This is a genomic window from Streptomyces javensis, assembly GCF_039525925.1.
Classification (GTDB): Bacteria; Actinomycetota; Actinomycetes; order Streptomycetales; family Streptomycetaceae; genus Streptomyces; species Streptomyces asiaticus.
Genome location: NZ_BAAAIF010000010.1, coordinates 113,356 through 170,126 on the forward strand (window position 1 = coordinate 113,356; position 56,771 = coordinate 170,126).

Genomic DNA, 56,771 nt, shown 5'->3' on the forward strand with positions numbered 1-56,771 from the left:
GATCTGGCATCCGTACGGGCCTTCGCTGCCGAGTACGAGGGCGACCGGCTCGATCTGCTGATCAACAACGCGGGCGTGATGGCCCTCCCGCACCGCAGGACCGCCGATGGCTTCGAGATGCAGTTCGGCGTCAACCACCTGGGCCACTTCGCGCTGACCGGACTGCTGCTGCCGAAGCTGCTGGAGGCGGGCCCGGGGGCGCGGGTGGTCACCGTCTCCAGCTTTATGCACATGCTGGGGACGGTCGATCCGCGCGACCTGAACATGGAGCGGGGGTACCGGCGTTGGGTCGCCTACGCCCGCTCCAAGTCCGCCAATCTCCTCTTCACCCACGAGCTCGCCCAGCGGCTGCGCACCGCGGGCGCCCGCCTGGTGGCGGCCGCCGCGCACCCCGGCTACGCCGCGACCAACCTGATGTCCGCCGCGCCGAAGATGGAGGGCCACCGGGCGAAGGAGCGGTTCATGGAGATCGGCAACCGCTACTTCGCCCAGAGCCCGGAGCAGGGCACGCTCCCCGTCCTGTACGCGGCGACCGGCCCGGACGTCCGCCAGGACGACTTCTTCGGCCCGCCGCTCCAGGGGCTGTGGCGCGGCTCCCCCGTCCGCTCGGCCCGCGCCAGGTGGACGCGCGGCGACGCGGCGGGGCGGGGGCTGTGGGCGGCGTCCGAGCGGCTGACGGGGGTGCGGTACGAGGCGCTCGCGAGCTGAGCGCGATCGCCCGGGAGTCCTTCGAGCCGTGCCGCCTCAGCGCACCGTGATGACCAGCTTGCCCGTGGTGCGGCCCGTCTCCCCCTGGACATGGGCCCGGGCGCCTTCGGCGAGGGGGAAGGTGCCGGAGACATGGGCGCGGAGCCTGCCCCGCTCGACGAGTTCGGCGATGGCGCGCATCCCGGCCTGGTCGTGCTCGACGAGCAGGGTGACGGCGCGGACCTGTGCCTTCTCCGCCGCGGCCCGGGTGTCCTCGGCGCCCGGCAGCAGGGAGACGAGGGTGCCGCCGGGGCGGAGCACGCTCACGGAACGGGTGGCGGTCTCCCCTCCGAGGGCGTCGAGGACGACGTCGTAGCGCTCGTCGGTGTCCGTGAAGTCCTCGGAGCGGTAGTCGACGCAGGCATCCGCGCCGAGCTCGCGCAGGAAGTCGTGCTTGGGGGCGCTCGCCGTCCCGGTGACGTGCGCGCCGCGCTCCTTGGCGATCTGTACGGCGAGATGGCCGACACCGCCGGCCGCGGCGTGGATCAGCACCCGCTGCCCGGCCCGGAGGTCCGCGGTATCGACGAGGGCCTGCCAGGCGGTGAGCGCGGCCAGTGGCAGAGCGGCCGCCTGGACGTGGTCGATCCCGGCGGGCTTGGCGGCGAAGGCGCGGGTGGGGCCGGTCACGTACTCGGCGTGGGAGCCGACCCCGTACGGGTAGGGCAGCATGCCGAAGACCTCGTCACCGGGCTGGAAGAGGGTGACGCCGAAGCCGGTCTCCACCACGGTCCCGGAGACGTCCCAGCCGAGGGTCAGCGGCGGGGGCGGCAGGAACCTACTCATGGCGCGGTGCTTGAAGTCCGTGGGGTTGAGCCCGGCCGCGTGCACGGCGACGAGGATCTCCCCGAGGCCGGGCGCGGGCCGCGGAAGCTCGGTCAGCCGCAGGACCTCGGGACCGCCGAGGGCCGTCTGGTGCAGGGCGAGCATCACGGGGGCGGCGTCCGGGGCGGCGTCCGGGCTCGGGGCGTCGGGGTTTTCAGGGGTGTCCGTCGAAGTCATACCTCGATCCTGGCCGTACGGTCCGGCCCGGGACGATGGCCAGAAGGTCAGCTTCCGATACATTCCTGCCATGCCCATCGCCCCTGCCGCCCGCCGCGTTCCCAGTGCCCTCGACACCCCCGGCCCTCCCGGCACCCCCGGCCCCCGCCCCGCGTCCACCGCGTTCGACACGTCCGACACGTCCACCGCGTCCGACACATCCGACACGTCCACCGCGCCCTCCCGGGCCCGTGACCTCGCCGACCGCGCGGCCGGACTGGACCGTCTGATGCACCCGGGCCCCCGGCCCGGCGCCCACAAGGTCGTCGTCCTCGCCCTCGACGGCGTCTATCCCTTCGAACTCGGCATCCCGCACCGGGTCCTGGGGTCCGCCGACGGCCGCTACGAGGTGCTGTCCGCGAGCGCGGACGGGCGGCCCGTGCGTACCGACTCGGATCTGACCGTCACCCCCGGGCACGGTCCCGAGGTGCTGGCCGAGGCGGACACCGTGGTCATCCCTCCGTACGCGATCTCCCGGGCCTCGGCCGCCACCCCGGACCCGCAGGCCCTCGCCGCCCTGGCCCGCGTCCGCCCCGGCGCCCGTCTGGTGTCCATCTGCACCGGCGCCTTCCTCCTGGCCGCCGCCGGTCTCCTGGACGGGCGCCGGGCCACCACCCACTGGGCGCTCACCGACCACTTCCGGGAGCTGTTCCCCCGGGTCGAGCTCGACGCCGGTGTGCTCTTCGTCGACCACGGTGACGTGCTGACCTCCGCCGGGGCGGCGAGCGGTATCGACGTCTGCCTGCACCTGGTGCGCCGGGACCACGGAAGCGAGGTGGCCAACCAGGTCGCCCGCTGCTGCGTCGTGCCGCCGTACCGGGACGGCGGGCAGGCGCAGTACATCGAGCGGCCGCTGCCGCCGACGGGCGACACCGGCACCGGGCCGACCCGCGACTGGGCACTGCGACGGCTGGAACTCCCGCTCTCGCTGGACGAGTTGGCCGCGCACGCGGCGATGAGCACCCGTACCTTCGCCCGGCGCTTCCGGGAGGAGACCGGTCTGAGCCCCGGCCGCTGGCTGACCCAGCAGCGGCTGCGGCGGGCGCGGCACCTGCTGGAGTCCAGCGACCTTCCGGTGGAACGGGTCGCCCACGAGGTCGGCTTCGCCACCGCGACCTCGCTGCGGCGGCATCTGGCAGCGGAGGCGGGGGTCGCCCCGTCGGCGTACCGGCGCACCTTCCGCGCCCCGGATGCCCCGGCCGGCCCGGCCGGCCCGGCCGCATCGGATACCTCGGACGGCCCGGCTGCCCCGGATACCTCGGCTGCCCCGGCTGCATCGTGACCGCCACGGCGCCGGGACATCGGGTAATGTGGCCACACCCGTACACCCCCGTACGCGCCGAGGAGGTGAGACCCATCAACGCCAGTTCAGGCTGGGTGCTCGCCCTTGACGGCCGTGCGGTCGCCGTGACGTACGACGCGGCATAGCCGACCGGCGGGAGCGCCCCAGGCATCCCGAAAGGTTTTCCGGGCTCCATGTCGGCTTCTCCATCTTCACTTGTCACCTTTTCCGCCGTCGTCACCAGGCTCCGCGCCGCCGGGTGCGTGTTCGCCGAGGACGAGGCGCGGCTGATCCTTTCCGCGGGCCACGTTCCGGCCGAGATCGACGCCATGGTGGACCGGCGCGCCGCCGGGCTGCCGCTGGAGCACGTCCTCGGCTGGGCGGACTTCCGGGGGCTTCGCATATCCATCGACCCCGGGGTCTTCGTACCGCGCCGGCGCACCGAGTTCCTGGTGGAGCAGGCCGTACCGCTGGCCCGGTCCGGGGCCGTCGTGGTCGATCTGTGCTGCGGCTCGGGCGCGCTGGGCGCCGCGCTGGCCTCGGCCCTGGGCGGGGTGGAGCTGTACGCGACCGATATCGACCCGGTCGCGGTGCGCTGCGCGCGGCGCAATGTCGGGGCGGCGGGCGGCACGGTGTACGCGGGCGACCTCTACGAACCGCTGCCCGCCGCGCTGCGCGGCCGCGTGGACCTCCTGCTGGCCAACGTCCCGTACGTGCCCACCGAGGAGGTCGGGCTGCTGCCGCCGGAGGCCCGGGTCCACGAGGCGCGGGTGGCGCTGGACGGCGGCGCGGACGGGCTGGACGTCCTGCGCCGGGTGACCGCCGGGGCGGGTGGCTGGCTGACCCTGGGCGGCTCGCTGCTCTTCGAGACGAGCGACCGGCAGGCGGCCACGGCGATGGCCATCGTGACGGACGGTGGGCTGGAGCCACGGCTGGCCGAATGCGACGAGTTGGACGCCACGGTCATCATCGGCACCAGACCACGTCCGACACCGAGGTCGAACGGGAACACCGCCCAATTCTGAGCGGTGTTCGAACGGGTGGCGTCACAATTGGGTGCCGCCACCGTCCACCGCGAGTTCGGCGCCCGTGGTGTAGGTCGCGTCGAAGGCGAGGAAAATGGCGGCACGCGCGACCTCCTCCGGATTCCCTATCCGCAGCATCGGGATCTGGGCGGCGAATCCCGCCACCATTTCATCCGCCACCTCTGCGGGCAGGTGCTTGTGCAGAATGCCCGTGTCGATCGGCCCAGGGCTCACCGCGTTGACACGTATGCCGCGCGGCAGCAATTCACGAGCCCAGGTTCGCGCCATCGACCGGAGGGCCGCCTTGCTCGCCGCGTAGACACCGTGGTCCGACTGCCCCAGCACGTTCGAGACCGAGGTGGTCAGCACCACGCCGCTGCCCTCGGCAAGCAGCGGAAGCAGCCGCTGCAAGGTGAAGTAGGGTCCCTTGGTGTTGGCCGCGAAAATGGCATCGTACGTCTGCTCCGTCGTCGCCTCGAACGGCGTCGAGTCGGTGATGCCCGCATTCAGGAACACCGCGTCCAGTTGGCCGAACGCCTCCTCGACCTTCCCCGCCAGGGCATCGATGTCGGCTTTTGAGCAGGCGTCGCTGCGAACCGCGACCAGCCCCTCTTTCGCCGCCGCTTCGAGCGGAGCTTCATTGCGCCCCGTGACCATTACCTGAGCGCCCCCGGCCGCCAGGTGACGTGCGATCGACAGGCCGATTCCGCTACTGCCACCGGTGATGAGGGCGCGCTTTCCGTTGTACTTGTGCTTTTCCATGCCTCGATTCAAATCCCGGACCGGCGACGGCGTCCAAGACCTGATCCGCAACCCGTCATGCGCCCAACGCATATTGGTACGCTCGAAGCGTGCGCGTTCCCGGATCGGACCTCGACCTGCGGCTCGTCGGCTACTTCACGGTCGTGGCAGAGCACGCCAACTTCAGCCGCGCCGCCTCGGTGCTGCACGTCGCGCAGCCGTCCCTGAGCCGCCAGATCCAGCGCCTCGAGGAACACCTGGGCGTACGCCTCTTCGACCGCACCCCACAGGGCAGCCGGCTCACGGAAGCCGGTCGCGCCTTTCTGCCGCAGGCTCAGGCGCTGCTCCAAGCAGCCCATCAAGCCGAGCTCACCGCCCGCGACGGCGCCACCCCGCGCGAGTTCACCATCGGGTACGTCGAGGACCTGGTCATCACGCACGCCGTACGCCGGTTGCGGCACCGACACCCCACGGCCCGCATCCGCACCCGCCACCTGGAGTGGAACGACGCCCACGCCCTCACCGACCGCCGTGTGGACGCCCTGGTCGCCCGCGCCCCGCTGCCCTTCCCCGCCGACCGGCTGCGCCTCACCGAGCTGTGGACCGAGCCACGGGTTCTGGTCGTCTCCACAGAGCACCGTCTGGCCGGAAAGGAGTCGGTGACCGTCGACGACCTCGGCGAAGAGGTTCTGCCGCAATGCCCGAGCGCGGTCCCGCAATGGAGCGATTTCGCCCGCCTGGAGCCGCGCCCGGATGGCGTTCCGGTACGCAGCGCGCCGATCGACTACGAATCGTTCGAGGACAAGCTCGACCTTGTGGCCGAGGAGCGGACGGTATTGATCCTGGCCGCCGGCGACCGGCGGCCCCAACTGCGCCCCGGCCTGACCACCGTGCCCATCGAGGGCATCGACCCGGTCCGCGTCGTCCTGGCGACCCGCTCGGCCGAGGCCAACCCTCTGATCGACGATTTCCTGACCGCCTGGTCATCCGACACGCCCGCTCCCCGGGGTCGCTGAGCAGGGGAAACCCCGTGGGGCCCCCGCCCCTCGCGCGCCCCGCGCGCCCCGCGCGCCTACGCCCGCAGTTCCTCCGCCGCGTCCGCGACCCGGGCGATCAGGCGCAGCAGGGTCTCCCGCTCCGTCTCGTCCAGCGGGGCCAGGAAGACCCGGTTCATCCGGGATGTCCGGGTGACCAGCTTCCGGTGGAGCCGGATGCCCTCCTCCGTCAGCCGCAGGACGTTACGGCGGCCGTCGTTCGGGTCGCGCACCCGCTCCAGCAGGCCGCGCCGGGCCAGCCGGGCGACCAGGTCGGCGATGGTGGAGCGGTCGAGGTGGACGTGTTCGCTCAGCGTCCGCTGGTCGATCTCCGGCTTCTCGATCAGCGCGTTGACCACCGCGAACTGCGGCGAGGTGGTCTCCTCGGAGACCATCGCGCCCCACAGCAGGGAGTGCGCCTGCTGGAAGCGGCGGGCCAGATGCCCGGGGTGCGTGTTCAGATCGACCGCGCCGCCCATGCCGTGCCTCCCGGCTTCCCCGCCACTCGATTGCCGCATCGCCGCGTTGCTCGATTGCTGACTGGATTGCTCATTAGTCCGTGTACTGAGTGATTCTGCCCTGTGGAAGGCCCTATGTCGAGAGGCCGACATACGACCTAGACTCCCTTGACGGGCGCACCAGCCAATGGCACCGTGCGAAACCAACACCACATTAGTCAGCACACTGAGCATCCCGAACCCGCGGAGTGACGATGGCCGACATCCGAAGCCTCCAGGACGCCGTGGCGGACCTCGTCCACAACGGGGACACCGTCGCGATGGAGGGATTCACCCACCTGATCCCGTACGCCGCCGCGCACGAGGTCATCCGTCAGGGCAGCACCGATCTGACCCTCGTCCGGATGACCCCGGACGTCATCTACGACCAGCTCATCGGCGCCGGACTCGTCCGCAAGCTGGTGTTCTCCTGGGGCGGCAACCCCGGCGTGGGTTCGCTGCACCGCTTCCGTGACGCCGTCGAGAACGGCTGGCCGCGGCCGCTGGAGCTGGACGAGCACAGCCACGCGGGCATGGCGAACCGCTATGTGGCGGGCGCCTCCAAGCTGCCGTTCGCCGTGTTGCGCGGCTATCGCGGCAGCGACATCCCGACCCGTACGGACACCGTCTCCACCGTCGTCTGCCCCTTCACCGGGGAGGAGCTGGCCGCCGTCGCCGCGCTCAACCCGGACGTCACCGTCATCCACGCCCAGCAGGCCGACCGCGCCGGCAATGTGCAGATGTGGGGGCTGACCGGGGTGCAGAAGGAGGCGGCGCTCGCGGCGGACCGGGTGCTGGTGACCGTGGAGGAGATCGTGGAGGAGCTCACGCCACGCCCCGGCGGGATCGTCCTGCCGACGTGGGTGATCGACGCGGTGTCCGTCGTCCCCGGCGGCGCCCACCCCTCCTACGCCACCGGGTACTCGACCCGCGACAACGACTTCTACCAGGCATGGGACGCGATCGCCCGCGACCGCGAGGCGTTCTTGACGTGGATCGAGGACAACGTGCGCAACAGCGACGTGCGCGACAGCGAGGGAGCCCTCACCCGATGACCGCCACCCCCGCCGGGACGACGGACTTCACATCCGACGAGCTGATGGAGGTCAACGCCGCCCGCGCGCTCGCCGACGCCACCACCTGCTTCGTCGGCATCGGCCTCCCCAGCACCGCCGCCAACCTGGCCCGCGCCACCGTCAACCCCCACCTCGTGCTCATCTACGAGTCGGGCACCATCGGCTCCAAGCCCACCCGGCTCCCGCTGTCCATCGGCGACGGCGAGCTCGCCGAGACGGCCGACGCGGTGGTCCCGGTGCCGGAGATGTTCAACTACTGGCTCCAGGGCGGCCGGATCGACGTCGGCTTCCTCGGCGCCGCCCAGGTCGACGCTTACGCCAACATCAACACGACCGTCGTGGCCCGCGGCCCCGACAAGCCCGAGGGCCGCCTCCCCGGCGCCGGCGGCGCCCCCGAGATCGCCTCCAATTGCGGCAAGGTGCTCATGGTGCTGCGCCACTCCACCCGCAGCTTCGTGAAGCGGCTGGACTTCGTGACGACCCTGGGCCACGGCGGCGGCCCCGGCGACCGTAAGAAGCTCGGCATGCCGGGCGCCGGTCCCACCGCCGTCATCACCGACCTGGGCATTCTGCGCCCCGACCCGGCCACCGCCGAGCTGGTGCTCACCGAAGTCCACCCCGGCGTCACCGTGGAGCGGGTGCGGGCCGCCACCGGCTGGGAGCTGACCGTCGCCGACACCGTGGGCACCACCGAGCCGCCCACTTCTGACGAGCTGGCCGCGCTGCGCGCCCTGAAGGCCGCCGGAAAGGACGCATGATGACCGCCCTGCGTGATGTCTATATCGTCGACGCCGTCCGCACCCCCATCGGCAAATACGGCGGCGCCCTGTCCGGGGTGCGCCCCGACGACCTGGCCGCCCATGTGGTGCGCGGCCTGCTCGCCCGCACCCCCGACCTGGACCCGGCGCGCATCGACGACGTCTACTTCGGCAACGCCAACGGCGCGGGCGAGGAGAACCGCGATGTCGCCCGCATGGCCGTGCTGCTGGCCGGGCTGCCCGTCACCGTGCCCGGCGCGACCGTCAACCGGCTCTGCGCCTCGGGCCTGGAGGCCGTGCTCCAGGCCGCCCGCGCCATCGCGGTCGGCGACGCGCACATCGCGCTCGCGGGCGGCGTGGAGTCGATGAGCCGCGCCCCCTGGGTGCTGCCCAAGCCCGAGCGCGCCTTCCCCGCCGGGCATCAGCAGATGTACTCCACGACCCTCGGCTGGCGGATGACCAACCCGGACATGCCGCCGGAGTGGACCGTCGCCCTCGGCGAGGGCGCCGAGCTGATCGCCGACAAGCACGGCATCACCCGCGAGGCACAGGACGCGTTCGCGCTCGCCAGCCATGAGAAGGCGGCGCGGGCGTGGAAGGACGGGGCCTACGAGGCCGAGGTGCTGCCGTATCCGGACACCGACCTGCTCCGCGACGAGTCCATCCGCGACTCCACCTCGACCGAGGCCCTGGCCAAGCTCAAGCCCGCCTTCCGCAAGCCCGGCGGCACCGTCACCGCGGGCAACTCCTCACCCCTCAACGACGGCGCGGCCGCGCTGCTGCTCGTCGACGAGGAGGGGCTGAAGGCCACCGGACGCGAGCCACTGGCCCGGATCGGCGCCTCGGCCGTCACCGGAATCGAGCCGCGGTACTTCGGGCTCGGCCCGGTGGAGGCCGTACGGCGCGCCCTCGCCAAGGCGGGCCGCTCGTTCGCCGATCTGGCCACCCTCGAACTCAACGAGGCGTTCGCCGCGCAGGTGCTGGGCTGCCTCGCCGAATGGCCTGACCTGAACCCCGACACCGTCAACCCGCGCGGCGGCGCCATCGCCATCGGCCATCCGCTCGGCGCGTCCGGGGCCCGGCTCGCCGGGGCCGTCGCCCATCAGCTCGCCGCCCGCGGCTCGGGGACGGGCCTGGCCACCCTGTGCATCGGCGTCGGACAGGGCCTCGCCCTCGTCCTGGAGAGGTAACCCCGCAACGGCAACGGCAACGGCAACGGCTGGAAAGGTAAGGCTGACGGCAGACATGGCTCTCACCCAGTCCGACATCGACAGCGAACTCGCGCAGATACGGGAGGCGTACGACAAGGCGCGCGCCGAGGGGGCTCCCGCCGCCGACCACCCGCCGCGCGACTTCCCCCCGTACCGCAGCAGTGTGCTGCGCCACCCCAAGCAGCCGCTGGTCGCGGTGCACGGCGACCCGGAGACCGTGGAGCTGCACACCCCGGTCTTCGGCCACACCGACATCACCGCGATCGACAACGACCTCACCGTGCAGCACCAGGGCGAGCCGCTCGGCGAGCGGATCACCGTCTCCGGGCGGCTCCTGGACAGCCGGGGCCGCCCCGTCCGGGGGCAGCTCATCGAGCTGTGGCAGGCCAACGCGTCCGGCCGCTACGCCCATCTGCGCGATCAGCACCCGGCGCCGCTCGACCCCAACTTCACCGGTGTGGGGCGGACGTTGACCGGCGACGATGGTTCGTACCACTTCACCACCATCAAGCCGGGCGCGTATCCGTGGCGCAACCACGAGAACGCCTGGCGCCCGGCGCATCTGCACTTCTCCGTCTTCGGCGCGGCGTTCACCCAGCGGCTGGTCACCCAGATGTACTTCCCCGGCGATCCGCTCTTCGCCTACGACCCGATCCTCCAGTCGGTGACGGACGACTCGGCGCGGCAGCGGCTGGTCGCCCGTTACGACCACGCGCTGTCGCGGCCGGAGTGGTCGCTGGGCTACCGCTGGGACATCGTGCTGGACGGGCCGTCCGCCACGTGGATCGAGGAGGGCCGCTGATGAGCGAGAGGCTTGTACCGACGCGGGGACTCGCACCCGCCGAAGGACCGGCACCCGCCGGGACACTCGCGCCCACCCCCTCCCACACCGTGGGCCCCTTCTACGGCTACGCCCTGCCCTTCCCCGGCGGCGGCGATCTGGCCCCGGCGGGCCACCCCGGTGCCATCACGCTCCACGGCCATGTCCGCGACGGCGAGGGCACCCCCGTCCCGGACGCGCTGGTGGAGCTGTGGCAGGCGGGCCCGGACGGCTCGCTCGCCGGAGCGGGCGGGTCGATGCGGCGCGACCCGGTGACCGGCGGCTTCCTCGGCCGCAACGGTGTGGACTTCACCGGCTTCGGCCGCATCGCCACCGACGCGGACGGCCACTGGACGGCCCGTACGCTGCCGCCCGGCGGCCCGGCCGCGCCCGCCGCGCCGTACATCAGCGTGTGCGTCCACGCCCGGGGGCTGCTGCACCACCTCTTCACCCGCGTGTACTTCCCCGAGAACGCCGAGGCCAACGCCGCCGACCCGCTGCTCACCTCGCTGGATCCGGCGCGCCGCGAGACGCTGGTGGCGACGGCGGTGTCCCCGCCGGGGACCTATCGCTTCGACATCCGGCTACAGGGCGAAGGGGAGACGGTTTTCCTTGAGTTCCGCTAGTCCTGGTACTGGTTCCGCTGGTCCTGGTACTTCCGACGGCGACGACGTGGGGCTGCTGTCCCCGGTGCGGACCGGGTCGGCGGTGGCGGCCGCCACGGGCGACACGGCGTTCCTCCAGGCCATGCTGGACGCCGAGGCCGCGCTGGCGCGGGTGGTGGCACCGGCCGGGGCGGCGGAGGCGGTGGCGGGCGCGGCCCGCGTCGAGCTGTACGACGTACGCGAGCTGGCGCTGCGCGCCCGCTCCGGGGGCAACCCGGTCATCCCGCTGGTCGCCGATCTCACGGCGGCGGTGGCCCGTACGGACGCCGAGGCCGCGTCGTACGTCCACCGGGGCGCGACCAGCCAGGACATCGTGGACACGGCCGCGATGCTGGTGGCCGCGCGGGCGCTGCCGCTGATCGTGGCCGATCTGGAGCGTACGGCGGCGGAGCTGGCACGGCTCGCCGCCGCGCACCGCGACACCCCGATGCCCGGCCGCACCCTCACCCAGCACGCCGTGCCCACCACCTTCGGGCTGAAGGCTGCGGGCTGGCGAGCGCTGGTCCTGGACGCCCGCGACCGGCTCGCGGCGCTGCGGCCGCCCGCCCAACTGGGCGGCGCGGCGGGCACGTTGGCCGCCTTCGACGGCGGGGTTCCGCTGCTGGGCCGGTTCGCCGAGGAGACCGGGCTCGCCGAGCCCGAACTGCCGTGGCACACCCTGCGCGCCCCCGTGGTCGACCTGGGCACCGCGCTCGCCTTCGCCGTGGGGGCGCTGGGGAAGGTGGCGGCGGATGTGCTGGTGCTCTCGCGGACGGAGATCGGTGAGGTCGCGGAGGGAGCGGGGGGTGGCTCGTCCGCGATGCCCCATAAGTCGAACCCGGTGCGTGCCACGTTGATGGCCGCCGCGGCCCGTCAGGCCCCGGGGCATGCCGCCGCCTTGCTCGGCTCGCTCGCCGCGGAGGACGAGCGTCCGGGCGGGGCGTGGCATGCGGAGTGGCAGCCGCTGCGGGAGCTGTTGCGGCTCGCGGGCGGGGCCGCCCGCGATGGCGCGGAACTCGCCTCCGGGCTGCGGGTCTTCCCGGACCGGATGGCCGCGAACCTGGGGCTGACGGATGGTCTGATCGTCAGCGAACGCCTTATCGCGGCGCTTGCGCCGGAGCTTGGGCGGGCCCGTGCGAAGGAACTCCTGGCGGAGGCGGCGAAGGAGGGCGCGGGGTTGGCCGAAGCGCTGTCGGGCGTCCTGCCGCCGCATCGCCTGCGCGAGCTGATGGACCCGAGCGCGTATGTGGGCGCGGCCCCCGCCCTGGTGGACCGCGCCCTGACCCGCGATGCGTGAACGCCTCCGGCGGTCTGGTCCCCACCCCGCCCCTTCCCGAACCGGAGGACACCCCCGGACCCCCAAAGAGGGGGCTCCGCCCCCTCACCCCCACCGGGCCTCCGCCCCGGACCCCGCTCCTCAATCGCCGGAGGGGCTGGACATACCGACGACGCCCGGAGTCCAGGGGCACAGCCCCTGGTTCGGGCGCCGGAGAGGCTGGATCATACCGACGACGCCCGCGGCCCAGAGGCACAGCCCCTGGCTCAGGCGCCGGAGAGGCTGGACATACCGACGACGCCCGGAGTCCAGAGGCACAGCCCCTGGCTCAGGCGCCGGAGGGGCTGGACATACCGACGACGCCCGGGGTCCAGGGGCGGGGCCCCTGGTGCGGGCGCCGGACGGGCTGGACATGCCGGTGACGCCCGCGGTCCAGGGGCGGAGCTCCTGGTTCGGGAAGGGGCGGGGCGGGGAACAACCACCGGCCCGCACCCGGCCACCAACCCCCGCCCACAGCCCCAACCCCAGACCACGCCACATCCCAGCCCCCATCGGAGCGCCCGCCCCATGACCACCACCCCACCGCACCACGACCTCACCGGACCCCCCACCGCCCCGCCCCTCATCCTCGGCCCCTCCATCGGCACCTCCCTCGCCGTCTGGGAGCCCCAGCTCCCCGCGCTCGCCCGAGGCCACCGCGTACTGCGCTGGGATCTGCCCGGCCACGGCGGCTCCCCCGCCGCGCTGCTGCCCTCCGACGGCTCGGCCACCATCGGCGATCTCGCCGCCCTCGTGCTGCGGCTCGCCGACGAGCAGGGGTGGGAGCGGTTCGCGTACGCGGGGATCTCGATCGGTGGCGCTGTCGGGCTGCATCTCGCCGCACACCACCCCGACCGGATCAGCCGCCTCTCCGTCGTCTGCTCCTCGGCCCGGTTCGGCGACCCCGCCGTCTGGCGTGAGCGGGCCGCGCTCGTACGGGCCGAGGGGACGGAGGCGATGGTGGCGAGCCGCCCCGGCACCTGGTTCTCGCACGACTTCGCCCGCACACCCGTCGGCGCCGCGCTGATCGAGGATCTGCGGGCCACCGACCGCGCGGGCTACGCCGCCTGCTGCGACGTTCTCGCCGCGTACGACATGACGGCCGACCTGGAGAAGATCACCGCGCCCACCCTCGTCGTCGCCGGTCGCGACGACCCCGCGACCCCGCCCTCCCACGCCCGCCGGATCGCCGACGCGGTGCCCGGCGCGAGCCTGCTGGAGGTCGCCGGGGCGGCACATCTGGCGGGCGTGGAGCGGCCGGAGGCGGTGACCGGGGCGCTGCTCACCCACCTCAACGGCCCAGCGCCGTCGCGACCACGGGACGACGCCGCACGCCACGCCGCCGGAATGGCCGTGCGCCGGGCCGTCCTCGGGGACGCGCACGTGGATCGCGCGGTGGCCCGGACGACCCCGTTCACCGCCCGCTTTCAGGACTTCATCACCCGCTACGCCTGGGGCGAGATCTGGACCGGCGACGGGCTGGACCGGCGGACCCGCAGCTGTATCACCCTCACCGCGCTGATCGCCCACGGCCATGACGCCGAACTGGCCATGCACATCCGGGCCGCGCTCACCAACGGGCTCACCCGTGACGAGATCGGCGAGGTGCTGCTCCAGTCCGCGATCTACTGCGGCGTCCCGGCGGCCAACTCGGCCTTCGCCACCGCCCAGCGCGTCTTCGACGACATGGACGCCGAGATCGACGCCGACCCCGACGTCGACCCCGACGTCGACTCTGCGTCACATTCCGATACCGAAAAGTGACATCCCCCCGCAACCCCTCTGTCGTAATCCGCCTCCATCGTTGATCGTTGAGTCGTACGGGGACCGGGAGACGAGGGGGCGCACGCCATATGTCCATGAGCCGCCGAAGGCTGCTGGGTGCGGGCGGAGGGCTGGCCCTCACCGGGGCGCTCGCCTCCGCCTGCGGGTCCAACACCGGGCGGGACGGCGATGACCACGCCGGCCAGCCGGTGCTCGAGCAGTGGTACCACCAGTACGGCGAGCCCGGCACCGAACAGGCCGTCAAGCGCTACGCCGACGCGTATCAGAAGGCCAACGTCCAGGTGCAGTGGCGGCCGGGCAACTACGACCAGCAGACCGCCGCCGCGCTGCTCACGACGTCCGGCCCGGACGTCTTCGAGGTCAACGGCCCGACGCTGGACCAGATCCAGGGCGGCCAGGTGGTCGATCTCACCGATCTCCTCAGGGAGGCCAAGGACGACTTCAACCCGGCCGTGCTCGCCCCGAAGACGCATCAGGGCAAGATCTGGGCCGTTCCGCAGGTCATCGACACCCAGCTGCTCTACTACCGCAAGAGCATGCTCGATGCCGCGGGGGTGGAGCCGCCGCGCAGCCTGGACGCGCTGATCGACGCGGCGAAGGAGCTGACCACCAAGGACGTCAAGGGGCTCTTCCTGGGCAATGACGGCGGCCCCGGCGTCCTCGGCGGCACCCCGCTCAACGCCGCCGGGCTCACCCTGGTCACCGAGGACGGCGAGGTCGGCTTCGACGACCCGGCCGCGGCCCGGACGCTCGGCAAGCTGCGTCAGCTCTACGCCGAGAAGTCGCTGCTGCTCGGGGCGCCCTCCGACTGGTCGGACCCGGCCGCGTTCACCCAGGGGCTCACCGCCATGCAGTGGTCCGGGCTGTGGGCGCTGCCGCAGGTGAAGAAGGCGCTGGGGGACGACTTCGGGGTGCTGCCGTTCCCCAAGGACGGGGCGCACGGCGCGCCCGCGGTGCCGGTCGGCGCGTACGGGGCGGCGGTCAGCGCCCGGGCCCGGGACAAGGCGCTGGCCAAGGCGTATGTGAAGTGGCTGTGGGTGGAACGTACCGACTACCAGGAGGACTTCGCGCTCCGCTACGGCTTCCACATCCCCGCCCGGATCTCGCTCGCCACGAAGGCGGCCAAGCTGCGGCAGGGCGCGGCCGGTGAGGCGGTGCGCTACGCCACCGACCACGGCCATGCCGAGCCGCTGCTGTGGACCTCCGCGAGCCGTACGGCCTACCAGGACGCGCTGAGCCGGATCATCAAGGGCGGGGCCAACCCGGAGAGCGAGCTGCGGTCGGTGGTCCGCAAGACCGAGGCCGAGCTGCGCCGCGTGAAGAAGAAGAGCTGATGCGGGGGGCACCGGCCACCAAACTGACACGCGGGCTGCTGGGCCCGCAGAACCGCCATCTGTGGTTCTGGATATTCGTCGGCCCGTTCGTCCTGGGGCTGACCCTCTTCACCTATGTCCCGCTGGCCTGGAGCGTCTACCTCAGCTTCTTCGACGCGCACAACACCGTCTCGCCCACGGACTTCGTCGGCTTCGACAACTACACGGCGATGCTGGGTGACGACGCGTTCACCGACAGCCTGGTGACCTTCCTGGTCTTCACGGCGTTCATCGTCCCGGCCACCTACGCGCTGTCGCTCGCGCTCGCGCTGATGGTCAACCGGCTGCGCTGGGCGCAGGCGTTCTTCCGGTCGGTGTTCTTCCTGCCGGTGGCGTGCTCGTATGTGGTGGCGGCGCTGATCTGGAAGATGTCGATCTTCAACGGGGTGCGCTTCGGGCTTGCCAACACCGTGCTGGACTGGTTCGGCGCCGATCAGATCGCCTGGCTGTCGACCACGGATCCGCCCTGGTACTGGCTGGTCATCGTGACCGTACGGCTGTGGCTCCAGGCGGGGTTCTACATGGTGCTGTTCCTGGCCGGGCTCCAGCGCATCTCCCCTCGGCTGTACGAGGCGGCGGCCGTGGACGGGGCGCGGCCGGGCTGGCAGGTGTTCCGGCACATCACCTTTCCGCAGCTGCGGGCGACCTCGGTCGCGGTGGTGCTGCTGCTGGTGATCAACGCCTTCCAGGCGTTCGACGAGTTCTACAACCTGCTGTCGGACTCGCGCGGCTATCCGCCCTACGCCCGTCCACCGCTGGTCTACCTCTACTACACGGCGCTGGGCCAGGGGCAGGACCTGGGCCTGGGCAGCGCGGGCGCGGTGATCCTGGCGCTGATCATCGCCGTGGTGACGGTGGTGCAGGCCCGCTGGTTCGGCCTGGGCCGGAAGGAGGACTGATGCCCACTCCCCCGAGGTCGCGCGACGTCCGGCGCCGGAACACGCGCGACGTCCGGGACGCCCTCGTCGGCGTGGGGCGCGCCGTGCGGCTGGTGCTGCTGCTCGCGCTCGCGCTGGTCTTCCTGGTCCCGTTCTATCTGCTGGTGCGCAACGGTCTGTCGAGCGAGGCGGACATCACCTCGCCGGGCTGGACGTTCTTCCCGGGCGAGCTGCACTGGTCCAACGTCCGCGAGTTGTTCGACGACCCCAATGTGCCGATGGCACACGCGCTGCTCAACTCCTCGCTGATCGCGATCCTCACCACCGTGGGCACCCTGCTGCTGGCCTCGCTCGCCGGGTACGGCCTGGCCCGCATCCCGTACGCCTACGCCAATGTGGTCTTCTACTGGATCCTGGGCACCCTGATGGTCCCGGCGGCGGTCACCTTCGTGCCCAGCTTCGTGCTGGTCAGCTCGCTCGGCTGGGTGTCCACGCTACGCGGTCTGGTGGTGCCCACGCTGTTCAGCGCGGTCGCGGCGTTCATCTTCCGCCAGTACTTCCTGGGCTTTCCCCGGGAGTTGGAGGACGCGGCGCGGGTGGACGGTCTTGGCTACTGGCGTACGTACTGGCGGGTCGTGGTGCCGAACTCCCGGCCGGTGTTCGCGGCGGTCGGCACGATCGTCTTCATCGGCGCCTGGAACTCCTTCCTCTGGCCGCTGGTCATCGGGCAGGACCGGGACGCGTGGACGGTGCAGGTGGCGCTGTCGACGTTCACCACCGCCCAGACCGTCAACCTGCATGAGCTGTTCGTGGCGGCGGCGGTGTCGATCGTGCCGCTGCTGGTGGTCTTCCTGGTGCTTCAGCGCTACATCGTGGCGGGCGTCGAGCGCACGGGCATCGACGACTGAGGCCGGGGTGGCCGGGGTGGCCGAATGTGGCGGGTGGGCTGGTGTGGCCTGTGGGACCGGTATGGCTCATCCGGCGGCCGGGCCGTCGTCCGGCAGCGGGGCGTACCGCCGCAGCCAGACCTCGGTCTGGGACAGATGCGCGGTGGCGGCCGCGGCGGCGGCCGCCGGATCGCGGGCGACCATCGCGTTGATCAGCGCCTCGTGGCCGAGGTCGCTGGCCAGCCGGATGGTGTCGGCCTCGGCGGCGCCGTAGATGCTGTAGTGGCTGCCCCGGGCGCGCAGCACATCGATGAGGGCGGCCAGCGCCTCGTTGCCGCTCGCCTCGCAGAGGGTGGAGTGGAACTCCCGGTCCAGCGCGTGCCGTTCCGCCTCGTCCTCGGAGACGGCCAGCCGCTTCTGCACCTCGCGCAGCCGGGCGACCACCTGCTCGTCGGCGCGGGCCGCGGCCAGCGCGGCGGCCTGGGCCTCCAGGGGGCGGCGGACGTCGAACAGCTCGAGCAGTCCGTCGAGCGGCAGTACGTCCACGGTGGCGGCGAACCCGGCCAGCATCTGCCCGGGGCGCAGCGCCGATACGAAGGTGCCGGAGCCGTGGCGGGACTCCAGCAGCCCGAGGGCGGCGAGGGAGCGCACCGCCTCGCGCAGCGATCCGCGCGAGACGCCGAGCCGCGCGCAGAGCTCGGGCTCGGCGGGGAGCTGCCGCCCGGGCGTCAGCTCACCCTTGGCGATCATGGCGCGGAGGCCGTCCGCCGCCTCGTCGGTCGCGGTCATTCCGCCACCCCTTCCTGAACAGCTCCGGGTCCTGACCAACTCCGGAGCCTGACCAACTCCGGCCGAGTCATTAGATGACTCCATGCTACCGGTCGACTTCGTTACCCCCAATTTACGTCGAGACCCTGTTCAGAACGGTCTCCTCCCTCTACGGTTCCCGGAAGCTCGGAGAAGTCATCGGACAACTTTGCCAACCCCGTCAGTCAAGGGAAGGGACCCATGACCACCCCGTCGTCGTCGCACTGGACGCTCGATCCCTCGGTCGTCCATCTCAACCACGGCTCGTTCGGCGCCGTGCCGCGCACCGTCCAGGAGGTCCAGCGGGCGCTGCGCGAGGAGATGGAGACCAACCCGGACGCGTGGTTCCGGGAGCTGCCCGAGCGGGTCGGGCAGGCGCGCGCCGCCGTGGCGCGGTTCCTGCGGGTCCCGGCGGAGCACACCGCCCTGGTGCCCAACGCCAGCGCGGGGGTGAGCACCGTCCTGGGCTGTCTGCCGCTGCCGCCCGGCGGCGAGGTGCTGCTGACCGACCACACCTACGGCGCGGTGGCGATGGGCACGGCGCGGGCCGCCGAGCGGGCCGGCGCCCGGCTGCGGACGCTGCACATCCCGCTGGAGGCGACCGCCGAGGAGATCGCGGCCGTCTTCGCGGGGGCGCTGAGCGAGGCCACCGCACTGGTGGTCGTGGACCAGATCTCCTCGGCCACCGCCCGGCTCTTCCCAGTGGCCGAGATCGCCCGGCTCACCCGCGCCGCCGGGGCGAAGCTCCTGGTCGACGGCGCCCACGCACCCGGCATGCTGGCCGATCCGATCGGGCTGGCCGGGGCGGCCGACTTCTGGGTCGGCAATCTGCACAAGTGGTGCTGTGCGCCGCGCGGTACGGCGGCGCTGGTGGCGCGCGGGCCCGACGCCCAGGACCTGTGGCCGCTCACCGACTCCTGGGGCGCCCCGGACCCCTTCCCGCGGCGCTTCGACGTCCAGGGCACGTTGGACCTCACCGCCTGGCTCGCGGCGCCGCGCTCGCTGGAGTTCATCGAGGAGACGTACGGCTGGGACGCCGCCCGCGCCCGGATGACCAAGCTCGCCGAGGTGGCCCAGGGGCTGCTGGCCGACGCCCTGCGCGCGGACCTGACCGCAGTCGGCGGCAGCGAGGCCCCGGCGATGCGGCTGATCCCGCTGCCCGCCGGGCTCGCCACCGACCAGGAGGCCGCCCATTCGCTACAGCACCGGATCGCGGCCGACACCGGCTGCGAAACCGCGATCACCACCTGGGACGGCCGGGGCTTCCTTCGGCTCTCGGCCCATCTCTACAACACCGTCTCCGACTACGAACGACTGGCTGAGCACCTCCCCGGGGTGCTCAGCGCCTAGGAGGTAGTGACCACCGCCATGCGCAACAAATCGATCGAAGCCACCATCGAGGACGCGGCGAGCCCGGAGACCCGGCTGGCCCGGGCCCTGGGCCCGCTCCAGCTGACTCTCATGGGCATCGGCGTCACCATCGGCGCGGGCATCTTCGTGCTGACCGGCACGGCGGCCGCGAACTACGCCGGACCCAGCATCGCGCTCTCCTACACCATCGGCGCGGTCGCCACCGCCCTGGTGGCCCTGTGCTACATGGAGTTCGCCAGCACCGTCCCGGTGGCGGGCAGCGCCTACACCTTCGCCTATGTCTCGCTCGGAGAGCTGGTGGCCTGGCTGATCGGCTGGGACCTCATCCTCGACATGACGATGGGCGCGGGCGCGGTGGCCAGTGGCTGGTCGCAGTACGTCACCGACTTCCTGGCCACGTTCGGGATCCACATCCCGGCCTCCGTCTCCGGCCCGGACGCTGCCGTCAACATCCCGGCCGTGCTGGTCATCCTGGTGCTCACCGCCATCCTGGCCTCCGGGGTGCGCACCACCTCCCGGATCAACACGGTGATGACGGTGGTGAAGCTCGCGGCCATCGTCATCTTCCTCGCGATCGGGGTGACGCACGTGGACGCGGCCAACTGGTCGCCGTTCATCCCGGCGTCCCAACCGGTGGGCGGCGACGGCGACATGTGGGAGCAGCCGCTGCTGGGCTGGGCCGGTCTTGGCGCGGACGCCACGTTCGGCATGGCCGGGATCCTCACCGGTGGCGCGATCGTCTTCGGCGCGTACTCCGGCTTCGACATCATGGCCAGCAACGCCGAGGAGGCCAAGCGGCCGCAGCGCACCCTGCCCATCGCGCTGCTGTCCACCGTGGCCGTCTGCGCCGTGCTCTACGTGGCCGTCGCGCTGACCGTGACCGGGATGCAGCACTACTCCAAGCTGGACAACGCCGCCCCCATCACCGGCGCGCTGAAGGCGGCGGGCGCGGACTGGGCGGTGCGGATCGTGGGCATCGGCGCGATCTGCGGGCTGACCACGGTCGTGATGATCATGCTGCTGGGGCAGAGCCGGGTGTTCCTCGCGATGAGCCGCGACCGGCTGCTGCCCGAGTGGTTCTCCCATGTCCACCCGGTGACCCGCAGCCCGCGCCGGATCACCTGGACCCTCGGGCTGCTGGTCGCGTTCATGACGGCGGTGCTGCCCATCGGGGACCTCGCCGAGCTGGGCAACATCGGCATGCTGACCTCCTTCATCGTCGTCTGCGTCGGAGTGGTCTATCTGCGCCGCTCCCGCCCGGATCTGCGGCGCGGCTTCCGTACCCCGTGGGTGCCGGTCGTCCCCACCGTCGCGGTGCTGCTGTGTCTGCTGCTGGTGGGCAATCTGCCACTGATCACCTGGGCCCGGTTCGTGGGCTGGATGGCCGCCGGACTGCTGATCTACCTCTGCTGGGGCCGCCGGCACAGCAAGGTGGCCACCGGTGAACTCGCCACCGGGGCCACGCCGGGGACGGCCGAGGAGCACGACCTGGCCGGGGGCCGGAAAACCTCATCCGCGCCCTGACGGCCCCCGTCCGCTCGCGGCGACCGGCGGCAGCGCCGCCGGTACCCCGAAGACGCGCTCCCCCGGCGCCCCGCCCCGCAGCAGCGCCGCCCCCAGCGGGGTCAGCGTGTGCAGGACGGCGCTGCCCTGGCGCAGGGTGTGCACCAGGCCCGCCTCGCGCAGCACACTGGCGTGCTGACTGGCCGAGGCCAGCGATACGCCCACCCTGCGGGCGAGTTCACTGGTCGTACAGCCGCCGCCGACCTCCAGCAGCACCGCGGAGCGGGTCTGCCCGACCAGCTTGCCGAGCGTCTGGGCGGACCCGGACCCGGACCCTGCCCCGGCTCCGGCCCCCGACGTCACGGCGGGCCGCTGCTCGGGGCGGGGAATCAGACCGCGCCGGGCGTGTTCGACGGGGTAGACCAGCACGGGCGTCAGATCCGGGTTCCGGAAGGTCACCGGCGTACCCCGGCAGAAGAACGACGGCAGCAGCAACAACCCCCGCCCCCGCAGCCACAGATCGCGGTCCACCGGATAGTCCACCTCCAGCACCGGCGCCCGCCACCGCATCGTCGGCGGCAGCGAGCCCAGCAGCCCGTCGGCGCCCCCGTCCAGCAGGGCCCGGCCCCGGGCCACCCGGTCGGCCTCGATCCGGGCCTGGATATGCGGCCAGTACGGGGCGACGGCGGCCTGATGGTAGGCGCGCAGCGTGCTGATCAGCCGGTCCAGCGATCTCCGTTCGCCCTGCGCCAGGTCCCGTATCCACCCCGGGAGCGTCCGGGCCGCCGGAAGCCCGGCCAGCTCCGAGTGCAAGCGCTCACCCGAGATGGCACGCAGCGCGGACATCGCGGCATCGCAACCGATTACCCCTTCGGCGGGTGTCAGGAAGTCCGGGAAATAGCCGCGCGACGGAATGAGCGGCGCAAGCAGCCGCGCTTCGCCGTTGAGTCGGTTTCGCGCCTCGGAACGCCATTTCCCGTATACGGTCTCGGCCCGGTTCTCCCGCAACCTATGGAAACTTAAAACGGTTTCCCAGAGTGCGTCCGGGCGGACCGCCATCCGCAGCCGGGCCAGATCGAGTTCACTGAAATGAACACGGAGCACCAGACCCCCACACGTGCCATTGCGACCGCCCCCCGATCACCGTTGAGTATGCACGCTGGCACGGTCAGTCACCACGCCCTTTTAGCCAGATGTGAAACGGGAGGCGGCGCGGAGCCCGGAAGAGGAAAGCTGTTCCCCAGGAAAACCGGGGGCCACCGGGAAAGAACTTCCGGGGGCTGTCCGGAATTCAACAGGCGGTGCTCAGAGCCAGTTTGCTCGTTCCCGTGGGGGGTGACGAGTACGTTACGGCGACTGGGCACTTGTGTTGCCGCACGTAGCCGATGCGCGCGGCAACAGCTCCCGTGGGGGGAGTGAGAGGGGGCGGCACCTCCGCACAAGGTGCCGCCCCCTTTGAGATCCGGGATGCCCACGACGGGCGCGTCAAGGAGGCGCGACGGCCGCCACCGGAATGGGGCCTATCAGCCGCACGCGTGGCGTCGGGCGCGGGTACCGTTCTGAGTGTCGAGGCCAGAACGGAGTTCACCATGCCGCAGAGCCATGAGGAACACACCGGCGCACGCATCGCTCGCACCCGCCGTGAACGCTCCCTGACCCAGCAAGGCCTGGCCATGCGCGCCAACGTCTCGAAATCCCTGCTGTCCAAGGTCGAGTGCGGCCAGCGGCCCGCCTCGCCCTCACTCATCGCGGCCTGCGCACGCGCGCTCAGCGTGACCACCTCGGATCTGCTCGGCCAGCCCTACACCCAGGAGCTTCGGCGCGAGCGGCTCGACGAGGTCATACAGCCCATCCGGGTCAGCATGGAGAACTGGGACATCCCCCTCGACTGGCAGGTGCCGGCCCGTCCGGTCGCGCTCATCCGTGCCGACATGGAGAAGGTCCTGGTGCAGCGGCGGCAGGCCGAGTACCTGCCCATGGCTGTCGACCTCCCGGCGCTCATCGACGAATGCGTGCAGGCCATCCACACCACCAGCGGCGAGCAGCGGCGGCAGGCCCATGAGTGCCTGGCCTGGGCGTTCCGGTGCGTCTTCACGCTGGCCTGGTCCTTCGGCTATGTGGACCTGGCCACCGTCGCCCTGCAACGACTGGACTGGGCGGCCCCGCGCGCCGACGAACCGGGCCTTGCCGCCATGTACGGCTACCTGCGCGCCCAGACCACTCTCTCCTCCAGCCGATACGACCTGGGCATGCGCGTCGTGGACAGCACACTCCGGGACCTGGCAGGCCAGGACGCCCGGAGCCCGCGCGGCCTCGCCGCGATGGCCGGTGTCCTTCAGCTGCGGGCGGCTGTGATCGCCGGCCGGATGAAGGACCCCGACCAGGTCGAGGCCCGTGTGACCGAGGCCCGCGAACTGGCCCGACGAACCGGCGAGACCGCGGCCTACGGCGTGGGCTGGGGACCGACGAATGTCGGCGTCCACGCCGTCGCGATCGCCTGCGACCTGGAGGAGTACGACCAGGCCGTCCAACTGGCGGACGGCGTACGGTTCCCCAAGCGCTGGGACCGGTCCCGGGCAGGCCATCACTGGCTGGACCTGAGCAGGGCCAACGTATGGACCGGCGATTCGACACAGGCCCTCGACTGCCTCCAGAAGGCGCGCCGGACGGCACCACAGCAGACGCGGTACCACCCCACGACCCGCGAGGTGGTCATCGCCCTGCGGTCACGTGAGCGGTCGCGCGGCGGCGAACTCGCCGAGTTCGCCGCCTGGATCGGCCTGTAGCACGGACAATCGCCACCAAGTTGCACAGTTCAGTGCAACGTGACACCTCGCCAGGTCGGCACGATGTGACGGTCAGAACACAGACCGTGCACGGAGCCGACCATGACGACGCCCAGAACCCTGCCGTGGACACCGCCGAACACCGAGGACATCGTGCCCTTACCGGTAGGCAGATGGTGGGACGCCGTCTCCGCGCCCACCACCGTCGCGGACCGCGCGCTGGAGCTGCTGGGCCGGGACTCGGGCGCGGTCATCCAGGACGACACCTACGGCAAGACCTACTGGCTGATCCGCACCAACACCGCCCGCAGCTGGTGCCTGCGCCAGATCCGCGTCCTCACCGAACTCGCCGACGAAAGCACCCTCCTCGGCGTACCGCCCGCCACATGGGGACCCGAGCACCCAACGCACTGGCGGATCCCGCTCGGCCCCGACCGGTATCTCACCGACCCCGACCACCTGGTCCCCGCCCTGCGCCGGGCCGTCGATGACGTACTCGGCCCCGTCCCAGAAGGCCGCCAGCTCTGCTACCGCTGCCAGTTACCCACCGACGAACCGGTCCTGCTCACGATGGAGCACAGCGGCAGCGTCGCCAGCGCGACCATCTACGCCTGCCCCACCCACGCCCGGGACTACCCACGCGACGCGGTAACCCGAGCCGCCGCCATCCACCGAGCCCTCGACCAGGGCAGAACCCGATGACAGCCGCCGAGCACACACCGGAGCACACCACCGACCCGTTCTCCGACCAAGCCTGGCGCACCGCCATCGAACACGCCGCGGGCTGCCCGGCCTGCCGCACACCCGGCGCCGAATGCGCAACCGGTGAGCGGCTGCTCCGCGCCTACGAAGCGGCCACGCGGCAGGCGCGGTCGGCGGAAGCCGTGTGAGCCACCGCCGACCGACGAATGAGGGGGCGGCACCTCCGCACAAGGTGCCGCCCCCTTTGAGATCCGGAGCCGATGCCGGGGGTGAGGGTGGGTGTTTCCCGGCGTCGGCTCCGGTGGCCTGATCGGCTGGCGGCTACCGCCCGTTCGCCGCCGCGCGGCCGGCCTCCAGGCGGGCCACGGGGATGCGGAACGGGGAGCAGGAGACGTAGTCCAGGCCCACCTCGTGGAAGAAGTGGACGGACTCCGGGTCGCCGCCGTGCTCACCGCAGACGCCCAGCTTGAGGTCGGGGCGGGTGGCGCGGCCCGCCTGGGCGGCGTCGCGGACGAGGGAGCCGACGCCGTCCTTGTCGATGGTCTCGAACGGGCTGACGCCGAAGATGCCCTTCTCCAGGTAGGCGGTGAAGAAGCTGGCCTCGACGTCGTCGCGGGAGAAGCCCCAGACGGTCTGGGTGAGGTCGTTGGTGCCGAAGGAGAAGAAGTCGGCGGACTCGGCGATCTGAGCGGCGGTCAGCGCGGCGCGCGGCAGCTCGATCATGGTGCCGAGGGTGAGCTTGAGGTCCACGCCCCGGGCCTGCTCGACCTCCGCGATAACCCGCTCGGCCTCCTCGCGGACGATCTCCAGCTCCTGGACCGTGCCGACCAGCGGAATCATGATCTCGGCCCGCGGGTCGCCCTTGGCGTTGCGGCGCTCGGCGGCGGCCTCGGCGATGGCCCGCACCTGCATGGCGAACAGACCGGGGATGACGAGTCCGAGGCGTACACCGCGCAGGCCCAGCATCGGGTTCTGCTCATGGAGCCGGTGCACGGCCTGGAGCAGTCGCAGATCGTTCTCGTTGTGGTCCTTGCGGGACTCGGCGAGGGCGACGCGCACCGACAGCTCGGTGATGTCGGGCAGGAACTCGTGCAGCGGCGGGTCGAGCAGCCGGACGGTGACCGGAAGTCCGTCCATCGCCTCGAAGAGCTCGACGAAGTCGTTCTTCTGGAGCGGCAGCAGCTCGCCCAGCGCCGTGTCCCGCTCGTCCTCGGTGTGGGCGAGGATCAGCCGCTCGACCTTCTCCCGGCGCTCGCCGAGGAACATGTGCTCGGTGCGGCACAGCCCGATGCCCTGGGCGCCGAACCGCCGGGCGCGGGCGGCGTCCTCGGCGTTGTCCGCGTTGGCCCGTACGCGCAGTCGGCGTACTCGGTCCGCGTACGCCATGATCCGGTGCACCGCGCCCACCAGCTCGTCCGCGTCGTCGGCGCCCGCGTGCATCCGGCCCTCGAAGTACTCCACGACCGGCGAGGGCACCACGGGCACCTCGCCGAGGTAGACCTTGCCGGAGGAGCCGTCGATCGAGACGACGTCGCCCTCCTCGATCACGATCCCGTCCTTGCCGTCCCGCCCGGGGACGGTCATCCGGCGCCGCTTGGTGTCGACCTCGAGCTCCTCGGCGCCGCACACACAGGTCTTGCCCATGCCGCGGGCGACGACGGCGGCGTGGGAGGTCTTGCCGCCGCGCGAGGTCAGAATGCCCTCCGCGGCGATCATGCCGTCGAGGTCGTCGGGGTTGGTCTCGCGGCGGATGAGGATGACCTTCTCGCCCGAACGCGACCATTTGACGGCGGTGTACGAGTCGAAGACGGCCTTGCCGACGGCGGCGCCGGGGGACGCGGCGATGCCCCGGCCGATCTTCTGGACGGTGTCGCCGGAGGCGACCTCGTGGTCGAAGCGCGGGAACATCAGCTGCGCGAGCTGCGCCCCGTTGACCCGGCGCAGCGCCTCGGCCTCGTCGATCAGCCCCTGGTCGACCAGCTGGGTGGCGATCCGGAAGGCGGCTCCGGCGGTGCGCTTGCCGACGCGGGTCTGGAGCATCCACAGCTTGCCGCGCTCGATGGTGAACTCGATGTCGCACAGGTCCTTGTAGTGCGTCTCGAGGGTTTCCATGATCTGCATCAGCTGGTCGTAGGACCGCTGGTCGATCTGCTCGAGGTCGGCGAGGGGCACCGTGTTGCGGATGCCCGCGACCACGTCCTCGCCCTGGGCGTTCTGGAGGTAGTCGCCGTAGACGCCCTGGTGGCCGCTGGCCGGGTCGCGGGTGAAGGCGACGCCGGTGCCCGAGTCGGGGCCGAGGTTGCCGAAGACCATGGAGCAGATGTTGACCGCGGTGCCGAGGTCGTGGGGGATGCGCTCCTGGCGGCGGTAGAGCTTGGCGCGGTCGCCGTTCCAGGAGTCGAACACGGCTCGTACGGCGAGGTCCATCTGCTCGCGCGGCTCCTGGGGGAAGCCCCGGCCGGTCTCCTTGGCGACGATCTCCTTGAACTCGCCGACCAGCTTCTTGAGGTCGGCCGCGTCGAGGTCCACGTCGACGGTGACGCCCTTGGCGTGCTTGGCCTGCTCGATGGCCTCCTCGAAGAGGTCGCCGTCCACGCCGAGCACGGTCTTGCCGAACATCTGGATGAGGCGCCGGTAGGAGTCCCAGGCGAACCGGTCGTCACCCGCCTGCGCGGCAAGCCCGGCCACGGACTGGTCCGAGAGGCCGATGTTGAGGACGGTGTCCATCATCCCGGGCATCGAGAACTTGGCACCGGACCGTACGGATACGAGGAGGGGGTCGTCCGCCTGGCCGAGCTTCTTGCCCATCTTCGCTTCGAGGGCGTCGAGGTGCGCACTCACCTCGTCGCGCAGGGCCGGGGGCTCCGCACCGCTGTCCAGGTAGACCTTGCAGGCCTCGGTGGTGATGGTGAAGCCCGGTGGCACGGGGAGACCGAGATTGGTCATCTCGGCGAGGTTGGCTCCCTTTCCGCCGAGCAGGTCCTTGAGATCCTTGTTGCCCTCGGTGAAGTCGTAAACGAACTTCTGCTGATCTTGTGTTTCCGGCACGGGACTCGATCTCCTCGGCTCGGCTGCCCTGACGGCGGGGAGCGTACCCAGATCAAAGGCCTCTGAGCAGGTCCACTCCACCGTCATACGGCTGTAACCACCCGCCTGCCACGTGTTCGAAAGTGCGGCGCCCGAACGAGACTCTTATGAGATGCCTTCAAGCCTCGAACACACACCCACCCTCCGCCCGTGATGGACGCTTGGAATTTCACTATACGTAACCGATGGTTCGAGGTGTCGAACATCAAGTAGGTGGCACTGAGTGCCACGCATTGGAGAGGTGAGCACAGTGGGAAGCCATTGGTTCACCCCTCAGTTGCCGCTCATCTGAGCGAAGACCTGATCAGAGTGGCGAGAATCACGCCTTGTCATGGCCCATTGTCTCGCCTTTTGGATACAACGAGCGGGGGCAACGCTCAGATGAGCGACACGCCGAGACGGGTGGCCGACCACGTCCGCGAAGGGAGAGGGGCGGCTCCGCCGCGGTCCCCTGATACGGCCATTCGCAGCGTCAGGGGGCCGGGGTCCGCCCTCCTCGGCGAACGAATCGCGCCATATTTCAGGACGCCTGGTCGTCCCCGGGCTCCCGCAACCCGGCGAGGGCCTCGCGGGTCCTCACGGTGCAGTTGTGCTCGTCGCCCAGGACCCGCTCGCTGATCTCGAGCACGGCCCGCCACTCGGTCTCCGCCTCGTCGGGGCGGCCGAGACCCTTGAGGGCGATGCCGAGGTTGTGGCGGGTCCAGAGGGTTCCGGTGTTCTCCGCGCCCAGCACGCGGAGCCGCCCCCTGATCGTCTCCCTGATCTCCCGCTCGGCCTCCGCGAACCGGCCGAGCTTGTTGAGCACGTACCCCCAGCTGTGCCGCGCGGCCAGCGTCGCCTCGGCCTCGGCGCCCAGCGCCCGGACACGCCCCTCGACCACCTGGCGGAATTCCGCCTCGGCCTCCTCGTAGCGTTCCTGATCGCGCACCAGCGCCGCCAGGTTCAGACGGGTCGTCAGCGCGAGCGGGGCGTCCCTGCCCAGGACCCGGGCCTCCGCCTCCACCACGACGCGGTACTCGGCCTCGGCCTCCTCCCGGCGTCCCAGGTTGGCCAGGGCCCTGGCCCGGCCGCCCCGGGTCATGAGGGTCGACTGCTTGTCCGGTCCGAGGACGCGGAGCCAGTCGTCGAGCACGTCCGTGTACTCCGCCAGCGCCTCCTCGTTCAGCCCCGCCAGCCTCATGCTGGTCGCCAGGCAGTAGCGCGTGCTCAGGACGTTGGAATGGTCCTCTCCGAACACCGGGATCTGCTGCTCCAGGAGGTCGCGGTAGATCGGGCGCGCTTCGTCGTACCGCCCCTGGTCCTCCAGGAGGAACGCGCGCAGCCGCTGGGCGATGAGCGAGTCGTCGTGCCATTTGCCGAGCGTGCCGACCGTCTCCTCCACCAGCGTGTCGAGCTCGGCCGCCGCCTCGGCGTACCGGCTCAGGGCGCGCAGCCGGTGGATGCGGTTGCGGCGCGCGCGGCGGATCCGCCAGTTCCACGGTTTCAGGCCCGCGGAGGTCCGCTCGACCAACTCCCGCCACAGCGCCTCGGCCTCTTCGTTGCGCTGTCTGGCGTCCAGGAGCTCGCCGAGGGCGAACTCCGCCGTCAGCAGCGCGTCGTCCACGTCCGACTCCGCCGAGCGGCAGTCCTCGACCACCGACCGCAGCTCGGCCTCGGCCTCGTCGTACAGCCCGTGCCTGCGCAGCGCGACGGCCAGCCAGACCCGCGGGGTCACGGTCCTGACATGCCTGGGGCCGTCCAGCTCCAGCCGCCCGGCGGCCACGGCCCGGAACTCCCGCGCGGCCTCCTCCGGGCGCCCGAGGTCCACCAGTACCCGCCCATAGACCTGGCGCCGGGACAGGACCTCCGTCCGATGGTCGCCGCCCATCCGCCGGTCCCACGCGTCGAGCAGCGTGCGGGACTCCTCCGCCGCCGCCTCCAGCCGCCCCGCGTCGTACAGCAGGTCCACGAGGTAGCTGCGGGCGAAGAGCGTGTAGTCGTGCTCCTCGCCGTGCACCCGTGCCGAGACCGCGACCACCGCCCGCAGCTCGCGCTCCGCCTCCTCGTACTCCCCCAGCTTGTTCAGGGTGAGCGCCAGATGCCCACGGAGGTTGCGGGATTCGAGGTCCTCGGCAGACCTCAGCCCCGCGATCTGCTCCCGTGCCGCCTCCCTCAGCTCATCGGCGTAGGCCCCCCACCCGGCCCTGACCAGCTCATAGCCCAAGCCGGGCAGGAACCGCACGCCCCACCAGCCGGACTCCTCGTTCCGCTCGTCGGCGTTGTCCAGCACCTGGTCGACCTGATAGCTCACCGACCTCGGCAGCCGCTCATCCGCCCCGATCCGCCGCACCAGCGCGATCATCAGCGGCTGGACCCGTTCGGAGGTGTAGGACCGGGGCGGGACTTCGCGCGTCGGGGGCGGGGCGGCCGGTTCGGGCGGCTGCCGTACGGGCTCCTCCCGCTCCGGCGGCTCCTCCTCCGCCGCGTCCTCCAGCAGCCCGAGCCGCGACAGCAGCTCCGGTGACGCCGCCGCGAACGGAAGGGCCTCCTCGGCGAGGCGGGAATCCCCGTGGTCGCCCGAGAGCCGGGCGCGGAACTCGGGGCCGCTGCCCTGGCGGTGCAGCAGGAACTCGGTGACCTGCGCCGCCGTCTCCAGCGCGTCCGACGTCCGGACCGCGTCCAGCAGCAGATCCGCGACGCCGGACTGGAACTCGTACTCCTCCGCGCTCCCCTCCCGTCGGCGCAGCAGCCCGCCCAGGAACACCTCGGCCAGCTGCGCCGGGTGGAAGCGCTCCGCACGGCCCGCGCCCGCCTGGTGGATCAGCCGCATCACCGGCAGCGTCAGCGGATGGACCGTGGCCAGCGCCCCGGCCAGGCGCTGGGCCTCGGGCGAGGCGGCGGCCCGGAAGTGGCGCAGCCGCTCCTCGGCCGTCGGCTCGGGAACCTGGGCCGTGGCCCGCGCGGTCACCGGCTTCTCGGCACCGTCCAGCAGCATCACCGGCAGCGGCTCACCGCCGCCACCCGTACCGGTGAGCGCCGCCCACGCGCCCAGCTCGCCCTCGGCCAGCTCCAGCACGGGCACCGGTGTCATGCCGTCGTACGACACCAGGCCGAGCGGCAGCACCGGGTGGCGCACCGACAGGGCGCGGCCCGGCGCGCCCTCGCGGCCGCCCGCGTCGACCAGCAGCCGCTGGGTGGGCATACCGCGCTCCGGCCACATCCGCGCGGGCAGCGGCTGGAGCACCGCCACCGGTGAGTGGCGGGCCCAGCGGCGCAGCAGCCGCGGAATCGCGCCACCGCGCCACCCCGGGCCCACCCCGTCCGAGAGGACCAGCATCACGGTGCGGCCGGAGGTGTCGGTGAGCTGGCGGGCGGTGCGGCGCGGGGCGCCGGGGGCGTACGGGCGCGCCCTGAGCACCGGTCGGTCCTCGTCGGCGCTGTCCAGGCCGTAGGTCCGTACGGAGCGGAAGGCGCCCTGACGCTCCAGCAGTCCGCGCACCTCGGCGGCGAGCTGCTGCCACAGCACCATCGACGGGCCGTCGTCCACGATGAGCGCGACGCTCAGCCAGCGCTCCGGGCGGGGGCGCAGCACCACGTCCGGCAGACCGGTTTCGGCGATCCACTCGGCGGTGGCGGTCTCGTCGACGCGGAAGGACGTGCGGGACGGCACGCTGCGCCGCAGCGGCCGCAGCGCGCGGGACAGCCGGCGTGTCCCGGGGAGCGCCCGGACGCCCCGGACGCCGACGGCACGCGCCGGGCGGGCCGCGGCGGGGCGGGCGCCGCCGGGGGCGCGGAGCCGGGCGGGGACGAGGGGCCCTGGCTCGGGTTCGCCGGAGGTGAGCGCCCCGGGGAGCTGCCGCTGGGCGCCCTTCGCCTCGTCCTCGCCGTCGGCCGCGCCGGAGACGGGTGCGGCGGAACGCCGGGACGGCGGCGGTGCGTCGCCGTCCCCCTCGCCCCGCGCCGCGGCGGTGGTCGCGGCGAACCACAGGACGTCGCGCAGCTCCACCTCGGAGAGCTCGACCCCCGCGTCCTCCAGCAGGGCGCACAGCCGCTCGATCATTGCGCGTCGACTTCGTTCAGCGAGCGGAACAGCTTGTCGAGGACGTCCTGGTCGACCCGCACCCCGGAGGAGCGCAGCCGGACCGCGTTGAGCAGCTGGTCGGTGGCCAGCTCCCGCTCGTTGCGCCGGGACACGAAGTCGGCGATCAGCTCCTGGGCCCGTGCGCCGACCTCCTCGCCCAGATGCATGGTGACGATCCGCTGGAGCTGCGCCTCGTCGGGCTGCTTGAGGTCGAGCCGGACGCAGCGGCGCAGAAACGCCGGGGGGAACTCGCGCTCACCGTTGCTGGTGATGACGACGACGGGGAAGACGGAGCAGCTGACCCAGCCGCTGGTGATCCCGACCTTCTCCCGGGAGCCGGCGTACTGCACCTGGACCGTCCTCCCCTCCCCCAGCCGGGCCAGCTCCGGAATCTCGAACTCACCCTCCTCGAAGACCGTGAGGAGGTCATTGGGCAGGTCGACATCGCCCTTGTCGAGCTCGTCCACGAGCAGCACCCGCGGCTTGTCGGCCGGGAGCAGCGCGGTGCCGAGGGCGCCGAGCCGCAGATAGTCGCCGATGTCCGGCTCGGTCCCTGCGGTCTCGTCGGCGCGCCGCTTGAGGGAGGCCTCGCGCAGCCTGCCCACCGCGTCGTACGAGTACAGGCCCTCGGTGAGCGTGGAGCGGCTGTTGACCGGCCAGTGCAACACCTCGCCCAGCATCAGCTCGCGGGCGATGGCGTGGGCCAGAGTCGACTTGCCGGTGCCGGGACGGCCGGTGACCAGCAGCGGGCGGTGCAGATGCAGCGCCATGTTGACGACGTCGCGGTCCTCGTCGGAGATCAGATACGGCAGCGGCCGCTCCTTGTCCCGGCGCCGCGCGTCATCGCCGAAGCGCCGCCACGGCGGGGCGGCGGGCCAGGTCTCCACCTCGTGGGGCCGGGTGTCGCCGCCCTGGAAGAGCCTCCAGTCCTGTGCCATCTTCTTCGTCTCTCCTCAGGGTGCGGACAGGTCGAGCCGGTCGGGGAGCGGGCGGTGCGGATCGTCCCACAGAAGGGCCATCTGGCCGCCGTGGTGGCTCTTGTAGGGGTCGCTGTCGGAGCGGAGTTCGCGCAGCCGCTGGGGAAGGGAGCTCAGGGGCCGCTCCGCGCCGAGCAGCTCGCGTATCTCGTCCTCCGCTATGGACGGTTCCGCCTCACCGTGCCAGACGAGGACGGGCACCCCGCCGAACAGACAGGCGTTGAACAGGTCCGCACGGGCCCGCGAGGGGGTGGTCGTCAGCGCGCCCGGGGTGTCCATGGACTGCTGGACGACGCGGTACACCTCGCCGCAGTCCATATGGCCCGGCAGCCAGCGCAGCTCCTGGGTGCCGGCGGTGCCGACCCGGCTCCAGCGGCGCTTCCACAGGTCGTGGCGCTGGGGTTCGCGGAATTCGGTGCAGCGCATGACGACCGGATAGTCCGTGCCCAGATGGCGCTTGACGGGCCGGGCGAACTGCCATTGGTGCACGGCCAGTTCGAGGTCGGTGGCGGAGACGAAGAACTCCAGCAGGGTGTCCGGGGCGTAGGTCTGGGCGGACAGCAGGGCTTCGAGGCCGCCCCGTATCTCGTCCAGGGACGCGGGGGTGTCCACCTTGGCCAGGGCGTGGACGTCCTCGCCGCGCCGCGTCCACACCTCGTACGCCCGCCGCTGGCCGGGTCCGCTGGACGGGTGGAGCCGGATCTGGATGCTCCCCCGGCCACCGCCGGGGGATGCCCCCTGGCCCTGGGCGAGCCCGGCCGCCTTGACGGCCTCCGCGTACTCCATGGCCTCGCCGCGCCGCTCCATCAGCTGGCCCTTCAGCCCCAGCCGTTCGGCGCACCGCAGCGACCAGGTACGCAGATCGGCGGCGACCGGACCGTCGTCGACGGCCGCGAAGCGCTCCACGACCCTGAGCAGTTGGGGAAGCCGGTCCGGTTTGGGCAGCAGCTCCTCCAGCGCGTCGGCGAGCCGGGCCGGATCGTGGAACGCCGGATCGATGAGGCCGAACAGCGCGCGGGCCTCCTCGGCGACGTCGTACCGGCCCCGCCCGTCCAGCCGCCCCAGCAGCGCGACCAGCTCCACGTACTCGGCGCGGGTCAGCCACTTGTTCTGGAGGGCGCGGCATGCGTCACGGATCTCCGGACGGACCGGGGCCCGTGCGCTGAGCTCGGCGAGGAGGGTGACGGTGCCGTGCGGGTTCTCCAGCGCCCAGTCGACCAGCTCCTCGGCCGAGAGGGACCTCGTGCCGGGCGGGGCGGTGGTGAACTGCGCGCACAGCCGGGCGGCGACCCTCGCCGCCGCTCCGGCCGGATCCGCCCCGAGCAGCGCCGCCACCTCCCAGACGAGCGTCTCCCGGAACCGCCGCTTCTTCGGATCGACGGTCGCCGCGGGCGGGCCGAGCCGGACCGTCCGCTCCTGCTGCTCCCAGTTGATGACGTGCATCGTCGGGTGCTGCCGGCTGCTCCCGGTCTCGCGCATCCGCGCGAACTCGTCCTGTACGGCCCTCCCGACCTGGTCCAGGTCCAGCGCCGCTCCGGCGCCGCCCGCCGCTTCGAGCTGCCGCAGCAGGACGGAGGTGAAGCGCCCGGCCCCCTCCTGCTCCATGGCGACGGCCCCGGCCTGGCAGGCGCGCATCCAGAAGACCGGCCGCTCGGATCGGGTCTGGGGGTCCTTGGTGAGCGGCTGCGGGTCGTCGGCCAGTTCGTGGAGGTGGGGCGGAAGGGCCCGTCGGCAGGCGTCGATGACCACGGTGACCCGGTCCACCGCGTCCCAGGGCAGATGCTCGGTGCGCGCCAGGGTGATCAGGCTGTCGGCGTCCAGCCCCTGGAGATCGGTGTCGTGGGTTTCGGGAAACAGCAGGCTCCACCGGCCGTCCCGTGCCTGCACCCCGTGGCCGGCCCAGTAGATCCACAGCCAGTCGGCGTCGATCTCGCGCAGCCCCTCCCGGAAGACCTCGCGTACGTCGGCGCGCTCCGCCGGGCGGTAACCGGGGTGTGCCGCCTCCAGGGCCGCCCTGTTGTGTTCCATGGGCGAGGCCAGTAACTGGATGTTCTCCGGCGGTACGCCCCGCCCGGTCAGCCACGTCCGCATCCCGAGGGCATCGTGCACCGGCCCGTCGAGGTTCATGGCGTCGCTGCCGCGGTACCGCTCGACCGCCACGATCACGGCATGGGTGCGGCGCCAGTCGTGCTCCACCGCTGTCACTTCGGCAGCTCCGGGGCCAGCAGGTCGTACAGCCGCTGGTGGGCGAAGTACGAGGTGTGGGCGCGCGGGAAGGGCTGGCGGGTGTTGACGCGCAGATCGGTGACCCGGTCGGGGAAGACCTTCTCCCCGACGAAGCCGAGCAGATCCTGCTCGTCGTAGACGTTGATCCAGCGGGGGAAGGCGCGCGGCAGCGGTTCCTCGCGGCGCAGTGCGGTGAGCGCGTCCAGCTCGTAGAGGAACGGCGCCTGGGAACCGACTGTCACCAGCAGCTCCACCCCGGCGGGCGGATCGGGTTCGGCCAGCAGATCGACACAGGCGATACCGCCGAGGCTGTGGGCGAGCAGCACCACCGGCCCGTCCCCCGCCTCGACCGCGTCGCGCACCGCCGTACGGATCGCGGCACGCACCCCGGCGCCGCGCACCTGGTAGCGGAGGATGTCGCCACTGGCCGGGACGGCTCCCTCGGTGATGCCGCCACGGAAGGTGTGGGCCAGTGAGGAGAGCGGCGAGAGGTAGGAGTTGAGCGCCCGTACGGCCACGCCCTTGGCGGCGCGGACGGCGAATCCGGCCCGGTCGGTGCCGCCCAGCCGATCGGTGAGCACGCCGACGACGGTGTCCCGGTCGGCGCCGTCCACCGCGAGCGGTTCGCCGTCGCCCCGCGGGCCCTCGGCCCGCTGGACGGCCAGTGCGTACACGGCGCGGGCCGCGATGGGCCCGATGCCGTCGGCGGGCGGAGTGCCGCCGAGGGTGCGGGAGATCTCCTGGGCGACGCGGCCACCGGCCGCACCGAGGTGCGGTGCGAGGTCGGACACCAGCTCGTCCAGGCTTCCCCCGCCGTCGGCCACCCCCTCCAGGTTCAACCCGCGCGCCGTGTCGGCGACGACCTGCCAGGGGTCCTGACGGCCGGGCGCGAAACCGGCCCGCGAGCCGCCGCCGCGCCGCGCCTTCGCCACCTCCGCGAACTCCCGCAGCTCCGCGAGCGGATCCACCTCCAGCAGCGCCCATACGGCCAGCGGATCGTCCTCGTCCAGCGCGCCGTCACCGCCGACGCCGCGGTTCTTGGTGCGCACCGGGAGCGACGCCCCGCCGAGCCCCAGCGAGGCTCCGTGCTCCTCGCCCCAGAAACAGCGGGCGACCCGGACATCGGCTCGCACCCGCCCCAGGCCGCTCACGACCCGCGCGAAGCTCTTCTCGTACGACTTGGCCCGGACCCCCGTGCCGTGGACGAAGACGACGCTTGTCACCGATCCCCCCAGATCGTCCAGATCCCACCGCGACCACGAACCCATCACTTTAACCGGTGATGACCCCGTGTGACCCCCGGACTACCGGGCTCAGCCGCCCGAGGTGTCGAGTTCCGCGTCCGCGCCGACGCCCGCGCGGTCGTACGGGTCGTCCAGCCAGCCGTCGGGCAGCACCACGCGGTTGCGGCCCGAGGTGCGGCCGCGCGGGCCGTCGGCGCCGGGGGGCCACTCCTGGTCCAGGTCCAGCTCGGCCAGCAGGGCGTCCAGCTCGGCGAGGGACGAGGTGATCGCCAGCCGCTTGCGCATCTCCGAGCCCACCGAGAAGCCCTTGGTGTACCAGGCGACATGCTTGCGGAAGTCGATCACGCCGCGCTCCTCGTCCTCCAGCCACTCGGCGAGCAGCTCGGCGTGGCGGCGCATCACGGCCGCGACCTCCTTCAGGGTCGGCCGCGCGGGGCTCACGCCACCGCCCGGTTCGAACGCGGCCACCAGGTCGCCGAAGAGCCAGGGCCGCCCCAGGCAGCCGCGCCCCACGACCACGCCGTCACAGCCCGTCTCGCGCATCATCCGGACCGCGTCGTCGGCGGACCAGATGTCGCCGTTGCCCAGCACCGGGATCTCGGGGACGGCCTCCTTCAGCCGGGCGATCGCCTCCCAGTCGGCGGTGCCGCCGTAGTGCTGGGCCGCGGTGCGGCCGTGCAGGGCGATCGCGGTCACGCCCTCCTCGACGGCGATCCGGCCGGCGTCGAGGAAGGTGATGTGGTCGTCGTCGATGCCCTTGCGCATCTTCATGGTCACCGGCAGCGGGCCCGCGGCGGTCACGGCCTCGCGCAGGATCGAGCGCAGCAGGTGCCGCTTGTACGGGAGCGCCGAGCCGCCGCCCTTACGGGTCACCTTGGGCACCGGGCAGCCGAAGTTGAGGTCGATGTGGTCGGCGAGGTCCTCGTCCACGATCATCTGGACGGCCTTGCCGACGGTCACCGGGTCCACCCCGTACAGCTGGATGGAGCGCGGCTTCTCGGTGCCGTCGAAGTGGATCAGCCGCATCGTCTTGGCGTCCCGCTCCACCAGCGCCCGGGTGGTGATCATCTCACTGACGAACAAGCCCTTGCCACCCGAGAACTCCCTGCACAGGGTGCGGAACGGAGCGTTGGTGATCCCGGCCATCGGTGCCAGGACGACGGGCGGCTGGACCGTATGGGGTCCGATCCGCAGCTGCGTCCGCTCCGTGTGCGGCGTCTGCGGCGATTGCGTCATGGGATCAGCTTCCTCGTGCGTACTACGGTGGGAGGGCGGGGCCGATCTCTTATTGTCCCGCACCCGCGGGAGGGAACGTGTCCCGCACCCGCGAGAGGGAACTTCTCCCGCACCCGCGAGAGGGATCGACAGGGCGGTGATGACCGCCGCACCGACGGTATCGATGTAGCGTTCAACCATGCGTGAGCTCAGCCATCGGCGGCGCATGCTTGTGCTGGCGATCTGCTGCATGAGCCTGCTGCTCGTCAGCCTCGACAACACGGTCCTCAATGTCGCGCTGCCCTCGATACGGAGTGATCTGCACGCCTCCGTCTCGGGGATGCAGTGGACGATCGACGCCTACACCCTGGTCCTCGCCGCCCTGCTGATGCTCTCGGGGTCGACGGCCGACCGGGTGGGGCGCAAGCGCACCTTCCAGACCGGGCTGGTGATCTTCACCCTCGGCTCGGGGCTGTGCAGCCTCGCGCCCAATCTGGAGACGCTGGTCCTCTTCCGGATGGTGCAGGCGATCGGCGGTTCGATGCTCAACCCCGTCGCCATGTCGATCATCACCAACGTCTTCACCGAGCCCAGGGAGCGGGCCCGCGCCATCGGGGCCTGGGGCGGGGTCGTCGGCATCAGCATGGCGGCCGGGCCGATCGTGGGCGGGCTGCTGGTGGAGTCCGTCGGCTGGCGCTCGATCTTCTGGATAAACATTCCGGTCGGGCTCGCGGCGCTGCTCCTCACCGCCCGTTACGTCCCCGAGTCGCGCGCCCCCAGGCCGCGCCGGGCCGATCCCGTCGGCCAGCTGCTGGTCATCGCGGTGCTGGGCACCCTCACGTACGCGATTATCGAGGCGCCGGACCGCGGCTGGGACTCGCCGCTGATCGCGACCTGTGCGGGGATCGCGGCCCTGGGGCTGCTCACGCTGATCCGCTACGAGCGGCGGCGTGATGAACCGCTGATCGATGTGCGGTTCTTCCACAGCGCGCCGTTCAGCGGGGCGACGGTCGTCGCGGTGTGCGCCTTCGCGGCGCTCGGCGGCTACCTCTTCATGAACACGCTCTATCTCCAGGACGTGCGCGGGCTCAACGCGCTGCACGCCGGGCTGTGGATGCTGCCCATGGCGTTCATGTGCTTCGTCTGCGCGCCGCTGTCCGGACGGCTGGTGGGCGCCCGGGGGCCACGGCCGTCGATGCTGGTGGCCGGGGTGGCCATAACGGCCAGCGGGGTCCTGTTCGCGGTCTTCGACGTCCAGGCGAGCGATGCGGGGCTGCTGATCGGCTATGTGCTGTTCGGCCTCGGCTTCGGCATGGTCAACGCGCCCATCACCAATACGGCGGTCTCCGGGATGCCCCGCTCCCAGGCCGGGGTCGCCGCGGCCGTCGCCTCCACCAGCCGCCAGGTGGGCCAGTCGCTCGGTGTCGCGGTCATCGGCGCGGTGCTGGCGGCGGGCGCCGCGTCGGCGGCGGCGGGCGGAATGGGCCACGCCGCCTCGCCCGCGGCCGCCGCGTCCTTCGTGGACGCGGCCCGTCCCGCGTGGTGGATCATCGCCGCGTGCGGTGCCGTGATCCTGCTGCTGGGGCTGCTGACCACGGGCCACTGGGCCGAGAGGACGACCCGGCACGCGGCCGCGCTGTTCGAGGAGGGCAAGCCGACGGGGCAGACGTCGGCGAACGCGAAGGCGTAACGCGCGACGCGTAACGCGCAACGCGTAACGCGCGACGCGCGAGGAGGCGGCCCCGGGGCCCGGCGGATCAGACCGTCGCCGGGGTCGCCTCCTCCGTCGTGGCCTCTTCCGTCGTGGCCTCTTGCGTCGTGGCCTCTTCCGTCGTGGCCTCTTCCGCGAGCGCCAACGCGTGCAGCCGCTCCAGCCGCTCCCGCGTCTCCACGTCCGCCGGGGTGTACGTCAGCAGCTTGGAGCCCTGCTGGGGGCCGGTCCACAGGCTGGTGGAGGCCAGGCGGAGGATGCCCACCCGCGACTGGCGGTAGACCTTGATCTTGTCGCCGGGCCGGATCACCTCATGCCGCGCCCAGATCTCCCGGAACTCCGGCGAGGCCTCCTCCAGCCGCTTCACCATCGCCTTCCAGGCGGGCTCGGCCACATGCTCGGCCATCACGGCGCGGAACTTGGCCGCCATCAGCCGGATCGTCTCGTCCCGGTCCACCAGGCTGGAGCGCCACTCGTCGTTGGTGAAGGCCAGCCACAGGCAGTTGCGGTCCTCCGGCGCCACCTGGTCCAGGTCGCACATCAGCAGCCGGTAGCTGCGGTTGTAGGCGAGCAGGTCGAAGCGGCTGTTCTGGACGCAGGCGGGGAACGGCTCGAGCCGCTCCAGCATGAGCTGGAGCGACTGCGGAATGCCCGTGCACTCGCTCGCAGGGGTCGGATCGATGGCACCGGCGAGCGCGAAGAGATGGGCGCGCTCGCTGCGGTCCAGGAGCAGCGCGCGGGCGATGGCGTCGAGGACCTGCGCCGAGACATGGATGTCGCGGCCCTGCTCCAGCCAGGTGTACCAGGTCACGCCCACGGTCGACAGCTGCGCGACCTCCTCGCGGCGCAGCCCGGGGGTGCGCCGGCGGCGGCCCCGCACCAGCCCCACCTGCTCGGGGGTGATCCGCTCCCGCCGGCTGCGCAGAAACGCGGCCAGCTCGCCCCGCCGTATCTCGGCCCCCGTACTCCTGCTCTCGGCCGCGGCCGCGGCTCCGGCTGCGGCCGCGGCTCCGGCTGCGGCCGCGGTCGTCGTATCCCGCACCATCGTGGTCATGGCTCCAGGGTGCCCGAGGGCTCAGCCGGTTGCCAGGTACTTCTTGTACCAGGATAAAGACACTCTGGTACCAGTCTGAGCGTCGCGAGATCTTCGTAAGCGTGACCGAAACGCAGATATCCACGATACGTACGAGAACCGCCGCCCCGGGTGCGACGAAGACCCCCGGACGGACCCGCACCTCCTCCGGCCCCGCGCTGAGCCCCCTCGGTCTGTTCACCGTGCTGCTGGGCGCGGCGCTGCCGCTGATCGACTTCTTCATCGTCAACGTGGCCCTGCCCACCATGGACCACGACCTCCACGCCGGTCCGGCCGTGCTGGAGCTGGTGGTCGCCGGATACGGCGTGGCGTACGCGGTGCTGCTGGTCCTCGGCGGGCGGCTGGGCGACACCTTCGGGCGGCGCCGGCTCTTCCTCGCCGGGATGGCGGCCTTCGGGCTGACCTCACTGGCCTGCGGGCTCGCACCGGACGCCTGGAGCCTGGTGGGCGCCCGGGTGGCGCAGGGCGCCTCGGCCGCGCTGATGCTTCCGCAGGTGCTGGCCACGATCCACTCCTCGACCAGCGGTTCGCGCCGCGCCCGCGCGCTCAGCATGTACGGCGCGACGGCCGGTCTGTCCATGGTCGCGGGGCAGATCCTGGGCGGTGTGCTGGTGGCCGCGGACATCGCGGGCACCGGGTGGCGCGCGGTCTTCCTGGTCAATGTGCCGGTCGCGCTGATCGGGCTGGTCCTCGCGGTCCGTACGGTCCCCGAGACCCGCTCGGAGCGGCCCGCGCCGGTCGACGTGCCGGGCACCGTACTGCTGGCGCTGTCGCTGATCACCCTGATGGTGCCGCTGACCGAGGGGCGGGCGGCGGGCTGGCCGCTGTGGACCTGGCTGGGGCTGGGCGCGTTCCCGTTCGTGGCCGCCGCGTTCTACGTCGTGGAGCGGCGCGCGGACCGCACCGGGAAGACGCCGCTGCTGCCGCCGAGCCTGTTCGCCCTGCCCGGGCTGCGGCGCGGGCTGGCCATGGTGGTGCCGTTCTCGATCGGCTTCGGCGGCTTCATGTTCGTCATCGCGGTCGCCCTCCAGCAGGGGCTGCGGTACGGGCCGGTGGAGGCCGGGCTGGCGCTGGCGCCGATGGCCACGACGTTCTTCGTGGCCTCGCTGATGGGGCCGCGCCTGGTGGGCCGCTACGGCAGCCGTGTGGTGACGGCCGGTGGGCTGATCCAGGCGGTGGGCATCGCGCTGCTGATGCTGGCCGTATGGCGGGACTGGCCGGATCTGTCGCTGGCCGGACTGCTGCCGGGCGTCGCGCTGGCCGGGTTCGGACAGGGGCTCCAGCTCCCGGTGCTGATCCGGATCGTGCTGGCCGATGTGCCGAGCGAGCGGGCCGGGGTGGGGAGCGGCGTGATGGTCACCACCCAGCAGTCGGCACTGGCGCTGGGCGTGGCGACGCTCGGCACGCTCTTCCTGTCCCTGGGGCCGTCGGCGGGCATGGGTGACGCGCTGGTCATCACGCTCGCGGCCCAGCTGGGGGCGATCGCGCTGACCCTGCTGATGAGCCTGCGGCTGCCGCGCAAGGTGTCGTAGGAGGCCGCGAACACAAGCGGAACAAGAGCAACCGACAGAACAAGCGGAACGACCGAACGGGGTGACTGGTAGGCGATGACAGATATTGAAATCTGTCATCGCACATGCCATTCTCTCCTTGGACACCCCACCCGGAATCCCAAGGAGCACCCCCGTGCAGAACCGCCAGCTGGGCACCACCGGCCCTCATGTCTCCGCGATCGGCCTCGGCTGTATGGGCATGTCCGCCATGTACGGCACCGGCGTCGACCGCGCCGAGTCCATCGCCACCATCCACGCCGCACTCGACGCCGGGGTCACCCTGCTCGACACCGGCGACTTCTACGGCATGGGCCACAACGAACTGCTCATCAACGAGGCCCTGCGCACCGCCCCCGCCGCCCACCGCGAACGCGCCCTGACCAGCGTGAAGTTCGGCGCCCTGCGCGGCCCGGACGGCGCCTGGGTCGGCCACGACGGCCGCCCCGCCGCCATCAAGAACTTCCTCGCCTACTCGCTCCAGCGGCTGGGCACCGACCACATCGACATCTACCGCATCGCCCGCCTCGACCCGGCCGTCCCGATCGAGGAGACGGTCGGGGCCATCGCCGAGGCCGTACAGGCGGGTTACGTACGGCACATCGGCCTCTCGGAGGTGGGCGCCGAGACCATCCGGCGGGCCGCCGCCGTCGCCCCGATCTCGGATCTCCAGATCGAGTACTCGCTGGTCGCGCGCGGTATCGAGGACGAGATCCTGCCCGTCTGCCGTGAGCTGGGCATCGGCCTCACCCCGTACGGGGTGCTCTCGCGCGGGCTGATCAGCGGCCACTGGAACCGGGAGCGCACGACGGACGCCCAGGACTTCCGCAACAGGGCCCCGCGGTTCCAGGGCGAGAACCTCGACCGCAACCTCGAACTCGTGGAGGCGCTCCGCAAGATCGCCGACGCCAGGGGCGTCAGCGTCGCCCAGATCGCCATCGCGTGGGTGCTCGCGCAGGGCGTCCGGCGTTCCACCGCCATCGTCCCGCTCGTCGGTTCCCGCCGCCGCGACCAGTTGGCCGAGGCCCTGGGCGCGCTCGACGTTACGCTCGACGCCGACGACCTGGCCGCCATCGAGGAGGCCGTCCCGGCGGACGCCGCCGCGGGCGCCCGCTACCCGGAGGCCCAGATGGCCGCCCTCGACAGCGAGAAGAAGTAAGGGACCCGATGCCGCCGCCGCCCGAGAGCCCCCTGACGCCCGCCCGCATCCTCGAAGCCACCGAGGACGTACTGCGCCGCTACGGCCCCGCGAAGGCCACGGTGGTGGACGTGGCCCGGGCGCTCGGGGTCAGCCACGGCAGCGTCTACCGCCACTTCCGCTCCAAGACGGCGCTGCGCGAGGCGGTCACCGAGCGGTGGCTGGACCAGGAGCACGACAGCCTCTCCCGGATCGCCCGCGCCAAGGGCCCGGCGGCCGAGCGGCTGGAGGACTGGCTGCTCACCCTGTTCGCCGCCAAGCGCCGTAAGGCGGGCGTCGATCCGGAGCTCTTCGCCACGTACCTGGCGCTGGCCACCGAGAACAGCGAGATCGCCGCGCGCCATGTCGAGACGATGGTCGGCCAGCTCACCACGATCGTCGAAAGCGGCATCGCGAGCGGGGAGTTCACGATGCGGGACGCCCGTGCCACGGGCCGGGCGCTGTGGAACGCGACGGCGCAGTTCCACGACCCCGTCTACGCGCCGCGGTGGTCGGACCCGGACATGGATCCGGCCTTCGCGGCCCTCTGCGAGCTGCTGCTGGACGGTCTCCGGGCCCGTTAGGGATGTCCGGCGGACCGTGACGCCTGCGGCGGGCCACGCGGCGGACACCCCGCAAGCGCTCCGTTGGAAGTGCCCCGACCGTGCCCCGACCTGCCGTCGATCGTCCACGGCGCCGTCGTTGCGCGGCCGCCGCCCACGGCCACGCGGGTCGGCCGGTCGAGCCCACCCGCGGAGCCGCATATCGACACGGCCCCGCGCCCTTCAGGGCGCCCCTCAGCCCACGCCCAGGAAGCGCAGCACGGCCAGCACCCTGCGGTGGTCCGCCTCGGCGACCGGCAGGTCCAGCTTCCCGAAGATGGAGTTGATGTGCTTGGCCACCGCGCTCTCGCTGATCACCAGCGCCCCCGCGATCCCCGCGTTCGACCGCCCACCCGCCATCAGCTCCAGTACGTCCCGCTCACGCGAGGTCAGCCGGTCCAGCGGATCGCTGTGCCGTCGCACCAGCAGCTGGGCCACCACCTGCGGGTCCAGGGCGGTACCGCCGCCCGCCACCCGGCGCAGCGCGTCGATGAACTCCTCCACGTCCGCGACCCGCTGCTTGAGCAGATAGCCGATCCCCTCGGTGTGGGACGTCAGCAGATCCGCCGCGTACCGCTCCTCGACGTACTGCGACAGCAGCAGTACGGCCGTGTCCGGCCACTGCCGCCGGATCAGCAGGGCCGCCCGGACCCCCTCGTCCGTGAAGCCCGGGGGCATCCGGACGTCCACCACCGCGATGTCCGGACGGTGCTCCTCGACCGCCGCCAGCAGGCCCTCGGCGTCGTCCGTCTCCGCCACGACCTCGAAGCCCGCGGTCTGTACGACCTTGACCAGGCCGATCCGCAGCAGAACCGAGTCCTCGGCGATCACAGCACGCACGGCAGCTCCACGGTGATGACGGTCGGGCCCCCGCGGGGGCTGCTGATGTCGAACGTGCCGTCCACCGAGCCCGCCCGCTTGGCGAGCCCGGTGAGCCCGCTGCCCCGGGCGGCGTCGGCCCCGCCCTCCCCGTCGTCGGTGACCACCACCCGCAGCGTGTCCCCGGTCCGGACGACCGTGACATCGGCCCGCTCCGCCCGGGCATGCTTGGCGACGTTGGTGAGGGCCTCGGATACGACGAAGTACGCGACGGCCTCGACGGTCGGGGCGGCTCGCTCCGGCACGTGAACATGCAGCCGAACCGGCAGCGGGGCGCGCGCCGCGAGGCCGGAGAGGGCGGCGTCCAGGCCGAGTTCGTCGAGGACTGCCGGGTGCAGTCCTCGCACCAGGCTGCTCAGCTCCTCGATGGCGCCCTTGGCCTCTCGGTGCGCCTCCTCGATCACCTGCCGGGCCTCGTCCGGCAGATCGGTCAGCGTGGCCTTGGCCAGGCCCAGGTTGACCGCCATGGAGACCAGCCGCTGCTGGGCACCGTCGTGCAGATCGCGTTCGATACGGCGGCGCTCCGCGTCGGCCGCGTCGATCGCCCCCGCACGGCTCTCGGTCAGGTCCTCGACCCGCCGTTCCAGCTTCTTGGCCGGGTCGGGACCCAGCAGCGCGGTGGCGGCGCGCGTGTCGAGCCGTGCGAGGGCGCCGACGAGCGCGTAGGCGAGGGCCAGCAGGATCACGCCGCCGACCGTGACATACGCGGCCTTGGTCGAGTACCCGACATGTTCGACCCGCCAGGACAGCGGGACGCCCCATATCCAGATGTACACAGTGGCGGCCGCGAGACCGACGAGGGCCATCGTGACGGCCAGCACCCCTCCCCAGGCGACCGCCGGTCCGGCCAACAGGTGGTACCACAGCTGCCGCGGGGCCCTCTTGGGCCCGGTGATCTCGATGTCGAGCAACGCCTTGAAGCGCCACCGCTGGACGCGCGTCAGCACGGGCGTGGCCACAGCCGGAACGAGAAGGGGGAGGGTGAGGGCGAGCATGACCTCGCCCAGGGCCGAGGTGTCCTCGTAGATCAGCCACGGAACGCTCATGGGTATCGCCCAGGCCACGAACTGCACCGCCGCGCCCGCGACACCGAAACCGAGGTCGCGCCGCAGCCGGTGCGCCGAACGCCCGAAGGCAGGGCGTATCGCGGTGAGGAGGCTCATGCGACGACCTTAGAGCGGCCCGGGGCGGCCGCGCGCTGGACCACATGCCCGGATCGGGGGTGCATCTGGTGCCACCCCGAGTCGGCAACTGGTGTGACCGACACCGGCGGCGGTGCCGACCAGGCTGAAGGCATGCCCGACAACGAGCGGGCCCGGAAGGAGATCCGCCCCATGACCGCCCTGTACGCCCCCACGCCCACCGCCGCTCCGGCCACCGGCCCGGCGGGCTCGACGACCGCACGGAGGGCGCGGTGCGCGCCGCTGCGGCGCATACGCCCCGAGCCGGTGCTGCTGGTCTCCGGGGCGGCGCTGGTGCCCTGGCTGTACGTACTGGCCCGCACGCTGCCGTCCACGGCGCGGGTCGGCCACTGGAACGTCGCATGGGTGGGCCTGGACGCCCTCGAAGCGCTCGGGCTGCTCTCCACCGCCGCGCTGCGGCGGCGCGGCGACGATCGCCACCGGCTGACCGCGGCGGCGACGGGGGCGCTGCTGGTGGTGGACGCGTGGTTCGACACGGTGACGGCCGCGTCGGGCGGGGAGCTGGCGGCGGCGGTCGCGATGGCCCTCTGCGCGGAGTTGCCGCTGGCGGCGGTGTGCACGGCGCTGGCCCTCGGCCGGGAGCGGCGGACCGTAGGCGCCGACCGTCGGCTCACCCCTGGGAGGCGGCCCACCAGACGATGACCGCGGCCACCGCGAAACAGGCCAGCATGATCAGGACGACCTGCCGCCGCGCCGCCGCGTCGGCGGTCATCCGCGGCGAGCCGAGGGCCCCGTGCGCCTGGGCGAGGTGATCGAGCCCCTTGTGCCGGGCGCCGCCGTAGGTGATCCGCTCCTGCCAGTCGCAGTGCCGACAGCCGAGCAGCCGCCGCTGCCCCGGGCCGTAGCCGTAGCTCACCTCGAAGACCGTGCCGTCCTCGTGGATGGCGGTGATGTGATGCGTCACGCCTCGCACGACTGGTGAACCCCCCGTTCTGCCGAGCCGACGGGCCCCGGTGCCGCGGATCTCGTGTCCGCGGCGCCGGAGCCCGTCGTCGGGTATGTGTCCGGTGCCCGTGGTCCGGGCGCGCCGGCCCGGACCGGGTCAGCAGCCGATCAGACGGCCGCCGAGGTAGGACTGGATCTGGTCCAGGGAGACCCGCTCCTGCTTCATCGTGTCGCGCTCGCGCACGGTGACGGCGTTGTCGTCGAGGGTGTCGAAGTCCACGGTGACGCAGAAGGGCGTGCCGATCTCGTCCTGGCGGCGGTAGCGGCGGCCGATCGCGCCCGCGTCGTCGAACTCGATGTTCCAGTGCTTGCGCAGGTCCGCGGCGAGCCCCTTGGCCTTCGGCGAGAGCTGCGGGTTGCGGGACAGCGGCAGCACCGCGACCTTGACCGGCGCCAGCCGCGGGTCGAGCCGCATCACGGTGCGCTTCTCCATCTTGCCCTTGGCGTTGGGCGCCTCGTCCTCGACGTACGCGTCGAGCATGAAGGCCAGCATCGCGCGGCCCACGCCCGCCGCCGGCTCGATGACGTAGGGGGTCCAGCGCTCGCCGGCCTCCTGGTCGAAGTACGACAGGTCCTGGCCGGACGCCGCGGAGTGCGCCTTGAGGTCGTAGTCCGTGCGGTTGGCCACGCCCTCCAGCTCACCCCACTCGGAGCCACCGAAGCTGAAGCGGTACTCGATGTCGGCGGTGCGCTTGGAGTAGTGGGAGAGCTTCTCCTTCGGGTGCTCGTACCACCGGATGTTCGCCTCCTGGATACCGAGGTCCCGGTACCAGTTCCAGCGCTGCTCCATCCAGTACTCGTGCCACTTCTCGTCCTCGCCCGGCTTGACGAAGAACTCCATCTCCATCTGCTCGAATTCACGCGTACGGAAGATGAAGTTGCCCGGCGTGATCTCGTTGCGGAACGACTTGCCGAGCTGCGCGATACCGAACGGCGGCTTCTTGCGCGAGGTCTGCTGGACCGCGAGGAAGTTGGTGAAGATGCCCTGGGCGGTCTCGGGGCGCAGATACGCGACCGAGCCGGAGTCCTGGGTCGGGCCGAGGTGGGTGGCGAGCAGGCCGGAGAACTGCTTGGGCTCGGTGAAGCTGCCCTTGTTGCCGCAGTGCGGACAGTTGACGTCGGCCAGGCCGTTCTCGGGGAGCCGGCCGTGCTTGGCCTCGTACGCCTCCTCCAGGTGGTCCGCGCGGAACCGCTTGTGACAGGAGGTGCACTCGGTCAGCGGGTCCGTGAAGGTGGCGACGTGGCCGGACGCCTCCCACACCTCACGGGCCAGGATCACGGACGAGTCGAGTCCGACGACGTCGTCACGCGAGGTGACCGTGGAACGCCACCACTGCCGCTTGATGTTCTCCTTCAGCTCCACACCGAGCGGTCCGTAGTCCCAGGCGGCGCGCTGGCCGCCGTAGATCTCGCTGCACGGGTAGACGAAGCCACGGCGCTTGCTGAGGCTGACGATGGTGTCGATCTTGTCGGCGGCCACGGTGCTCTCTTCATTGATGACGACATTGACGACGAAGCGAATGCTTCAGGTTACCGGCGGCGGCACCCCCCGGATCAAATCGATAGTCGAAGCGATCAACAAGAGGTCAGTTGTTGACAATCGTTTCCATCTTTGTTGAAAATGAGAGTCATGAACATACGCCGCCTCAGGCCCACGACCGCCCTCGTAGGAGCCGCCGCACTGGGTCTGACCACCCTCACAGCCTGCTCCACCAACGCCGGGGACGGAAGGACGGACGGCAAGCTGGATGTGGTGGCGTCGTTCTATCCCATGCAATTCCTCGCCCAGCGGATCGGCGGGCCCGCCGTCCATGTCTCCTCCCTGACCAAGCCGGGCGTCGAACCGCACGATCTGGAGATCAGCCCCCGGCAGACCGCCGATCTCAGCAAGGCCGGTCTGGTGGTCTACCTCAAGGGGCTCCAGCCCTCCGTCGACCGGGCCATCGCCCAGGCCGAGCCGAGGCAGGTGGCGGACGCGGCCTCGTACACCTCGCTGGAGGACCACGGCACGGAGGTCGAGGGCGAGCACGGGCACGGCGAGGAGGGCGAGGCGGGGCACGAGGGGCACGACCACTCCGGCGACGCGGCCGCCGACCCCCACATCTGGCTGGATCCGGTGCGTTACGCCCAGGTGGCCAAGGGTGTCGGCAAGGCGCTGGAGAAGGCCGACCCCGATCACGCCGCGACATACAAGAAGAACACCACCGCCCTGGTCAAGGAGCTGAACACGCTCGATCAGGACTTCCGGAGCGGTTTGAAGGGCCGTTCTTCGGACACCTTCATCACGACCCATGCCGCCTTCGGCTATCTCGCCGAGCGCTACGGGCTGCGGCAGGAGGCGATCTCCGGGCTCGACCCCGAGTCCGAGCCCAGCCCGGCCCGGATCAGGGGACTGCACACCATCGCCAAGAAGGACAAGGTCAACACCGTCTTCTTCGAAACCCTGGTGAGCGATCGCACGGCCAGGACGCTGGCGGGCGATCTCCATATGCGGACCGATGTACTGGACCCGATCGAGGGCATCGGCTCCACATCCAAGGGCGATGACTACATCCAGGTCATGCGAGCCAATCTGAACGCGCTGCGGAAGGCGCTGGGCGCCAAGTGACGGAGGAAGCCATGGAAGCCGAGGAGACCCGGGGATCCGGGGTGACCGGGGAATCGCGGGTGGCCCGGGAGGAATCCGGCCGGGTGACCGAGGGCCCGGCCGCGACCCCGGCCGCGGACCCGGCGACGGACCCGGCCGCGGATCCCATATCCCTGCGCGGCGCGACGGCCACCCTCGGTGGCCGCCCCGTGCTGCGCGGTATCGACCTGACCGTCCGCCGCGGTGAGGTCGTGGCGCTGCTCGGCGCCAACGGCTCGGGCAAGTCCACCGCCGTACGGTCCATCGTCGGCCAGGTGCCGCTCAGCGGCGGTGAGCTGACCCTCTTCGGCACCCCCCGCCGCCGCTTCCGCGACTGGGCCCGGATCGGTTACGTACCGCAGCGCACCACCGCCGCCGGCGGCGTCCCCGCGACCGTGCGCGAGGTCGTCTCCGCGGGGCGGCTGGCCCGCCGTCGGTTCGGGCCGCCACGCAGGGCCGACCGGGCGGCCGTCCAGCGGGCCCTGGAGCTCGTCGGCATGGCCGACCGCGCCCGGGACCCGGTGAGCGCCCTGTCCGGCGGTCAGCACCAGCGCGTACTGATCGCCCGCGCCCTCGCGGGCGAACCGGAGCTGCTGATCATGGACGAGCCGATGGCCGGGGTCGACCTCGCCAACCAGGAGATCCTCGCGGGCACCCTCCGCGAGCAGGTCGCCGGCGGCGCCACGGTCCTGCTCGTCCTGCATGAGCTCGGCCCGCTGGAGCCGCTGATCGACCGCGCGGTGGTGCTCCGCGACGGCTGCGTCGTCCACGACGGACCGCCGCCCAAGGCCGTGGGCCAGCACGCGCTGCCCGGCCACGATCACGTCCATCCCCATGCGGCGCCCGACGCCGAACCGATCCGGACAGGGTTGCTGACCTGAGATGCTCGAGATCCTCGACTACGCCTTCATGCAGCGGGCCCTGCTCGCCGCGGTCCTGGTGGGCATCACCGCGCCCGCCGTCGGCATCTACCTCGTCCAGCGCCGCCAGGCGATCATGGGCGACGGTATCGGCCATGTCGCCCTCACCGGCGTCGCCCTCGGCTTCCTGACCGGCACCAACCCGGTGTGGACCGCCGTCGCCGTCTCCGCCCTCGGCGCGATCCTCATGGAGCTGATCCGCTGGTACGGCAAGACCCGCGGCGATCTCGCGCTCGCGATGCTCTTCTACGGCGGGATGGCGGGCGGTGTGCTGCTGATCAACCTCTCGCCGACCGGCTCCAACGCCAACCTCACCACCTATCTCTTCGGCTCGATCACCACGGTCTCCCCCGAGGACGTCGTCGCGATCTCCCTGCTCGCCGCCTTCGTCGTACTGATCACCCTGGGGCTGCGCCGCCAGCTGTTCGCGGTCTGCCAGGACGAGGAGTTCGCCCGGGTGACCGGCCTCCCGGTGCGCACGCTCAACCTGCTGCTGGCCGTCACCGCGGCCGTCACGGTCACCGTCGCCATGCGCGTCGTCGGCCTGCTCCTGGTCAGCGCCCTGATGGTGGTCCCGGTCGCCGCCGCTCAGCAGGCCACCCGGGGCTTCGCGATGACGCTGGCGCTGGCGATCACCATCGGCGTCGTGGTGACCCTGTCCGGCACGGTCTTCTCCTTCTACAAGAACGTCCCGCCGGGAGCCAGCATCGTCGTCCTCGCCATCGGCGTCTTCGCCGTGATCACGGCCCTGGCCGCGCCCCTGGCGAAAAGACGCGCGGGGCGGGTGGCCGAGGCCGAGGAACGATGCACTCTGAGGGACGATGTACTCGTATAGTCCACCGCTCACCGTCGACTGCCCGGCCACCGCCCGACTCCGTCGCCCATCCCATCACTCTCGTCCGTTCCCCGAGCGATAACTGGCACAATGGCCGGGCAGAAAGCGCAGCGGGCGCGGAGAGAGCCCCGAGGGCGACGGAGCATGCGAGGTTGAGGAGGCAGCTGTGGCGACCGCCGGTCCCCCAGTACGCGGCCGGTCCACCAGGCAGCGCGCCGCGGTGGCGGCGGCACTGGACGAGGTGGACGAGTTCCGCAGTGCGCAGGAGCTCCACGACATGCTCAAGCACCGGGGCGACTCGGTCGGCCTGACCACCGTCTACCGCACCCTCCAGTCCCTCGCCGACGCCGGCGAGGTCGACGTCCTCCGCACCACGGAGGGCGAGGCGGTCTACCGCCGGTGCAACAGCGAGGAGCACCACCACCACCTGGTCTGCCGCGCCTGCGGCAAGGCGGTCGAGGTGGAGGGCCCCGCCGTCGAGAAGTGGGCCGACGCGATCGCCGCCGAACACGGCTTCGTGGACGTGGCCCATACGATCGAGATCTTCGGCACCTGCGGCGACTGCGCCGCGGCTAAGGCATCCCAGGGCTGACCCCACGCCGGTGGGTCAGCCCCCACTCCACAGGGTCACCCCGCGGTGCGGTCCGCTTCCCCCGTTCCCCCGGGCCCGTCACAGCCTTGTACTGAAACCACACGCGTACGCGCGGCACCCTGCCCTTCGGCGGGGCGCCGAGTACGGTGCTAAGTACATGAACATTACGGCTACTTGGGGGAAAGCCTGATGTCCTTGTTTGGTGATCTGCCGGGACTGCCGGACCTCTTCATCGATCCGCCGTCCCCGAAGAAGACCGCGGGCGCCTTCCACACCGCCAGCGCGACGGGTGAGAACAAGATCAAGCTGGACGACCCCGAGGCCGCCGGGAAGGCCCATTCGGGCTGGGCGGTCGCGAAGCCCAACCAGGAGTGCGTCACGGCATGGCGCAACCGCCTGCACGAGCTCGGCAAGTCGGCGCGGGAAGCGGCCGCCGCCATCACGGATGCCATGGACGACTACATGGACACCGATCTCTCCATCGAGGCGGAGCTCCGCAAGGACGCCCGCTGGCTGGAGGGCGCCTGATGGTCTCCGTACCCGACCTCCGCTCCGCGAGCCCGCAAGCCTGGCGCGACGCCGCCACCGATGCCCTCAGCGCCGCCAAGCACTGCGAGGAGATCGGCACCTTCGCCCGGGATGACGTGGCTCGCACGATCGAGAAGCAGTGGGTGTCCGACGCGGGGCTCGCCGCCCGCCGCACCTTCGTCAAGCACGCCGAGGACTACGAGGCGGCGCATCTGGCGCTGCGCGAGCTGTGCCGCGTCTACGACGACCTGGCCGACGAGATCGAGGCCGCCCAGCGCGACCTGAACAGCGCGCTCGGCTACGCCACGGACCATGAGCTGACCGTCGACGACAGCGGTCGCGTCTCCCACTCCAAGCCGGTGGCCTCCGGGGAAGGTGACGACAGCCAGTCCGAGCCGGTCCGGCACGCCCAGGGCATCATCGAGGGCGCCCTGTCCCGCGCGACCAAGGCCGACACCACGGCGTCGGCCGCGCTGCGGACCATCAGGGGCCTCACGGAGATCTCCGACCCGAAGCTGGTCAAGGAGGCGCTGAAGAAGAACAGCCCGCTGGCCATCGCACTGCGCCTGACGGGAGCGCCCGACGGCCCCCATCCGATCAACGTCTCCCCCGCGCAGCTCGCCGCCGTGGAACGGGCCGCGAAGGAGACCGGCATGAGCAAGACGCTGCTGCTGTCGATCCTCTGGCAGGAGCAGCAGTGGTACCAGAACTACGACAAGGACGGCCGCGGTCTCCTGCCGAGCATCGGCAGGATGTTCAACTGGACGCTCCAGCAGACGATCAAGCCGGACAAGTCGCTCGGCATCACGCATATGAAGCTGGGGACGGCCCGTAATGTGATTGGACAACACCGACAGGCGTTCACCACGCCGGACGGCACCTATCTGGGAGACCTCAGCGATGCCCAACTCACCAAGTACATCGAGGAGAACCCCAACGAGGACATCCGCCTGAGCGCGTACTACCTCCAGGAGTTGCGGAAGAATCCGTACGGCTCGGACACGGACAAGCAGTTGTTCGTGCTCTACGCCGCCGACACGCCCGACGTCCGCGAGAAGAACGAGCAGTACGGAGACGACTCGGACCACCGAGGGGGCGACATCAAGACCCGGGGCGAGAACTGGGACAAGCTCCAGCCGCGCCTCGAGGACGCCAAGGCGTGGGAGGCCCTGAGCGACGAGGAGCGCCAGAAGGCCCTGGAGCAATTGGAGGGCGCCACCCCCAAGGGGCACTCGTTCACCATCGACCCGGTCTACGGCGGCGAGACGCCCGGCACGGGGACCGGCGAGCCGGAGCCCGGTACTCCGTCGCCGGAGCCTGGGCCGTCCCCCACCCCGCCGTCCTCGGGTGGCAAGAACGACGATGGGGACGGCGGGGACGGTGGCAAGAAGCCGACCGAGCCGAGCCCCGGTCTCACACCGCGTCCCTCGGCGACGGGCTAGGACCCCTGAAGAAGTGAGTTCATGAAGCGAGTGATCAGCGTGTTCGCGGCGGGGGTGGCCATGGCCGTCCTCGCCGCGTGCGGCAACACCACGCGGGACGGCGCCGACTCGTCGCCCAGCCCGAGCGCCACGATGCCGGGCAATGTGCCCACGAAGCCCGAGTACCCGGACGCCGACGCGGTCGTGCAAGCCCTCGAGGCAGGGGGCGTCCCATGCGAGATCACCCGCCGTTCGCAGGGCGGCAGTGCCGGAGGAAGCGGCCTCGGATGCGCCTCCGTCATCGACGGCATCAAGTTCGAGAACGACATCCAGGTACTGAATCCGGAGAAGTTCAGCCGCGACGAGATCGGCGAGTCCATCGCCTCCCACAGAGAGCCGCCGACCAGCCACACCCTGGTCGCCGCGGGTCACTGGTTCGTATGGGTCACCGAGCCCCGCTTCGCGAACCGCGTCGCGGCCGCTCTCGGCGGCGTCGTACTGCCGCCCAAGAAGGCCAAGATCCCCGACTATCCGCTCCCCCACATCCCGCGCACCCCCCGCTACCGGACCGTCGGCGCCCTCGCCGACGACCTCGCCGCGGCGGTGGGCTGCGACGACCGGAAGCAGCGCTCGGACACCGTCCTGACCTGCACCACCGGCAAGGACACCGGCTCACCCAACTGCGCCACCCTCGCCCTGCACGCCTCGGACGCCGACCGTAACGCGGTGCTGCGCGAGGCCATCGCCTACAAGGGCGTGCCCGCGACCCTGGTCACGGCCGGCAACTGGACCGTCAACCTCTGCGACTACGACCTCGGGTCACGTGTCGCCGACGCCCTGCACGGCACGGTCGTGTCCTACGACGGAGGCTGACCGCCGATGCCCTCGGAAAACCCCGACCGCACCTCTGTCCGCGTGCTGCGCCGAGCGGGCTCCGTGCTCGGGCGGGGGCGGTCGGCGTTTGTGCGGGGCTGGTCCCAACCGCGTCTGAGGTGGCCCAAACGCATCGCGGCGGGCACCGTCGTACTGCTGGTGGTGCCCGTGCTGACCGCCGGGGTGTCGCTGCGGCTGCAATACGCGGGGGATCCCGCGCCCGGGACGCGGACCCGTGAGCGGGACGCGGTGTGGCTGGGGCATGCCTGGGTGGACGGGCGCAAGGGGGAGGCTCAGCTGGCCGAGCTGGTCCAGCGGGTGCGCGGCACCGGCGTCCGGGATCTGTATGTGCACGCGGGCCCGCTGGAGCATGACGGCGGCCTGTCCGCGGCGCGCTATCCGAAGGCCCGGTGGCTGGTGGACGCGGTGCGGCGGGAGCTGCCCGGGGTGCGTGTTCAGGCGTGGCTCGGCGATGTGCTGTCGACCGAGGGCGAGACGGGGTTGGACCTCGGCGAACCGGCGACGCGCGAACGCGTCGTACGCTCGGCGCGCCAGGTGCTGGACGCGGGGTTCGCGGGCGTCCACTTCGATCTGGAGCCCCTGCACTCCGGCGACCGGGACTACCTGTCGCTGCTGGACGCGGTGCACGCGGTCACCCGCGCCCACCGCGCCCCGCTGTCGGTGGCCGCCCACCAGATCGACCCGCTCCCCTCCCTCCACTCCGTCGCGGGCTTCGTCGCCGGTCACCCCAAGTGGTGGTCGCAGTCGTACTTCGGCGCGGTCGCCCGCCGGGTCGACCAGATCGCGGTGATGTCCTACGACACGGCGATGCCCATGGAGAGCCTGTACGGAGGCTATGTGGCGCAGCAGACGCGACTGGCCCTGGAGGCGACCCCGCGCGGCACCGACCTGCTGATGGGCCTCCCGGCCTTCCACACCGACGACATGGGCCACCACGAGTCGGCCGAGACGGTGGCGGCGGCCGTCCGGGGCGCCCGCCTCGGGCTGAGCCGCGAGGACGCGCGCCGCGAGCGGTTCGGCGTCGCGCTGTACGTGGACTTCGCGGCGACGCCGGGCGACTGGGCCGCGTACCGGAGGGGCTGGGGCGCGCCGAAATCGGATTGATCTCGGTGGGGGTTCTGGGTACGGTACCCGACGTGATGAGCCCTGAATCAGACAGAACGGAGCCGCCGGTCGCTCGGCGGCGAGTCGTTCTCTGACCACTGACCTGACTCCTGGGTCGATCTCGCTTCCACTCGCTTCCAGCGACCGGACACGACTCCGTGTGTCTGGTTCCGCTTCGGGCTCGTGACGTAGTCCGACGTCCAGCGTCCAGCACGCGGCCGCTCTTGTCCGCATTCGCTCATTCATCGCTGGAGTCGACCTCTTGCCTGTCTTCCTTTATGTCCTGGCGCTTGCCGTGTTCGCGCAGGGGACGTCCGAGTTCATGCTGTCCGGTCTCGTACCGGGAATCGCCCGCGACCTCTCCGTATCGGTGGGGGCGGCGGCGAGTCTGACGTCCGCGTATGCGATCGGGATGATCGTCGGCGCCCCGGTGATGGCCGCGTTGAGCGCGCGCTGGCCACGGCGGCGCGCGCTGGCGGGCTTTCTGGCGGCGTTCGTCGTCGTGCATGTGATCGGGGCGGTCACGACGGACTTCGCGGTGCTCTTCGGGACGCGTGTCGTCGCCGCGATCGTCAACGCCGGTTTCCTTGCGGTCGCGATGTCCGTGGCGACGGCCCTCGTCCCCGGGGAGCGGCGCGGCAGGGCCACCGCGGTCCTGCTGTCCGGGGTCACGCTGTCGTGCGTCGCGGGCGTCCCGGCGGGGGCGCTGCTCGGGGACTGGTCCGGGTGGCGTTCCGCGTTCTGGGCCGTGGCCGCCCTGTGTCTGCCCGCGCTGGCGCTGGTCTTCCGTCAGGCGCCCGCCGACGCGGCGGGCCGGGCGGAGGTCTCGGTCAGGCGGGAGGCGGGTGCGTTGCGGTCGCGTCGGGTGCGGTGGGCGATGGTCCTCGCGGCTGTGGTGAACGGGGCGACCTTCGCGACCTTCGCCTATCTGGCCGTCATCGCCACGGACATCGCCCACCTCCCGGCCGCCGCGGTCCCGGCCCTCCTCGCCGCGTTCGGGGTCGGCGCCTTCGTGGGGGTGACCACGGCCGGGCGCACGGCCGACGGCGAGTTGGGGAGGGGCCTGCTCCTGGCGCTGTGCGTCCTGCCCGTGGGCTGGGCGGTGCTGGCCGCGACCAGTGCGCATACGGCCCCGCTCTTCGCCGTGACGATCGTCCAGGGCGCCCTGTCGTTCGGCATCGGCTCAACGCTCGTCGCCCGCGTCATGCATGTCGCACCCCAGGCCCCTTCGCTGGGCGGCTCGTTCGCCACGGTCGCGCTGAACGCGGGTGCCTTCCTGGGCCCGTTGGTCGCGGGCGTCGCGACCGGGGCGACGGGCGACTACCGGGACGCGGCCTGGGTCAGCACCGCCCTGGCCGCGACGGCGGTCGCCGCTGTCGCGGTCTCCAGAGCAGGGGTTGCCCGTGGCGAGGTCGAGGTCGAGGAAGCCGGGTACTAGGCGTCGGCGTCCCGGGGCGGTCGGCGGACCGCTCGGTCAGCGATCGTCGCCAACGGGTGCCAGCTGGCGGCTGAGCCTGAGCACGCTCTCGACCGTCCTGCGGTCGGTGCTTGCGCGAGAGGCGGGGACGGGGGTGGCCTCGGGGCCGATGAGCAGGCCGGTCCG

General features: G+C 71.8%; 50 protein-coding genes (2 of these 50 only partly in view). 33 read left to right on the forward strand and 17 right to left on the reverse strand.

Going from position 1 to position 56,771, the window contains the following annotated elements; genetic code table 11:
- Positions 1–708, forward strand: the 3' portion of a protein-coding gene (locus tag ABD329_RS12355; protein WP_344316345.1) for an oxidoreductase. It extends 225 nt beyond the left edge of the window; the window shows 708 of its 933 coding nt (coding positions 226–933); the start codon falls outside the window, past its left edge; it ends in the stop codon at positions 706–708.
- A 36-nt stretch (positions 709–744) separates the two neighbouring features.
- Here the strand turns inward: ABD329_RS12355 and ABD329_RS12360 are convergent, their stop codons facing one another.
- Positions 745–1,746 (reverse strand): NADP-dependent oxidoreductase, encoded by a 1,002-nt coding sequence (locus ABD329_RS12360; RefSeq protein WP_344316347.1) that lies wholly within the window; start codon positions 1,744–1,746, stop codon positions 745–747.
- A gap of 268 nt (positions 1,747–2,014) precedes the next feature.
- On the opposite strand from ABD329_RS12360, the gene ABD329_RS12365 reads away from it, so the two are divergent.
- Both ABD329_RS12365 and ABD329_RS12370 read left to right on the forward strand, forming a co-directional pair.
- Positions 2,015–3,067: a GlxA family transcriptional regulator gene (locus ABD329_RS12365; protein WP_198281729.1), complete on the forward strand. Its 1,053-nt coding sequence runs from the start codon at positions 2,015–2,017 to the stop codon at positions 3,065–3,067.
- A gap of 194 nt (positions 3,068–3,261) precedes the next feature.
- The gene (locus ABD329_RS12370; protein ID WP_198281726.1) at positions 3,262–4,092 is read left to right on the forward strand and encodes a putative protein N(5)-glutamine methyltransferase; all 831 of its coding nucleotides are present in this window, start codon (positions 3,262–3,264) and stop codon (positions 4,090–4,092) included.
- A 21-nt stretch (positions 4,093–4,113) separates the two neighbouring features.
- Here the strand turns inward: ABD329_RS12370 and ABD329_RS12375 are convergent, their stop codons facing one another.
- Entirely contained in the window at positions 4,114–4,854 is a 741-nt protein-coding gene (locus ABD329_RS12375; RefSeq protein ID WP_198281727.1) for an SDR family oxidoreductase, read from the reverse strand.
- An 89-nt stretch (positions 4,855–4,943) separates the two neighbouring features.
- Here ABD329_RS12375 and ABD329_RS12380 point away from each other — a divergent pair, with 89 nt between their 5' ends.
- Entirely contained in the window at positions 4,944–5,849 is a 906-nt protein-coding gene (locus ABD329_RS12380; RefSeq protein WP_198281728.1) for a LysR family transcriptional regulator, read from the forward strand.
- A 56-nt stretch (positions 5,850–5,905) separates the two neighbouring features.
- Here ABD329_RS12380 and ABD329_RS12385 read toward each other — a convergent pair whose 3' ends face one another.
- On the reverse strand, positions 5,906–6,346 hold the full coding sequence (locus ABD329_RS12385; protein WP_198280871.1) for a MarR family winged helix-turn-helix transcriptional regulator: 441 nt from the start codon (positions 6,344–6,346) through the stop codon (positions 5,906–5,908).
- A 233-nt stretch (positions 6,347–6,579) separates the two neighbouring features.
- Between ABD329_RS12385 and ABD329_RS12390 the strand changes: the two genes are divergently transcribed.
- The 10 genes from ABD329_RS12390 to ABD329_RS12435 all read left to right on the forward strand — a co-directional run bounded on the left by ABD329_RS12390 (position 6,580) and on the right by ABD329_RS12435 (position 17,132).
- Complete coding sequence (locus tag ABD329_RS12390; protein WP_198280870.1) at positions 6,580–7,419, forward strand: CoA transferase subunit A; 840 nt, start codon at positions 6,580–6,582, stop codon at positions 7,417–7,419.
- The gene (locus tag ABD329_RS12395) at positions 7,416–8,198 is read left to right on the forward strand and encodes a CoA-transferase subunit beta (protein ID WP_198280869.1); all 783 of its coding nucleotides are present in this window, start codon (positions 7,416–7,418) and stop codon (positions 8,196–8,198) included. The genes ABD329_RS12390 and ABD329_RS12395 overlap by 4 nt, the downstream gene beginning before the upstream one ends.
- The gene (locus ABD329_RS12400) at positions 8,195–9,388 is read left to right on the forward strand and encodes a thiolase family protein (RefSeq protein WP_198280868.1); all 1,194 of its coding nucleotides are present in this window, start codon (positions 8,195–8,197) and stop codon (positions 9,386–9,388) included. Before ABD329_RS12395 ends, ABD329_RS12400 begins: the two co-directional genes overlap by 4 nt.
- 55 nt (positions 9,389–9,443) lie before the next feature.
- Positions 9,444–10,211, forward strand: a complete 768-nt coding sequence (pcaH, locus tag ABD329_RS12405; protein ID WP_198280867.1) for a protocatechuate 3,4-dioxygenase subunit beta — start codon at positions 9,444–9,446, stop codon at positions 10,209–10,211.
- The gene (gene pcaG, locus ABD329_RS12410) at positions 10,211–10,855 is read left to right on the forward strand and encodes a protocatechuate 3,4-dioxygenase subunit alpha (RefSeq protein WP_214665545.1); all 645 of its coding nucleotides are present in this window, start codon (positions 10,211–10,213) and stop codon (positions 10,853–10,855) included. Before pcaH ends, pcaG begins: the two co-directional genes overlap by 1 nt.
- Before the next feature lie 46 nt (positions 10,856–10,901).
- Positions 10,902–12,170 carry a 3-carboxy-cis,cis-muconate cycloisomerase gene (pcaB, locus tag ABD329_RS12415; RefSeq protein ID WP_198280866.1) on the forward strand — a complete coding sequence of 423 codons (1,269 nt, stop codon included), beginning with the start codon at positions 10,902–10,904 and terminating at the stop codon, positions 12,168–12,170.
- 546 nt (positions 12,171–12,716) lie between these two features.
- Positions 12,717–13,952, forward strand: coding sequence for a bifunctional 3-oxoadipate enol-lactonase/4-carboxymuconolactone decarboxylase PcaDC (pcaDC, locus tag ABD329_RS12420; RefSeq protein WP_344316350.1), 1,236 nt, complete (start codon positions 12,717–12,719; stop codon positions 13,950–13,952).
- 89 nt (positions 13,953–14,041) lie between these two features.
- Positions 14,042–15,307, forward strand: coding sequence for an ABC transporter substrate-binding protein (locus ABD329_RS12425; RefSeq protein WP_198280301.1), 1,266 nt, complete (start codon positions 14,042–14,044; stop codon positions 15,305–15,307).
- Complete coding sequence (locus tag ABD329_RS12430; protein WP_198280302.1) at positions 15,307–16,245, forward strand: carbohydrate ABC transporter permease; 939 nt, start codon at positions 15,307–15,309, stop codon at positions 16,243–16,245. Before ABD329_RS12425 ends, ABD329_RS12430 begins: the two co-directional genes overlap by 1 nt.
- The gene (locus tag ABD329_RS12435; RefSeq protein WP_198280303.1) at positions 16,245–17,132 is read left to right on the forward strand and encodes a carbohydrate ABC transporter permease; all 888 of its coding nucleotides are present in this window, start codon (positions 16,245–16,247) and stop codon (positions 17,130–17,132) included. Before ABD329_RS12430 ends, ABD329_RS12435 begins: the two co-directional genes overlap by 1 nt.
- A 66-nt stretch (positions 17,133–17,198) precedes the next feature.
- On the opposite strand, the gene ABD329_RS12440 is transcribed toward ABD329_RS12435, so the two are convergent.
- Positions 17,199–17,900, reverse strand: a complete 702-nt coding sequence (locus tag ABD329_RS12440) for a FadR/GntR family transcriptional regulator (protein WP_198280304.1) — start codon at positions 17,898–17,900, stop codon at positions 17,199–17,201.
- A 219-nt stretch (positions 17,901–18,119) separates the two neighbouring features.
- Between ABD329_RS12440 and ABD329_RS12445 the strand changes: the two genes are divergently transcribed.
- Complete coding sequence (locus ABD329_RS12445; protein WP_198280305.1) at positions 18,120–19,268, forward strand: aminotransferase class V-fold PLP-dependent enzyme; 1,149 nt, start codon at positions 18,120–18,122, stop codon at positions 19,266–19,268.
- 18 nt (positions 19,269–19,286) lie between these two features.
- Complete coding sequence (locus ABD329_RS12450; protein WP_198280306.1) at positions 19,287–20,813, forward strand: APC family permease; 1,527 nt, start codon at positions 19,287–19,289, stop codon at positions 20,811–20,813.
- On the opposite strand, the gene ABD329_RS12455 is transcribed toward ABD329_RS12450, so the two are convergent.
- Positions 20,799–21,896, reverse strand: a complete 1,098-nt coding sequence (locus tag ABD329_RS12455; RefSeq protein ID WP_344316351.1) for an ArsR/SmtB family transcription factor — start codon at positions 21,894–21,896, stop codon at positions 20,799–20,801. The genes ABD329_RS12450 and ABD329_RS12455 overlap by 15 nt on opposite strands.
- 485 nt (positions 21,897–22,381) lie before the next feature.
- On the opposite strand from ABD329_RS12455, the gene ABD329_RS12460 reads away from it, so the two are divergent.
- The 3 genes from ABD329_RS12460 (at position 22,382) to ABD329_RS12470 (ending at position 24,468) form a co-directional block, all read left to right on the forward strand.
- Positions 22,382–23,578, forward strand: a complete 1,197-nt coding sequence (locus ABD329_RS12460) for a helix-turn-helix domain-containing protein (RefSeq protein WP_198280075.1) — start codon at positions 22,382–22,384, stop codon at positions 23,576–23,578.
- A 102-nt stretch (positions 23,579–23,680) separates the two neighbouring features.
- Positions 23,681–24,280: a hypothetical protein gene (locus tag ABD329_RS12465; protein ID WP_198280074.1), complete on the forward strand. Its 600-nt coding sequence runs from the start codon at positions 23,681–23,683 to the stop codon at positions 24,278–24,280.
- Positions 24,277–24,468, forward strand: a complete 192-nt coding sequence (locus ABD329_RS12470) for a hypothetical protein (RefSeq protein WP_198280073.1) — start codon at positions 24,277–24,279, stop codon at positions 24,466–24,468. Before ABD329_RS12465 ends, ABD329_RS12470 begins: the two co-directional genes overlap by 4 nt.
- Before the next feature lie 133 nt (positions 24,469–24,601).
- Here the strand turns inward: ABD329_RS12470 and ppdK are convergent, their stop codons facing one another.
- The 6 genes from ppdK to dusB all read right to left on the reverse strand — a co-directional run bounded on the left by ppdK (position 24,602) and on the right by dusB (position 37,110).
- Positions 24,602–27,328, reverse strand: coding sequence for a pyruvate, phosphate dikinase (gene ppdK, locus ABD329_RS12475; protein ID WP_198280072.1), 2,727 nt, complete (start codon positions 27,326–27,328; stop codon positions 24,602–24,604).
- 559 nt (positions 27,329–27,887) lie between these two features.
- Positions 27,888–31,406 carry an SAV_2336 N-terminal domain-related protein gene (locus tag ABD329_RS12480; protein WP_344316352.1) on the reverse strand — a complete coding sequence of 1,173 codons (3,519 nt, stop codon included), beginning with the start codon at positions 31,404–31,406 and terminating at the stop codon, positions 27,888–27,890.
- Positions 31,403–32,365 carry an AAA family ATPase gene (locus tag ABD329_RS12485; RefSeq protein ID WP_198275088.1) on the reverse strand — a complete coding sequence of 321 codons (963 nt, stop codon included), beginning with the start codon at positions 32,363–32,365 and terminating at the stop codon, positions 31,403–31,405. The genes ABD329_RS12480 and ABD329_RS12485 overlap by 4 nt, the downstream gene beginning before the upstream one ends.
- Before the next feature lie 15 nt (positions 32,366–32,380).
- Positions 32,381–34,609 carry a VMAP-C domain-containing protein gene (locus tag ABD329_RS12490; RefSeq protein WP_198275087.1) on the reverse strand — a complete coding sequence of 743 codons (2,229 nt, stop codon included), beginning with the start codon at positions 34,607–34,609 and terminating at the stop codon, positions 32,381–32,383.
- Positions 34,606–35,853 carry a lipase family protein gene (locus ABD329_RS12495; protein ID WP_198275086.1) on the reverse strand — a complete coding sequence of 416 codons (1,248 nt, stop codon included), beginning with the start codon at positions 35,851–35,853 and terminating at the stop codon, positions 34,606–34,608. Before ABD329_RS12495 ends, ABD329_RS12490 begins: the two co-directional genes overlap by 4 nt.
- Positions 35,854–35,943: 90 nt before the next feature.
- A complete protein-coding gene (dusB, locus tag ABD329_RS12500; protein WP_198275085.1) occupies positions 35,944–37,110 on the reverse strand; it encodes a tRNA dihydrouridine synthase DusB in 1,167 nt (388 codons plus the stop codon).
- Positions 37,111–37,288: 178 nt separating this feature from the next.
- On the opposite strand from dusB, the gene ABD329_RS12505 reads away from it, so the two are divergent.
- The gene (locus tag ABD329_RS12505; RefSeq protein ID WP_198275084.1) at positions 37,289–38,779 is read left to right on the forward strand and encodes an MFS transporter; all 1,491 of its coding nucleotides are present in this window, start codon (positions 37,289–37,291) and stop codon (positions 38,777–38,779) included.
- Between the two features lie 67 nt (positions 38,780–38,846).
- Here ABD329_RS12505 and ABD329_RS12510 read toward each other — a convergent pair whose 3' ends face one another.
- On the reverse strand, positions 38,847–39,854 hold the full coding sequence (locus ABD329_RS12510; protein WP_344316355.1) for a helix-turn-helix transcriptional regulator: 1,008 nt from the start codon (positions 39,852–39,854) through the stop codon (positions 38,847–38,849).
- A 101-nt stretch (positions 39,855–39,955) separates the two neighbouring features.
- Here ABD329_RS12510 and ABD329_RS12515 point away from each other — a divergent pair, with 101 nt between their 5' ends.
- The 3 genes from ABD329_RS12515 to ABD329_RS12525 all read left to right on the forward strand — a co-directional run bounded on the left by ABD329_RS12515 (position 39,956) and on the right by ABD329_RS12525 (position 43,204).
- The gene (locus ABD329_RS12515) at positions 39,956–41,425 is read left to right on the forward strand and encodes an MFS transporter (RefSeq protein WP_198275082.1); all 1,470 of its coding nucleotides are present in this window, start codon (positions 39,956–39,958) and stop codon (positions 41,423–41,425) included.
- A 154-nt stretch (positions 41,426–41,579) separates the two neighbouring features.
- On the forward strand, positions 41,580–42,602 hold the full coding sequence (locus tag ABD329_RS12520) for an aldo/keto reductase (RefSeq protein WP_198275081.1): 1,023 nt from the start codon (positions 41,580–41,582) through the stop codon (positions 42,600–42,602).
- An 8-nt stretch (positions 42,603–42,610) separates the two neighbouring features.
- Positions 42,611–43,204, forward strand: a complete 594-nt coding sequence (locus ABD329_RS12525) for a TetR/AcrR family transcriptional regulator (protein ID WP_198275080.1) — start codon at positions 42,611–42,613, stop codon at positions 43,202–43,204.
- A 213-nt stretch (positions 43,205–43,417) separates the two neighbouring features.
- On the opposite strand, the gene ABD329_RS12530 is transcribed toward ABD329_RS12525, so the two are convergent.
- The gene (locus ABD329_RS12530; protein WP_198275079.1) at positions 43,418–44,062 is read right to left on the reverse strand and encodes a response regulator transcription factor; all 645 of its coding nucleotides are present in this window, start codon (positions 44,060–44,062) and stop codon (positions 43,418–43,420) included.
- A complete protein-coding gene (locus ABD329_RS12535) occupies positions 44,050–45,264 on the reverse strand; it encodes a sensor histidine kinase (RefSeq protein ID WP_198275078.1) in 1,215 nt (404 codons plus the stop codon). Before ABD329_RS12535 ends, ABD329_RS12530 begins: the two co-directional genes overlap by 13 nt.
- Positions 45,265–45,396: 132 nt before the next feature.
- On the opposite strand from ABD329_RS12535, the gene ABD329_RS12540 reads away from it, so the two are divergent.
- Entirely contained in the window at positions 45,397–45,945 is a 549-nt protein-coding gene (locus ABD329_RS12540; protein ID WP_246618128.1) for a hypothetical protein, read from the forward strand.
- Here ABD329_RS12540 and ABD329_RS12545 read toward each other — a convergent pair.
- Both ABD329_RS12545 and ABD329_RS12550 read right to left on the reverse strand, forming a co-directional pair.
- Positions 45,914–46,207: a hypothetical protein gene (locus ABD329_RS12545; RefSeq protein WP_230991655.1), complete on the reverse strand. Its 294-nt coding sequence runs from the start codon at positions 46,205–46,207 to the stop codon at positions 45,914–45,916. The genes ABD329_RS12540 and ABD329_RS12545 overlap by 32 nt on opposite strands.
- Before the next feature lie 138 nt (positions 46,208–46,345).
- Positions 46,346–47,728: a glycine--tRNA ligase gene (locus ABD329_RS12550; protein WP_164429435.1), complete on the reverse strand. Its 1,383-nt coding sequence runs from the start codon at positions 47,726–47,728 to the stop codon at positions 46,346–46,348.
- Positions 47,729–47,878: 150 nt separating this feature from the next.
- Here ABD329_RS12550 and ABD329_RS12555 point away from each other — a divergent pair, with 150 nt between their 5' ends.
- The 9 genes from ABD329_RS12555 to ABD329_RS12595 all read left to right on the forward strand — a co-directional run bounded on the left by ABD329_RS12555 (position 47,879) and on the right by ABD329_RS12595 (position 56,606).
- On the forward strand, positions 47,879–48,856 hold the full coding sequence (locus ABD329_RS12555) for a metal ABC transporter substrate-binding protein (protein ID WP_198275077.1): 978 nt from the start codon (positions 47,879–47,881) through the stop codon (positions 48,854–48,856).
- Between the two features lie 11 nt (positions 48,857–48,867).
- On the forward strand, positions 48,868–49,755 hold the full coding sequence (locus ABD329_RS12560) for a metal ABC transporter ATP-binding protein (RefSeq protein WP_246618127.1): 888 nt from the start codon (positions 48,868–48,870) through the stop codon (positions 49,753–49,755).
- A gap of 1 nt (position 49,756) precedes the next feature.
- Entirely contained in the window at positions 49,757–50,629 is an 873-nt protein-coding gene (locus tag ABD329_RS12565) for a metal ABC transporter permease (protein WP_198275076.1), read from the forward strand.
- Between the two features lie 166 nt (positions 50,630–50,795).
- On the forward strand, positions 50,796–51,221 hold the full coding sequence (locus ABD329_RS12570) for a Fur family transcriptional regulator (RefSeq protein WP_020871449.1): 426 nt from the start codon (positions 50,796–50,798) through the stop codon (positions 51,219–51,221).
- A gap of 189 nt (positions 51,222–51,410) precedes the next feature.
- Positions 51,411–51,749 (forward strand): hypothetical protein, encoded by a 339-nt coding sequence (locus ABD329_RS12575; protein ID WP_198275075.1) that lies wholly within the window; start codon positions 51,411–51,413, stop codon positions 51,747–51,749.
- On the forward strand, positions 51,749–53,191 hold the full coding sequence (locus tag ABD329_RS12580; RefSeq protein ID WP_198275074.1) for a hypothetical protein: 1,443 nt from the start codon (positions 51,749–51,751) through the stop codon (positions 53,189–53,191). Before ABD329_RS12575 ends, ABD329_RS12580 begins: the two co-directional genes overlap by 1 nt.
- Positions 53,192–53,212: 21 nt before the next feature.
- On the forward strand, positions 53,213–54,043 hold the full coding sequence (locus ABD329_RS12585; RefSeq protein ID WP_198275073.1) for a hypothetical protein: 831 nt from the start codon (positions 53,213–53,215) through the stop codon (positions 54,041–54,043).
- A gap of 6 nt (positions 54,044–54,049) precedes the next feature.
- Entirely contained in the window at positions 54,050–55,168 is a 1,119-nt protein-coding gene (locus tag ABD329_RS12590) for a glycoside hydrolase family 18 protein (protein ID WP_198275072.1), read from the forward strand.
- Positions 55,169–55,430: 262 nt separating this feature from the next.
- Positions 55,431–56,606, forward strand: coding sequence for a Cmx/CmrA family chloramphenicol efflux MFS transporter (locus tag ABD329_RS12595; protein ID WP_198275071.1), 1,176 nt, complete (start codon positions 55,431–55,433; stop codon positions 56,604–56,606).
- A gap of 36 nt (positions 56,607–56,642) precedes the next feature.
- Here ABD329_RS12595 and ABD329_RS12600 read toward each other — a convergent pair whose 3' ends face one another.
- Positions 56,643–56,771 carry the 3' end of an SDR family NAD(P)-dependent oxidoreductase gene (locus ABD329_RS12600; RefSeq protein WP_198275070.1) on the reverse strand. It continues 753 nt past the right edge of the window, so the window shows 129 of its 882 coding nt (coding positions 754–882); its start codon lies beyond the right edge, outside the window — the gene reads right to left on this strand; its stop codon occupies positions 56,643–56,645.

Excerpts from the sequence above, each read along its gene's own strand:
- ABD329_RS12510 (WP_344316355.1), bottom strand. The coding sequence starts at position 39,854 with ATGACCACGATGGTGCGGGATACGACGACCGCGGCCGCAGCCGGAGCC.
- ABD329_RS12505 (WP_198275084.1), top strand. The coding sequence starts at position 37,289 with ATGCGTGAGCTCAGCCATCGGCGGCGCATGCTTGTGCTGGCGATCTGC.
- ABD329_RS12365 (WP_198281729.1), top strand. The coding sequence starts at position 2,015 with ATGCACCCGGGCCCCCGGCCCGGCGCCCACAAGGTCGTCGTCCTCGCC.
- dusB (WP_198275085.1), bottom strand. The coding sequence starts at position 37,110 with ATGACGCAATCGCCGCAGACGCCGCACACGGAGCGGACGCAGCTGCGG.
- ABD329_RS12425 (WP_198280301.1), top strand. The coding sequence starts at position 14,042 with ATGTCCATGAGCCGCCGAAGGCTGCTGGGTGCGGGCGGAGGGCTGGCC.
- ABD329_RS12400 (WP_198280868.1), top strand. The coding sequence starts at position 8,195 with ATGATGACCGCCCTGCGTGATGTCTATATCGTCGACGCCGTCCGCACC.
- ABD329_RS12435 (WP_198280303.1), top strand. The coding sequence starts at position 16,245 with ATGCCCACTCCCCCGAGGTCGCGCGACGTCCGGCGCCGGAACACGCGC.
- ABD329_RS12565 (WP_198275076.1), top strand. The coding sequence starts at position 49,757 with ATGCTCGAGATCCTCGACTACGCCTTCATGCAGCGGGCCCTGCTCGCC.
- ABD329_RS12590 (WP_198275072.1), top strand. The coding sequence starts at position 54,050 with ATGCCCTCGGAAAACCCCGACCGCACCTCTGTCCGCGTGCTGCGCCGA.
- ABD329_RS12535 (WP_198275078.1), bottom strand. The coding sequence starts at position 45,264 with ATGAGCCTCCTCACCGCGATACGCCCTGCCTTCGGGCGTTCGGCGCAC.
- ABD329_RS12485 (WP_198275088.1), bottom strand. The coding sequence starts at position 32,365 with ATGGCACAGGACTGGAGGCTCTTCCAGGGCGGCGACACCCGGCCCCAC.
- ABD329_RS12525 (WP_198275080.1), top strand. The coding sequence starts at position 42,611 with ATGCCGCCGCCGCCCGAGAGCCCCCTGACGCCCGCCCGCATCCTCGAA.
- ABD329_RS12560 (WP_246618127.1), top strand. The coding sequence starts at position 48,868 with ATGGAAGCCGAGGAGACCCGGGGATCCGGGGTGACCGGGGAATCGCGG.
- ABD329_RS12395 (WP_198280869.1), top strand. The coding sequence starts at position 7,416 with ATGACCGCCACCCCCGCCGGGACGACGGACTTCACATCCGACGAGCTG.
- ABD329_RS12580 (WP_198275074.1), top strand. The coding sequence starts at position 51,749 with ATGGTCTCCGTACCCGACCTCCGCTCCGCGAGCCCGCAAGCCTGGCGC.
- pcaDC (WP_344316350.1), top strand. The coding sequence starts at position 12,717 with ATGACCACCACCCCACCGCACCACGACCTCACCGGACCCCCCACCGCC.
- ABD329_RS12585 (WP_198275073.1), top strand. The coding sequence starts at position 53,213 with ATGAAGCGAGTGATCAGCGTGTTCGCGGCGGGGGTGGCCATGGCCGTC.
- ABD329_RS12450 (WP_198280306.1), top strand. The coding sequence starts at position 19,287 with ATGCGCAACAAATCGATCGAAGCCACCATCGAGGACGCGGCGAGCCCG.
- pcaH (WP_198280867.1), top strand. The coding sequence starts at position 9,444 with ATGGCTCTCACCCAGTCCGACATCGACAGCGAACTCGCGCAGATACGG.
- ABD329_RS12375 (WP_198281727.1), bottom strand. The coding sequence starts at position 4,854 with ATGGAAAAGCACAAGTACAACGGAAAGCGCGCCCTCATCACCGGTGGC.
- ABD329_RS12470 (WP_198280073.1), top strand. The coding sequence starts at position 24,277 with ATGACAGCCGCCGAGCACACACCGGAGCACACCACCGACCCGTTCTCC.
- ABD329_RS12555 (WP_198275077.1), top strand. The coding sequence starts at position 47,879 with ATGAACATACGCCGCCTCAGGCCCACGACCGCCCTCGTAGGAGCCGCC.
- ABD329_RS12540 (WP_246618128.1), top strand. The coding sequence starts at position 45,397 with ATGCCCGACAACGAGCGGGCCCGGAAGGAGATCCGCCCCATGACCGCC.
- ABD329_RS12480 (WP_344316352.1), bottom strand. The coding sequence starts at position 31,406 with ATGATCGAGCGGCTGTGCGCCCTGCTGGAGGACGCGGGGGTCGAGCTC.
- ABD329_RS12385 (WP_198280871.1), bottom strand. The coding sequence starts at position 6,346 with ATGGGCGGCGCGGTCGATCTGAACACGCACCCCGGGCATCTGGCCCGC.
- pcaG (WP_214665545.1), top strand. The coding sequence starts at position 10,211 with ATGAGCGAGAGGCTTGTACCGACGCGGGGACTCGCACCCGCCGAAGGA.
- ABD329_RS12360 (WP_344316347.1), bottom strand. The coding sequence starts at position 1,746 with ATGACTTCGACGGACACCCCTGAAAACCCCGACGCCCCGAGCCCGGAC.
- ABD329_RS12370 (WP_198281726.1), top strand. The coding sequence starts at position 3,262 with ATGTCGGCTTCTCCATCTTCACTTGTCACCTTTTCCGCCGTCGTCACC.
- ABD329_RS12440 (WP_198280304.1), bottom strand. The coding sequence starts at position 17,900 with ATGACCGCGACCGACGAGGCGGCGGACGGCCTCCGCGCCATGATCGCC.
- ABD329_RS12575 (WP_198275075.1), top strand. The coding sequence starts at position 51,411 with ATGTCCTTGTTTGGTGATCTGCCGGGACTGCCGGACCTCTTCATCGAT.
- ABD329_RS12390 (WP_198280870.1), top strand. The coding sequence starts at position 6,580 with ATGGCCGACATCCGAAGCCTCCAGGACGCCGTGGCGGACCTCGTCCAC.
- ABD329_RS12445 (WP_198280305.1), top strand. The coding sequence starts at position 18,120 with ATGACCACCCCGTCGTCGTCGCACTGGACGCTCGATCCCTCGGTCGTC.
- ABD329_RS12430 (WP_198280302.1), top strand. The coding sequence starts at position 15,307 with ATGCGGGGGGCACCGGCCACCAAACTGACACGCGGGCTGCTGGGCCCG.
- ABD329_RS12460 (WP_198280075.1), top strand. The coding sequence starts at position 22,382 with ATGCCGCAGAGCCATGAGGAACACACCGGCGCACGCATCGCTCGCACC.
- ABD329_RS12465 (WP_198280074.1), top strand. The coding sequence starts at position 23,681 with ATGACGACGCCCAGAACCCTGCCGTGGACACCGCCGAACACCGAGGAC.